Origin of the sequence: Alcaligenes sp. PF14, assembly GCF_037150615.1 — a bacterium.
In the GTDB taxonomy this organism is placed as follows: Bacteria; Pseudomonadota; Gammaproteobacteria; order Burkholderiales; family Burkholderiaceae_B; genus Alcaligenes; species Alcaligenes phenolicus.
This window is the reverse complement of record NZ_JBAGRS010000008.1, coordinates 170,901-225,465: the sequence shown is the minus strand read 5'-3', so window position 1 is coordinate 225,465 and position 54,565 is coordinate 170,901. Positions and strand designations below refer to the sequence as shown.

Here is a 54,565-nt window from a genome sequence, read left to right as displayed (position 1 = left end):
CAGCGGTGGTCATGAGTTGATCCTAGAAAAGAAAAACCCCGGTTGAGTAAATCAAGCGGGGTTATGGGGTGTTGCTGTAGTCGTGATGCTTCATAGGGGAGGCATCCTATGTTTTAGCTGCAGGGGTTCGGCTATGATCCTTGCGGATATAGAAACGGAGAGTTGCTTGGAGATCCTAGGTGATTGAAAAAAAATGTAGCTGCGAACGTCAAATGATCGCGGCCTTCACAGCGGGGGCGATTCTGGCCCTTATAGTTGGTTTTGTGTTGGGGTGGGTCTGGGATAAGCGGGTGGGAGCGCTTAGTAATGTAAGTATTATTAGCGTCCTGACGGCGGTCGGGACTTGTGGGGCTGCAGGGGGGGCTGTCTGGGTGGCTTATGCGGGTCAGAAGTGGCGTAGACAGGAAGAAGCTTTGCGAACGAAGCTATTTATTCAAACGGAGGTAGTGCAGAAGCTCCAGTCGATCCGTGATTTTTTCGAAGCACCTCCACTTTCGCGAGAGGATGGGTTTCTGGTATTGATGAATTTGGAGAGAGAGTTGGACTGGCTTCGTGGGCTAAACATCGTTCTGATATCGATCTTGAGTTTGGAATTGGCTCAGTCCATTTTGAGATTAAAGCAGCGAATCGAAGCCTTAGAAGACAATCTGAGAATATGGGACGGAGTGCTGGGCGACACTGCTCTATGGTTCTTGGCAAAGACTGAAGCGACAAAGTGTGTGGAAATCGCTGGTAAAGCGATGAATTGATTCGATGGGCAAAACCCCTAATCTCACTTTAGTTAATGCGTTCACCGCCTAGGACCTCAACCAGATCACTGATCATCTTGGCCAACTCGGAGGTCATCAAGGTCATGTCGGCATCAAAGATTTCGTCATCGTTGACGGCCGTCACGTCCTGCTTTTCAGTCAGGATTTCCAGCGGGGCCACCCGTTTGACGTCCAGTGCATCGGTGAGCACAAAGCTGATGCGATCCGCCCAGGTCATGGCCAAACGGGTGCATTGCTTGCCGGCTTCGACGTGCTTGCGCACTTCGTCAATGTCGGCGCTTTGCTTCACGTAGCGTACGGCAGCACCGCTATCGCCGGTAGAGCGTAGCTCGGTATCCTGGTCGACCGTGAAGTTGGCCGGGGCTTCATCATCAACCAGCCAGGAGGTCATGGCGGCACCGGGAGATTGCTCGGTGTACAGAGCCTGCACGGGGAAGGGGTCCACGCTCTTGGCGAATAGGCCTAGCACCTCATCGCTCTTAGCCACGACTGCGGCATCAATCACAAACCAATGGTTTCGTGTGTCGATCCAGACCATTGTGTCGCGCTGCACAACATGGGAGCGGGGCATCAAATCAATAATGATCTGCTCTTTGATTTCCTTCATCTGCTTGCGGCCTGGCTTGTAGCCTTGCTGCTCTTCGATTTCGCGGGCCTTCTCGCGGGCGGCTTGGTTGACTACTGCGCTGGGCAGCAGTTTCTTTTCAGCACGCATGCAGATCAGATACTGACCGTTCACCTCATGCACCAGCTCACCGCCTTCGCGTGGCGGCACCCAGCCCAGGCTGAGCGGTTCTTGGCTTCCGCATGGTGCGAATTGGTGCTTGGTCAGCAGGTCGGCCAGTTGTTGAGCGGACATGGCAAATGCCGTATCTAATCGATAGATACGCAGGTTTTTAAACCACATGGCTGTATTCCTTTGTTCATGCGCAAAAATCCCCATACTATGCGGAGTATGATGCGACTATTAATAGTGTGGCCCTCTGACCAGTTGGGACTGGGGCTATAAGCTGGGCGGGGTCTATGTCAGACAAGAGAATAAAAAATACACGCTTGAAAATCAGTGCGCTTTTGACTGCATCAGTTCTGATTTCAGTGGGCAGCGCACTTTGCCTGTCTCCGGAGATGTTTCAGAGGAGCGGGGCAATACTGACAATGGCGTCAGCGTGGTCATTCTTATGGGTTGAGCAGTTGAAGGGGATGACTGAATTAGGCGGAGCCTTTTCTGAGCCTGGGGAATTTATTGCGATTCGCGAGTTATGGCGCAAACAGGCTGTGGTGATGGCCTATTTTTTTGCGTCGCCTTAGGGGCCATAGGAACCATAATTTGGGGCTATGGTGATTTGATTGTGAGCTCGCTTTAGGGATGGGTTAAATCGCCTCCCCTCCACGGCCGCCCAGCATTTGCATTTGCTCGGCAATGATTTCCGTGGTGAAACGCTCCTGACCGTCTTGGCCTGTCCATTTACGGGTGCGCAGGTGCTGGCTTAGCGGATGTTGAGCCGGAAACCCTGCGTGAGCCTTGCTCCAGGCACATCCGCGCCGTCCTTAATGGCCTGAGCGATCAGCTTCTTGTCGGGTTGGGGCGCAGGCGGCACAGGGTCTGTCAGGTAGTCCGCCGGAAGTTGCCGCTCGTCAAAGATGTCCACGCCGGGCGGATTCTTGGCGACACTGATGCTGAACAGTGGGGCGTCGATTCGGTTGATGCCACTGGCCAGCATGTTGTCCAACACGTATTTGCGGAGTGCGTCAGCGCGGGCTTTGCGAGCCTTTTTCAGATCTTGTAGCCGACGAATCTCTGCGTCAATCGTGGGCAGGTCAGCCTCCATAACGCGGGCGACCATTTCGCAGCCTTGGGCTTTTTCGGCAATCTGCTCGGGCAGTCCGGTAGATTCGATGGTGTCGGCAATGGTCTCGGCGTCGAAGTCTCGCTCCGCAAGAAGCTGAGCCAGGGCGCGGTATTCAGAGGTCAGTGTGTAAAGTGCGGGTGTGCTCATGTTTACTCAGGCGGGCAAACCGCCTGCTCCACAGTTAGAAGTTTCCGAAGTCGCTGCCGAATGGGTCAGCGGGCTGACTGCCGTTCTGGGCGGGGGCCTGGTAGGCGTTGCTCGTCTGGCTGCTACGAGATTGTTGTGCAGGGGCTGGCTTGTCCTTGAGGCTGGAAATGATGCTGGCCAGCGCCTGGGGCTGAGTTTTATTGTCCAGAATTTCTTTAGCCATCAGTTCGGTGTTGGCCTGGAAGGGTGCGAAGATATTGAACTTGTAGCCCTCGTCACCGTTGTCCTTGAAATAGAACTCCTTCTGCAAAACGATACCCACCGGCTTATTGTGCAAGTCCGGGTATGCAATGGCTTCTTCTCGCGTGCCATCAGGTTTCGCCACGCCGCCTTTTTTCGGGTGTAATTCTTTAACGCCCATAACTGTCATTAGGGCATTGAGGATTTTGAAGCCATAGAGCGCTTCGCCTTGGCTGTTGAATGTCCACAGCGTCAGGTAGTTGGCCTGCCGGCCATCCTGAGCTTTGAAAGAGAACTCAATGCCTTCTGTTCCGCTGCGCGATGTCACCGCCTTGGCGACGATGAAGGCACCGATATACTTGCCAGTCTGGTCGATGTACGAGTTTTGATTTGCCTGTTGAGCGGCGGTTGTGTCCAGGGTGTAGCTACGCATTGCAATTCCTTTTAAGCGGGCTGCTCGGTGGGGGTGTAGTAGGAGTGGATAGCCTGATCGACGGCGGCCAGATCGTTGTCGATGGCCTCGAAGTCAAAGAGACCCATCGGGGTCTTGACGGTGTCACTGCCGTTATTGCGGGTCGAGAATAGGTACTGCCCATCTCGCACTAGGGTCCGTAGAACGATGGTCACCATGCCTTCCAGCGTGATTTTTTCGTCCAGCATCTTCCCGATTGTCTTGATCTTGGTGCGGCCCTGGTCCGTGGTTTCGACATGGCTTAGGATGTAGACACGGGTATCGTCGGGCAGGCTGGCGGCAGCATTTAAAATGTCCCAGGCGTTCTTGCCGATCTCGGTGAACTTGTCGAACCCGCGCTCACTGGTGCGCCGCATGAACTCGTTTGCCATCACATACTGAAAGTCATCGATCACAATTACCTTGCGGCGCGTGCCTTTGAGTAGATGGATGATTTCGGCGGGACTGTCCGTCTGGAAGATGTTGCCTCCCTTGTTAGCTTCTCGATCAAATCGCTGCCAATCGGTTGCGCGGAAGGGTAGAGGCTTCTTAACGGCCTGAATCAGCAGCGTTTCTGCTGGGTTCATATTGCGAAGGCTGGTTGTTTTGCCTGTCCCGGACTCGCCCAGGACCATGGTTACGGTGCTCATGATGTTCTCCGATTCGTGCAATTCGTGAAATTCAGTTCAGTCCAGCGGCTGCGCCCAGCTTGGCGAACAGGCCGATGAAGATAAAAACTACGAGGGCAGCACCGACCCAGGCCTTGACCGGGATCTTGCTGCTATTTGGTGCGTAGCATCCCTGGCCATCGAAAGGGTTACGGCGGCGAGTGCGGGGGAAGCCGGGGTTTTGGTCAGTCATCGCCATCCTCCGTATCCACGTCTCCGTCGTCCTGATCTTCACGCTGACAGTTTTTGCCACCGCAATTCGGGCATTCGGTATGCGTGAGATTTCCATAAGAACCCATCCAGCGGATTCCGTACTGGTTGCATTGCGAGCAAATCATGGTCATGTTGGCTCTCCCGATAGGGCGCTTATCGCAGCGTCAATCATTCCTTCCAGTTTCTGCCGGACGTCTGCCAGTGCATCGCTATAGCCGCTCTGGAATCCCTTGTTTTCGCCGTCGTGAAAGCCATCACCGTATGCTGTTGTTTTTGCATATGCGTATCCATGCCGGTAGGCCTGGAAAAGTTCGTTCACGCGCCCGTCTTGATAGATCACGCCCTTCGGCCAGAGCGATTTATCTTCTTTGTCGAACCGTTCTTTGTGGCTGCGCTCAAAAGCTGCCATCAGGTCGTAGTGCTCCTTGGTTATCAGCATGTTGGTTCTCCCGATAGGGCGGCGTCTGCATAATCCAGGATCTGCGAGACAGTCCTGGTCTCGGCGCCGATGGCGACTCGGTCGTCCTCGTCAGAGCAGTACGAGCTTTGACAAGCGGCCTGGAGTGCGCCTGCAGTCCAGCGCAGCGCCTCTCGCAGCCGCTCAATCTGAGCCGCCTTTGCGTTGCGCTCATTCAGGGTTTGGTTGGCCCGCTCATAAAACTGCCGCCGGGATAGCTCGTCGTTCATCGCCATTTCGTAGGGCATTTGAATGATGGCGTTCAGCATGATGTCGCTCATGGCTGTCTCCAGATACTGATCACTTCTGAAATTAGGTAAGCAAAGCCCATGCAGCCAAAAACGATGGCCAGCAATGTGACGATGCCAAGAATGAAAGCGGCGAGGTCTAGCACGACAACGCCTCCAGTTCCTGCTCGGTCATTGCGTCGTGACTGGCGTCTGCCCAACTTTGGATAAGTGCCAAAAGATGCGCGTTCAGGCCGTCTCGATATACGGGGTCGTGATTCAGGACGCTCTTAACAAAGGGCCCGATCGCATCAGACTTCTCATAAGCGATCATTTGGTCGTTCAGCACTTCCAGCAGATCAGCTCGTGATTTCAGGTTTGCTGGTGTGGGATGGCCCCACGACATCAGCACTGAATTGGTTTCGCCTTTGAGGCAGTCGCGGATTTGCTCCGCGATATAGGCGCGGCGGCGCTCCGCCAGTTCGTGCGCGTCTATCTCACGCATAGCAAAAGCGTTCATGTTTAGCTCCGGGGGGATTGCGCCGCATCCGGCGCCATTGAAAGAGGGGAGGGTTAGCCTGCGTCTGCCGCCTTCACTGCATCTGCGCAAATGCCGGTATTGGCGGGGTCCGGGGTTCTATGCCCTCTGATAGCAGCCCTTGATCGGATAAGGCACCGTTTTATCGGACTTCACACGTATGGAGGGGTTGGGGTTTGCTGCCGTCGCTAACACGGCTGCCAAGGGCTGCTATCGGAGGGTGCCCGTTTCGTGGGCCAAACGTCCTGCGTGTTCCGGTCGTTACTACCCGGCCTCCACGCTGAAACCTCGGCACTGCCAGCGGGATTGCTGGTTTTCGGCCTGCGCTCTCGGTTATGGGTTGATGGTGGCCTGCGCCGATCTCAGGCTCTGGCGGTAGGCTCTCCCCGCCCTGTGGCGGCCATTCACCATCATCAAGGCGGGCCGGGCTTGATACCGGCATGGGCAGTTCACCCTGAGTCTGCCTTGCACCTTTCAGCAGCGGGTCTGCCGTCCAGTGGTACTGCGTGTTCGTCCACGCCGCCGCCTTGATGATTCCCCTCATAAGAAGGGCTGCCTGGACCTCGCTACTGCTCATATGCGAGTCATGCAGGCGTTGATGGGGTTTTGTCATGCTTGCCCGGAAAGTCGCTGGGCCAGCGCATTGGTTTGTCCTGCTGTTCCATGTCTATCTCCTATTTATCCGTCAGTACCCTGAGTCAAGGCACTGGTGGATAAGGCCCTGTGTAGGGCCTGGTTCTGGGATTCCAACCAGCGTGACCGTTTCCGTTTTTGGCCGTCTACGCCTCACCCTCTTTCTCCGTAAACCGTGCTTTGACGGACTGGAGACGGCAGAGATACCGCGCAGAGCCACAACCATGCTTGTGGGTGCTATTGAGCCGGACGAACACCCTACATAGGCGGGGTGAGCAACATCGGCAAAATGAACCGGAAATTCAGGGGAGGGTGCAGCAGGTCCGCTATACTTCGAGGCTTAGGGACCGTGAATCCCTATAGATGCGGCCTCACAAGTTGCTGAAGGTGATCCGCTCTCTGTTGCATCGCTGCCGCCGAGCGTAATCGGGCGTCAATGCTTCAGAGGGTGGTGAGCCGGACATTGGAAAGCGAGGCTGACCAGTGTCGCGGGGAGCTATCCTAGGTTTGCGAACCGCTAGCGCCAGGCACGGCGCGATATAAATGCCAACCCTAACCAGTTGGCAGGCCTGCCAGCGATATCAGGGCTCATGCCATGATCAAGCTGACAATCAAACTGTCCTTAAGCTACAAGCAAGTCCGGTCCTTACTGTTCTTGCTCATGCTCTTGGGCAGTTAGCGGCACACCCAGCTCCGAAAGGGGCTGGGCCTAGACTCCGCCTTCAAGCGCGCATCTCTGCGCACCCTCTCCTGAATTCCCGTGTTGTTAAAGAGCCCTGCCGTAGCAGTCGCAGCCTTTGCTGCTGGCGCTCTATGGACCGTTACTTACCGTGGCTTTGCCTAAAGGTGTTCTGCGGTTTTGGTGAAGCGTTGGATGAATCTTAGCAAACTAAGATTTAAAGAGTCAACATAAATTTTAGTTAACTAAGATTTACTGCGCAAAAAAACCGCCCTAAGGCGGTATACAGACCCTACGCATGACTACGGCCTACTTCTCGCAAGGATAAGTTTCAGTCAGGCTGTTTAATACTAGATCATAGTGCGGGTTCGACCATTTTTCTGGGTTTCGTTCTAAGTAGTTTTTTAATACTCTTACCTTCTGTCCCGCTGATAGATTATCTGGCACACACAAAATGTCCATGAATATGGCGAACGAGGCTTTTTCAGGCTGTGATTTGGCCTGCGAAGAGGATATTGCGGCCAGCATCCCATAATACCTTGCTGTTCCTTCTGTGCCCGCATATAGGGATAGCAAAGAAGCCGCGCTCGTATAGTCGTTTAAATCTGTGGATGGCGGATTGCCAGCGGTGCGCTCGTAGGCGCTGACCATATCTAATATGATTTCCCCGTTGCTCTTTGGGATCTCCGCCTGGGCCACTCCAAACGATAAACATGATAGAAGCATCACCGCACATAATTTCTTTGTCATTTCTGTTCTGCTTGTTGTTAATCTTCAATGAACTGGCCGATGACAACGCCACATATTGTTGCATTGCCGTTGATCTCAATCAGTTTTGGTCCTGGCCAATCTGGATTTAAAGGTCGTAGGAACCGCTTTCCGCCTTCCACTACCAATTGCTTGAAGGTGGCTTCTGATTCGTCGTCAAGCTGAACAACGACGTTGCTCAGGTGGTCTGCACTTTTTTCCGGGTCTACATAGATAATCGCGCCATCCCTGTATTTCGGCTCCATGCTGATTCCCCGAACGCGGAGAGCAAAAGTGGATCGGCTGTGCGACCGAGGGCAGGTAAGCCAGTCATCCGCGTCGCCATCTTGGAAGCTGTTAACAGCTTCATTCCAGTGCCCGGCTTGAACCCAAGAAATCAATGGCACTCGCCCTCGCAAGTCAGGACCAGCAGAGATATTAACTGCCTCAGACTTACTGGCGCTGAGCGCCATAGGCCTGGACTCATCGAACAACCAATATGGGTCTACGTTCAATAAAGAGGCAACGCGTACACATGTATCAAGGTCCATTCCGTTAGAGCCATTAAACCAGTGGGTGGCAGCGGCAGAAGTTGCGCCGGCAGCTTTCCACAATTCGGTTTTCGTTAGGCGTGGTGCGCCAGCCTCAGTGCGTCGAGCCTGCTCTGTCTTAAATGCCAGTGTGATGCGTTCTTGGAAGTTCATTCTTAGTATGCTAAAGAAATTTTATCTTAGTTGGCTTGCGTTTTAATTCTTAGACAGCTAAGATTTATCCATGGAAACAAAAGAACTTATCTCTCGTCTGGGTGGCTCGTCCGAGGTAGCTCGCTTATGCGAGGTGACCGTGGGGGCTGTTTCTCAATGGAAAACCTCCGGAGCAGTGCCTAAAGCACGTCTCATGTACTTGAGAGCGGTTCGCCCCGAGGCGTTTAAAGAGCCTGCTCCGCCCGAGCTGGCTGAGAAGGAGGGGAATCATGCGTAACGCAGTCCATCCCCGCTTCTATCCGTTTATGTGCCGAGTCCTAACTAGCTTCCCCGCGTCTTTATCTGATTCGGAGTGGGTAGGTTTGTCGGGTGCTCAGGTTCTGACGGTCAGTCGAGGCATACGAAATTACCTGGCCGACCTAGCCACAAGGGTTGACCTGTCTGGAGGCGTCAATGCGTGAGATTCAAATCAATTGGCAGAGCGAAGCCTATCGATTGCCGTCTGAAGGCTGGCGATCAGCTTTTCAGCGGATGCAACAGGAATCGCAATCAGAAATTCATCTTCTTTTTGTTGGCTCAGTGCTGTCTCAGGCGACTTGGCCACTGACATTTGCAGCACAACTGAGCTGAGTTGATTGGCAGAGGCCACCCTGTGGCCCAAGTAATAAAGCAGGTCGTCCTTACCGACGGCAACCATTTCAGACATAGCAGATCCTTTTTCTTAAGAAGGCGAGATATGAAAAAAGTTACTTACACCATTACAGCTAAACGGATTTTTGTTCTGGCCAAATCGGAGAGCGATGAGAACTCAGCAGGCAGTAGCCATATCGCTGACTTCCCTGGTTTCGAGAATGCGCTGCAGGCTGGGAAAGCCCTGCAGCTTGCAACTCCTAACTCAGAACTCGTCTCGGACTTTGACGGCGGGCACCTGTTTACCAAAGAAGGCCGCGAATTCATCTTGGACGCGGCTATGAGTGCAGCCCGAGAGGCCGCATCTCACGGTTCACTTTCGCCCCAGTCGGCGGCAGTAGGCGTGGTCAACGCCGCATTCGATGCCGCAGGGGTTATTGCCCGACGTGTTTCTGCTTGAGTTCGTTATAGCGAATTGAGAATGAAACCGCCATCTCAGCCAGGCTGTGCGCCTGCTGTTCGTTGGTGTGTTGGTGATGAAGCAGATTCGGCTGGCGTTGCAGGATTGCAAGAAATTTCTCGATACCAGCCAAGAATTCTGACTCGTTGATTTTGTTGCTCATGGCAGTTCCTTTGTGAAGTTAATAGGTTGGGTTGGTCGCCCTTAAACCTTATAGCCGAACCTTGGGACTGCCGCCACAGATAGAAATACTCAGGAAAAAAATGAAACATCAGTGCAGGGCCTCAGATTCTTCGTGCATTGCGAATTGCCGGTTGTCCTGCTCATCACACAGACGCGCGAACAGTTGCATGACGGTTTGCTGCGTTGGTTCTTCAAAGGTACGCCGGGCGATATCTTCAGCCTGGGTCAAGATTTTCTCGGTTTCGGTCATCACAACTCCTTGTTCAGTTTCACCAGTTTGATCGAAGCCACTTTCAACAGCATTCAACTCTTTTTGCATAGGACTGACTCCCAATGAATGCCACCACAGCAGCACGGGTGGACAACCGCCCACAACGTCCGAGCATGGACCGCGCCTTCCGCCAGGCGCTTACTGATCCGCGTATCAAAGCGGCAGTTAAAGATCGTTTGGGCTGGGATGAAAGTCAGGTGAGCCGATTCTTGTCGGGCCAGATGGGTTTGACCATCGACAGAATGGATATAGCCATCGACGTCTTGGGAATGGTAATCACCACTCCCGCTTATATGGACTTCTTGGCTTTTGGTGCTCAGATCGGCGCTCACTGTGAGTGCGCCCGGCAAGGCTTGGGTGAGTGCGGGAGGTAGTCATGGATAAACAGGTTTTCCATCTTGTGAATCCGCTTGTGCGCCGTAACGCGGCCCGAGCGATTGCTGAGGCACCTGAAAACTACCGCGTAGAGATCCGTCCACGTACGCGGTCGCTGGATCAAAACGCAATGATGTGGTCGATCCTGGCCGATCTATCCAAACAGGTTGATTGGATGGTCAACGGCGTGGCCACCAAGCTAGAAGCCGAAGAATGGAAAGATGTCCTGTCTGCCAGCTTGAATCAAGAGACGCGCATGTCTCAGGGCATCCGTGGCGGGATTGTGATGCTGGGCCAGCGCACCAGCAGGATGACAGTGCGCCAGATGTCCGAGCTGATCGAGCTGGCCCTGTCGTTCGGTACTGAAAAGGGCGTTCGCTGGTCGCCTACGTCCTTGGGGAGTGGATCGTGAGAGCCTACAACAGCACCCTCAAGGCCTCGACAAAGCCCATGGTACGCAGAGCCTGGAAGAAGTCCGCACCCAAGAAACGAGTGTGGCACGACAAGTCTTATTTGGACCTATGCCGAGGCCAGCCTTGCTACCTGTTGGTGCCAGGCGTGTGCTGGGGCGCTGGCGGTATTGATTCAGTGGTGCCTTGCCACTCCAACCAGGCTAAGCACGGCAAGGGTATGGGAATCAAGGCAAACGACAAATTCACTGTGCCGGGCTGCATGGCCTGCCACCAATACATTGATCAATCTGGTGCACCCAAGGCAGAAAAGTTCGCTCTTTGGGATTCCGCCTATGCCCGCTGGGCATCTATTCGAGATGGAGAGACGGCATGAGCACGATCATCATGTCCGAGTGCTGGCCATTGCAGGGTATGACGCCTGCACAGAAGGCCGTGCTTATATCCCTGGCAGACAATGCGAACGACCAAGGTGTGTGCTGGCCCTCTGTTGAGAGCATTGCTGCCCGTACCTGCCTTTCTGAGCGCTCTGTCCAGAATGCAATTAAGTGGTTGATCGATGCGGGCGCATTGCAGGCCCAGCAACGTCAGGGCCGCTCAACTGTGTACACCGTTACCCCCGCAGCATTTGCACCCCCGCAGGAAATGCGGGGCGCAAATAAAGACGAAACCCCCGCAAATAACGACAGAACCCCCGCAGCATTTGCACCCACCCCCGCAGCAACTGCACCCAGAACCGTAAAGGAACCATCAAGGAACCGTAAGGAACCGCAAAAGAAGATAAGCGTGGAGGTGCCCAGTTGGCTGGATGCTGATGCGTGGTCGATGTGGGATGAGTTCCGAAAGCAGAAATCTGGCAAGGCCTGGACGGATGCTGCCAAACGCCTTTCTCTGCGAACACTGGAAAAGCTGTATGCCGATGGGCATGACCCCGCTGCCGCCGTTGAGCAGAGCATTGAACGGGGATGGACCGGCATTTTCCCTGTGAAGGACTCGGCACAGTCAGGGCAGGGCAGCAACGGCTTTGACCCGCTGGCCTACGTAAACCGAAACCGAAAACGCCCAGGAGACGACGATGTTATCGACGTGTGAAGCGCCAAACCAATGGCTGATGGCCCACGCCAAGCTGGAAGGTATCAGCCTGATGGATCACCTGTACAACCGCTTGAACGGCATTTACCCGAACAAGTTCCGCTCAAACTTCAAGGATATTCAGGCCATCCAAGACTGGAAAGATGCCTGGGCTGAAGCGTTTGACGAAGAGGGCATTGTTCCGCAGGACGTAGCCTTGGGCATCAAAAACTGCCGCCGCATGTTCGACTGGCCGCCAAGCCTGCCTGAGTTTTTGCGTGCATGCCGGCCGCATCTGGAGGCTGATGTGGCGTTCTTTGAGGCGGTGCGTGGCATGCAGGCCCGGGCAAAGGGAGAAGTAGGCACCTGGTCACACCCGGCGATCTTTCACGCTGCCATTGCCGTTGGGCAGTACGACATGATGAATCAGGCCTACCAGCAGCTGGAGAACCGCTGGAACAAAGCGCTGGCCAGCCAGCTTGCCTTGGGAGCTTGGGCTGACATTCCCGCCCCGACGCTGGCCTTGCCTTCGCCTGTGAACTCCAAAGAAGTGCGCGCAGAGGGACAGAAGAAAGTGCGGGAGCTGGCACATCAAGCATTCAGCCAGAAGGGCAAGGATCAGAAAGGCTGGGCTCGGAAGATTCTGGACAACCAGCAAGGCCGCTCCCTGGCTGTGCTGGCCATGGCCCGTGCTGCTTTGTCGGAGGCTGCATGAAGCGCAAGTATGGAAACCGTAAGACGGTAATCGACGGCATTCGGTTTTCCAGCAAGCTGGAAGCCGCCCGCTACCAACAACTGAGACTGCTGGAACGGGCAGGACAGATCACCGACCTGGAACTGCAGCCGCGTTTCGAGCTGATCCCTAAGCAGCGCCGTGACGATGGAAGGCCCGAAAGAGCGTGTGAGTACGTTGCGGACTTTCGCTATACGGACACTCGCACCGGCCAGACCGTAATCGAGGACGCCAAGGGCATGCGCACGCGGGACTACATCATGAAACGCAAACTCATGCTTCAGGTTCACGGGATAACAGTACGGGAGGTGTGATGAGGCCCTATGACGCTGACTCGATACTTTGGAACTGGGCTCGTTGGTGTGGTACCGGCCCGACCGTTGGCAACATGGCCCCACATTACGCAGATGACGATAACAACGAACGGGTAGACATACGCCAGGCCGAAGAGGTGGATAGGCTGCATAAGACCCTTCCGCACCCAGAGCAGATGATCGTCATTGCCGAGTACCCGCAACGTAACGGCAGGTTTGAAGGACTGACCGCTCAGCAGCGACGGGAAGCCGCCCAACGCTGGGTAAAGAGCGTCACTGGTGTGTGGGTCAGGGAAGTGGAGTACAGGCTGTACGTAGGCCTGTTCAAGGATTTGGTTTGGAGGGAGCTGGGATGAAGTACGCAAGCGAGATTATTGACCTGTTGGGAGCGCACCCTGGCCGAGAGTTCCGCATGGCCCAGATTGTGAGACACGTCACACGAGCACGAGAGCTGGCAGAGTCTGAGCGCCACGCTGTTCGCAAAGGGGTGGAGCGAGTACTGCGAAGTCTTTGTGAGTCAGGTCAGGTAGAGCAGAGCAAGGAAGGGGCGACGTCAGCCTATTACTCATGGTGTCGCAGTCTGCGACATGGAGTTAGTGCAAATTGCGACGTGAATTGCGACAATAGGTCAGCACAATTGCGCCCGTAGGATTTGAAACTGACCTGCCATCGAAAGATCGGCGGGTTTTTCTTTGGGCGCTCGTATCTAAAGTAGATCGGAGTAGATATGGCGGGTAGACCAAAAGGGCTGCCCAAAACCGGAGGACGGACTAAGGGCACGCCAAACCGAGCAACAGCGGATATCAAGGCATTGGCCCAGCTTTACGGCCCCGAGGCGATTGATACCCTGGCTGAGATTATGAAGAACGAAGAGCACCCACCAGCGGCACGAGTGGCAGCAGCTAAGGAGCTCATTGACCGAGGGTTTGGTAAAGCCACCCAGCCAATATCGGGCGACCCAGATATGCCGCCCATTGGCATCAGGCAAGTGGAATTGACAGATGAGCAGCTCGCAGCTATCGCCGCAGGAGGCCGCCGCTGAGCTGTTGCGACGCCGTAGGGGCCGAGAGGGCCTGATAGCGTTCACTGAGTACACCTTTCCTGGCTACCGTCCTGCGCCGCACCATCATCTGATTGCAGAGGCGCTTGAGCGGGTTGAGCGTGGCGAGTGCAAACGGTTGATGATCTGCATGCCGCCACGACACGGAAAATCAGAGCTGGCGTCTCGCCGGTTCCCGTCCTATTTCATTGGACGGAATCCCGCAAAGCAGATTATTGCCGCCAGCTACAACAGTGACCTGGCTGGCGACTTTGGTCGAGAGGTGCGGAATATCGTTGCTGAGCCTGAGTTCAATGCTTTGTTCCAGGTGCAATTGGCGTCTGACTCGAAAGCAGCAAATCGCTGGCACACAAGCGGCGGAGGTATGTATGTGGCTGCTGGTGTAGGCACGGCCATTACTGGGCGTGGCGCTCATATCTTGCTGATCGATGACCCTTTCAAAGACAGAGAAGAGGCGGATAGCGAGCGGCGCAGGCAGCGCGTGTGGGACTGGTACACCAGTACGGCGTATACCCGGCTCATGCCTGGCGGTGCCATTGTCCTGATTAACACTCGCTGGCATGAGGACGATCTGTCTGGCCGGTTGCTGGCTCAACAGGAGCACGGTGGTGATCAGTGGGAGGTGTTAAGCCTTCCTGCCATCGATGATCGCGGGCATGCACTATGGGAAGAGGACTACCCATTATCCCGTCTGCTGGAAATTAAAGCGGTTCTGCCTGAGCGTGATTGGAATGCCCTCTACCAGCAAAACCCAACTCCAGATGATGGGACGTACTTCCGGCGTGACTGGTTTAAGACTTGGGATCGGCTCCCAGCGGCCCTGAATCTGTACGGCACTAGCGACTATGCGGTAACAGCAGACGGTGGGGACTGGACAGTACACCGGGTCTGGGGCGTAGACGAACGGGGCGATATATACCGGGTAGCAGGGTGGAGAGGACAGACAGCCTCTGATGAGTGGATAGAGCGAAAGATTGATCTGATGCTCAAGTACCGTCCCCTGGCATGGTTTGGTGAAGCCGGTGTTATCCAGAAATCGATTGAGCCCATGCTAACCAGGCGGATGAGGGAGCGTAATTGCTACTCCCGACTGGAATGGCTGCCAAGTATTAGCGACAAGCCGACCAGGGCACGCGGCATTCAGGCCCGTTTATCTATGGGCGGGGTCTGGTTCGAGCCAAACGCAGAAATAGACGAATTCTTAAAGTTCCCCGGCGGCGCACACGATGACGAAGTGGACGTTGCGGGAATGATTGGGCGCGCCCTTGACGAGGCGCACCCGGCCGTAGTGCCAGTACACCGCTCCGGCTCCCGTAAGGATAGCTGGGACGATGCTTTTAACGACTCTGATAGCGACGAAGAATCATGGAAAGTGAAGTGATTGCCAACAACGAACACTCGCAGCTTGTGGCGTGGTTCGAAGAGGCTGAATCCGCCACTGATGCCGCGCGCCGCTTCTCGGAGCGCGATCGTGAGTATTACGACAATCAGCAGTGGACAAAGGCCGAGCTAGAGACATTGCGCAAGCGTGGCCAGCCTGCCCTGACGATCAACTACATCCAGCGCAAGGTGGATTTCTTGCGGGGCCTTGAGCGTCGCATGCGATCCGACCCGAAGGCGTTTCCGCGCACCCCACAAGAAGAGCAATTGGCTGACGCTGCTACGGATGCATTGCGCTTCGTCGCAGACCAAAACGACTTTGATGAAGTTCGTAGCCGGGTATACGAGAACCTGCTGATTGAGGGGTGCGGTGGCGCTGATGTTGTCGTTGTCGAGCGGCCAGACGGGCAGATTGATGTAGCAATCACCTATGTGCCATGGGATCGGATCATTTACGACCCCCATAGCCGTGAGCCAGACTTCTCTGATGCTCGCTATGTGGGCATCGTTATCTGGATGGACAGAAGCGAGGCGCTGGCAAGGTGGCCTGACGCACAAGACATTATTGAGGCAACTTTGCAGACCGCTTCAAGCTCTGACACTTATGATGACCGGCCCAAGAATGCGATGTGGTCAGACAATCGACGCACCCGCATCCGTGTGGTCCAGATGCAGTACGTGGACTCTGAGGGCGTCAACACAATCTGCACGTTTACACGTGGCGGCATGCTGGATGAGCCGCAGGAATCGCCTTATCTGGATGAGTATGGGATGCCTGCCAGGACGCTCATTCTGCGCAGTTCGTACATAGACCGGGAGAATAACCGCTACGGCCATGTGCGCAGCATGATCAGCATGCAGGACGAGATCAATAAGCGACGCAGCAAGGCGCTTCACCTTGTGTCTGTGCGTCAGACGTACGGCAATCGTCGTGCAATCGCTGATAAAGACCAGGCGCGCCGTGAGCTGGCCAAGCCGGACGGCCACATTGAAATCAATGAGGCTGCCGAGTTCGGTAAAGACTTTGGGATATTGCCTACTGGCGATATGGCCGCTGCGCAAATGCAACTCTTGCAGCATGTTACTGGAGAAATGCAGGCGGCAGGGCCAAACGCAGCAATGGCAGGCAAAGACCCTCGCCAACAGTCTGGCCGTGCCATCCAAGCCCAGCAACAGGGCGGCAGCATCGAAATGGAGCCATCCACCGATGACCTTCGGCAGTGGACGCGCTCAGTGTTTGAAGCTGTTTGGATGCGGGTTCGTCAGTTTTGGACTGAAGAGCGCTGGATTCGCGTCACCGATGACGAGCGAAACCTGAAATGGGTGGGGCTCAACAAGAAAGTAACCTTGGGCGATAAGTTGCAGGAAATGCCGCCAGAGCAGGCTCAACAACTGGCCGCTCAGATGGGCGTGCAGCCAGGCGATCCACGCTTACAGAAAGTTGTTGAAATCGATAACGAGATCAGCGGCCTTCATGTAGATATTGTCATTGAGGAAGGGCCAGACGTTGCCACGATTCAATCTGAGCAGTTCCAGGTGCTTGCTGATTTGGCCCAGTCCGGGCTGCCTATCCCGCCAGAGGTGATTATTCAGGCAAGTAGTCTGCGGAACAAAGATCAGCTGCTTGAGAAAATCGAGAAGGCTCAGCAGGCCCAGGCAGAAGCGGCGCAGCAACAAGCGCAGTTTGCTCAGGCAAAGGCAGAGGCAGATATTCGAAAAACGCAGGCTGATGCATCGAAGTCGGAGGCTGATGCGGCAAGAAGCGGAGCGGATGCCCAGCGGACAACCGTAGAAACACAACTGGCGGTAGCGCAGGTAGCGACACCGCAAAATATATTGATGGGGGTTTGATATGGCAGATGAATCTATTGCGCTGCCGTTCCCAGGCGGGCGGCTGAAGCTGGTTGATAACGGCGATGGCACCTATTCACTGGGTGTTGCGTCCTCCGGTGGTGGTGGAGGCGCTTCTGAGGTCACAGTCTCAAACTGGCCAGCCTCTCAGGCCGTAACAGGCCCTGTAACGAACGCACAGCTTACTGCCGTCACTGGAACTGCGGCTCAAACCGCGGTAACGACCGACCCGGCGGCAGCTGGGCAGACAGTGCTGTCAGTCTTGCGAGGGATTCTCGCAGAGATGAAGGCGCAGACTGTATTGCTGAACGACATCAAGGCCAATACTGCACCAACCCCATAAGAAGCCTGTTCGCACAAATCTTTAACGCCGCTATGCAGTTGATAGCGGTTTTTTTATGGTCGCCGCCGGGCCTTCTCGGGCGTGATTTGCCGCCGCCGGGCAGATATCGGGCGTTTGGAGAGCAATGTGAGCAACTTGGAAGATGTTTTAAGTGACAACGCCGATGACCTCTTGAATGAGCAAGCCGCTCAGACTGAGCAGGATCAACAGAATGTGCCTGCTACTGAGGGTGAGTCCCAAGAAGTCCAGTCGGAACAGTCAACGGGCGAGAAAGTGGCTGATGCGGAAGTTAAGCCGGATGAGCCGCAAAAAAAGGATGTGCCGCCGACATCTGAAACTGAACACCACGTTCCCCGCAAAGCTTTAGAGGATGAGCGCCGAAAGCGCCAGCAGTTGGAGCAGGAGTTGCTGCAGGCCCGTCAGGCTCGATCCGAACAAACACGCCAGCAACACGAGCAGCAAGAGCAATTGCCGCCCGAAGTCATCATGCAGCAGCAACTCTTTAATGAGCGGCTGAATATGTCGGAAATGGTTCTCCGGCAGCAGCATGATGACGTTGATGCCGTGATTGAACGGTTCCAGCAGGAAGTTCAGAAAAATCCAGCCTTGGGCATGCAGCTCCAGTCCCAAACCCACCCTTATCAGTGGGCTTATGACTATGCGAAACGCGCCATGGTGATGGATGAAATCGGGAGCGACCCAGAGGCCTATAAAACACGCCTTCGAGAGCAACTGATGGCAGAACTCCAACAGCAGCCGGCCGCAGATAGCGCCGCAACTCAGGCTGAAAAACCAAATATCCCGAAATCCCTGGCTAACGCCCGATCCTCCGCAGCGCGTTCAGCGCCAGCCTGGACAGGGCCTACGCCGCTTGACGACATTGTTAAATAATCAAGAGGTAAATCATGGCTGAAACAATCGCAACCCCAGGCTTAACGCCTCAACAGTGGGATGACAAGTTCTTCCGCGAATATGTGCGCTCCAACCGTTTCAAGCGGTACATGGGCACCAACGAAAACTCCATCATTCAACTCAAAGAAGACCTGACCCGCAAAAAGGGCGATAAGGTCACCTTCGCTAACGTCCGCAAGCTGCGCGGCCCAGGTGTAACTGGCCGCTCCATTCTGGAAGGCAATGAAGAAGAGCTGGATAGCCGCTCCATGGCAGTGCAGGTTGATACTGTGCGTAACGCTGTGGTGGTCACTGATCACGACGAGCAGCTTTCTGCAATTGGCCTGCGTGATGCAGGCCGCTCTGCTCTGAAAGACTGGGCGCTGGACAAGATGCGCAACGACATTATCGACGCCCTGCGATCGATCAATGGCGTGTCTTACGGCACCGCAACCGAGACGCAAAAAGACGCATGGCTGACGGACAACGCCGACCGCGTTCTGTTTGGCAATGCCCGCAGCAATAACGCCGCCAATGATCACTCTGCCGCCCTGGCATTGATCAGCAACACCACCGGCAAATTGACAGCCGCCACTGTGTCGCTGGCCAAGCGCATGGCTCAGACTGCTGATCCGGCTATTCGCCCGGTCCGCCTGAACGAAGATGAAGAGTGGTTTGTCATGTTCGCTCATCCACTGGCTTTCCGCGACCTGTCACAAGATCCTGTCATGCAGCAGGCAAACCGCGACGCCCGCCCACGCGCTGTGATGGATAACCCGATCTTCACCGGCGGCTCTTTGGTTTGGGACGGCGTAATCATCCGTGAAATCCCAGAAATCCCAAGCATTGCCGGTGTTGGTGATTCTGGCATCGACGTTGCCACGTCCTTCCTGTGTGGTGCGCAAGCGGTTGGCTTGGCCTGGGCTAGCCGCCTGAAGTCTACGACCAACGTGCGTGACTACGGCTTCCGTAAGGGTGTCGGCGTGCAAGAAATGCGCGGTATCGAGAAGTTGCTGTTTGGTAAAGGCAATGGCGATCTCGATGACCTGGTTCAGCACGGTGTGGTGACTGTTTACACGGCCGGGGTTGCCGACCTGTAAGCGGTTGGGGCGGCCTCTTTGGTCGCCCCTTTCTTGGAGTAGTCATGAAGATCACTTTCATAGGCGACCCGCGCTCACCGGAGGATCGCGACACCATTGAAATTTTTGGTTTGGTGTTGAAGCTTAATGAGCCTCAAGAGGCTTCTGCTGGCATCGCCAATCGATTGCGTGGGCATAGCCATTTCTCTGTAGAGGCTGAAAATGAAACTGGAAGACTTAGCGGTCAGGGTACTGGAGAAGCTGGGGATTCTGGCAGCGGGGGAAACGGCGGAAGCAGTGGACCTGAAGAAAGCCCAGGAAAAACTGGTGGCAGCACACGCCGCAGTCGTAGCTCGAAGCCTAAATCGGTGGACGACGCACAATCTGCCGGTTGAGGTCCATGAGCCCTATGTCTCGCTGGCCGCTGTGCTTGTGGCGCCTGATTACGGGCGTGCGCCGGGCGCTGATTGGTGGATGTGGGGCATGTCTGAGATTGCTACAGCGGCATCGACGCGTATATCTCAAGGGGCAGTCCCAGCGGAGTATTTCTGATGCAAATCGATATTGTCCTTGGCGATTTGGCGCGCCGTGATGCTCAAGTGGTCGCTGGTGACGACATTAAGGTTGGCCTTACCGCTTATTCCCCGACCTCACCAAACTCAATCCCGCTTGAGGGTGCGCTGAAGCTGATTCTATTCAAGGGTGCATACGATGCAGCCAGCATTGACGGCATTGGCGATCACCCAGCGATTTTTTCTATCCCGGGGTCAACGACGCAGAATAAAGCGGGGCGCTGGCATTGGCGGATAGAGCAAACGATAGGCACATCGAGGGCGACGCTGGTGATGGGCGTCCTTGTAATTGTGAGCCCAGGACATTGATATGGCAGCGCAGCGCATACGAATTCCTTTTGTCGGTCCAGCCTACGAAACCCGCAGCCCCAACCAGTCCGCCCAGCGACTGATTAATTGGTATGTGGAAGCAACTGAGCAGGGTGGCAAGACAGAATACACGCTGTATCCGACGCCCGGTCTGCGCCTTGGTGTGAAGATCGGCTCGGGCCCGATACGCGGTGCCGTTGAGGTTAACGGCGGCCATGTGTACGTTGTTTCTGGCTCTGAAGTGTTCCGGGTTTCTCCTGGCTTCACCACAGCAAAGGCTGGCAGCATCGGCACGAGTAGCGGCGTTGTCGGCATGGCCTACAACGGTGACCAAGTGCTCATTGTGGATGGCCAGCGCGGCTACATAGTTGATGTCGCCAAGAATGAGCTGAAACCCATCACGGATGTGGATTTCCCCAGCACCGTCACCTGGGCGCAGTATCTGGACCGGTACTTTGTGGTTGGTGGGGATGGCTCCGGGCGGTTCTATATCTCGGATATTGCTGATGGCAAGAGCTGGGTGGGTACAGAATACGCCAACGCAGAGGGCGACCCCGACCCGCTGATTGCTGGCATCGTGAATCACCGAGAGTTGATCTTGATGGGGACAAACTCCTTTGAGATCTGGGTGAACACAGGTAACACCACGTTCCCCATAGAGCGCACTGGTAACGCCTTTGGCGAGACTGGTTGCGCGGCTGTGGCGACGCTCTGCAAGATGAAAGGCGAACTGCTGTGGCTTGGCAAAGATCGATCTGGGGACGGCGTAGTGTGGCGCATGGATGGGTACAGCCCTGTCCGCGTCTCTACGCATGCTCTGGAATGGGAGATTCGCCAGTACAGCCGCATCGATGATGCTGTGGGCTATACCTACCAAATGGGTGGCAGCGCCTGGTATGTGCTGCACTTCCCATCTGCTGACCGCACCTGGGTCTACAACATCAACGGCAACTACTGGCATGAATGGCTGGCTTTCAATGAAGCCAGAGGCTCATTCCACCGGCACCGATCGAATGTTCATTTCATGCTTGGCCGTGATCATGTTGTTGGTGACTGGCAGACAGGTGATTTGTTCATTCTGGACCCGCACATCTACACAGATAACGGCCACACAATCCGGCGTGTTCGGTCAACCTATGCCGAGGATGCTGACCTGAAACGGGTTTTCTACTCGTCGCTGCAGATCGACCTGCAGGCGGGTGTCGGCCTTGTGGACGGCCAGGGCAGTGAGCCGCGCCTGATGCTTCGATGGTCGAACGATGGTGGGCATACATGGAGCAATACCCGCACCGCGACCATGGGCAAGCTTGGCCAGTACGGCGCTCGATGTATTTGGAACCGGTTAGGCAATGGCCGGGCAAGGGTGTGGGAAATTTCCGTAACTGACCCGGTGAATGCTGTTGTTTTGGGTGCGGTCCTATTAGGGGAGGCTGGTGAGTCATGACTTCGCCATTAGCACTATTCCCTCAGCGGATTGCCATCGGCAAGGTCAATGTTGGCGGGCGAGACACCCCAGTGCATATAAGCCCCGAGTTCTTTCGGGCGCTACAGGACGTACTGAGACGAGTTGGCGGACCATCTTCCGAGGTTCCTGATCTGAATCAAATCTTCTTGGATGCAACGATGGGGTCGGCGGTTGGCCAAGACGATATCGCCTCTGGCGCTCTGATGTTTGGGCAGTCTGTCAGCCAACCAGTTGCCATTAATGAGGCTGGTTCGGCGGCGGAGTCTGTTATGGGGCTTCCCATGGCAGACGGCCAGCAGATCGATAACCTCGTGGTGCCGCCAGCGCAGTGCCCTGATGTCGATCAGCCGCAAGTAATGGCCCAGCCCTTTGCAGATCAATCGGCGCTGCCGTTCCAGCCCATGTCGGTGGCGCCCAGCCCGATGCAGATACAGGCAGACCGGCGGTGTGCGATCCAAATCACTGGCGCCACGACCACGCTGACGCTTTCACGCGCCGGGGTAGACCTTGATGTAACCGGTGCGCCACTTATTGAATTGAACCTGGGCGATGCGCTGACCGTTGAGTACACGGCTGCGCCAGCCATCACACTGATTCCGAGGTAACTATGCAACGCTTGCCAAAACGCTTGGTCGAGGGCACGGCCTTGGCCGTAACGCCTACAGTACTGTATGAAACCCCAGGCGGTACCTACACAACCATCAGTGCCTTGACTGTGACCAACACCAGCGCGGCCGTGGCCACCGTTACGGTGTTTCTGGTGATTCAAGGCGCTGCACCAGGCGCTGGCAATGCGGTGCTTTGGAAGCGTGCGTTGGCTCCTGGTGAGTCCCGCGTGGTTGGTGAAGCTATCGGCCAGACACTGCACACGGGCGGCACCATCCAGGCCGAGGCCTCAGTGGCCGCATCCATCACTTTGGTGGCGTCTGGCTATGAAACCGTTGCTTGAGCGTACGTTTGACGTTGCAGCCGTTGCGCGAGTGATGAATGACCCAAGCGTGCGGCCGCACATTGGACCTGGTTCCGATGAAGTAGACCCGGCCCCGTTTTTGGCTGATCTACGAAACATTGCGTTGTTTGGTGAGCATGGCGGACACCTGTACACCTGGTACGCACCTGGAATCTATGAGGTTCATACGCAGTTCTTGCCTGCAGGGCGCAATAAGCACGCACTGGACGCCTCTCAGTTCTCAGTGTTCGAGATGTTCACAAAGACAGACTGCATGGAGATTGTGACGCGCATCCAGGCGGAGAACAAAGCAGCGATTCGTTTGGCGGAGGCCTGCGGATTCCAGTTCTTGTTTGAACAGGTTAATCGCCCCGGTTGGGGCCACATGAAGTACTACCGGCTCGATTACCACCGATGGGTGCAGACGTCGCCGATGCTGCCAGAGATCGGCCAGTGGTTCCACGAGCGATTGGAGCAACAGCGCGGCAGCCCACCAGGACACGAGGATGATCCGGCGCATGACCGATACGTGGGAGCGACCACAGCCATGATTCTTTGTGGAAATGTGGTCAAGGGCTTACACACGTACAACCGATGGGCCCAACTAGCTGGCTACTGTCAGCTGAAAGTGGTTTCAGAAGCCCCGCTGCAAATACATGTAGGGGACGGGCTGATTCAAATTGAAGATGGCACATTCTCCGTGCCACAAGGAGATTGACATGGCGGGCTCAGCAATTGGAGCGGTGGGCGGGATTATTGGCGGCATGATGGGAGCTGATGCGTCAAAAGATGCGGCTCGAACTCAGCAGCAGGCAGCCGACCGAGCGACCGAAGAGCAGCGTCGACAGTACGATCAGACCCGCGAGGACATGGCGCCATGGCGTAATACGGGTGGCGCGGCGCTTAATCAACTTGCCTATTTGATGGGTATAGGCGGGTTCGGCGGTGGCGCTGGTGGAGGTCAGTCCCAGAACTGGCTGACTGAGGCGCAAATCAGGGAGCAGCTTACCCCTCAGTTCACATCAAAAGGATCAGCGAATAGTCAGAGCAACGGCCTTGGCCTGATAGGTCTAGGTTCTAACAACCGCCCACAGTATGTCACTGTGTACGATGGGACTGGAAACGATCAAGACTCCGGACGACAGGTTCTTTTTAGTGGCGGTCAAACGGCTCCTCGAATCGATGAGGCTGGCCTGAATGCAGCAGTTCAGCAGCGCCTTCAAGAGCAGCAGGCTCAGCGACAGGCAGCAGAGGAAGCCGCCCGCAAGGCGGCGGAGTCTGATCCAGCGTTCGGCAGTTTGCTTCGCCGGTTCACGATGGATGATTACCTAGAGGACCCGGGCTATCAGTTCCGTCTGCAGCAGGGCGAACAGGCCATCAACCGCGCGGCATCTGCAGCAGGCCGGTACGACTCTGGCCGGGCGCTGAAAGACTTGGGTGAATTCAACTCCGGCATGGCGTCTCAAGAGTTCGGGAACGCATACAACCGCTGGAACAACGACCAGACCAACATTTTTAACCGACTGTCTGGTGTCGCAGGCACAGGGCAGCAGGCCACTAATCAGCTGGCTCATTACGGAGCCAATATGACCAACAACATTGCGGGGAACATAGTTGGTGCTGGCAATGCTGCGGCAGCAGGTCAAATGGGGGCCGCAAATGCATGGTCTGGGGCGCTTGGCAATACGACCAATGCGCTATCGCAGTATTTCAGCGGTAGAGGCCCTAACTTAGGCATCAGTGCGGGCAGTCAGTTCAATATGAACGGCTTGGCTAGCGGTGGCTTTAATCCTTCATTCTCTGCGAGACTGTAATGGCAACTATTGATTCGCGTATCCCTTTGGCATTTCAGTCGCCGCAAATTAACTCTCCTGCTCAGAACAAACTGGCAGCTTTGGCAGTGCAGGGGAAGGAAATGGAACTGCAGCATGCCCGGCGTGGTATGCAGCAAGAGAATGCACTGCTGGGGCTGATGCAGCGCCCCGACTTCTATAACGAGTCTGGCGGGATTAACCCGGCCATGATGCCAGAGATTGGTCGTGTTGCTCCAGGCCAGGCCCTGAATTACTCCAAAGCAATCCAAGGCCAGCAGAAAGCGCTATCTGACGCACAGATGGCCCAGCTCAACCAAGCCAAAACCCAGTTGGAGCTGGTTGGCCGTTTGGTGGGTGGCGTCACCGACGAGGCCAGTTTCCAAGCAGCACGCCAACAGGCGCAGGCTTATGGCATCCCGCTTGATGGCGTTCCTGCTCAGTACGATCCTAATTGGGTGCAGCAGACTCGTCAGCAGACGCTGACGGCCCAGCAGCAGATCGACAACTTCTATAAAGAGCAGGGGCTAAATCTGCAGCGAGAACGCTTGGAGCTTGACCGCACCGCACCGCGCGGCCAGGTGGTGGATACAGCGCAAGGCGTGATGATCGTTGACCCGCGTAGTGGCGCGTCTCGCCCTGCAGTTGGAGCGGATAACCAGCCAGTGTTGGGTGAGCGTGCCACCCAAGCCCAGAAGCAGCAGCGCGAGCGGCAAGTAGAAGCAATTGAGGCGCGCAAGTCTGTGGACAGTGCGATTGATAGCCTAGACCGATTGGCAGCCGAGGCGAAGGCCATCAAGGATGATGGTGCCTTGTGGCGTGTAACCGGAATGGTGGGTTCTTTACCCAACAGGCCGGGCAGTGAAGCGGCAGATGTGCAAGCAAAGCTCGAAACCCTACGGTCTCAAGTCGGCTTCTCTGTTCTACAAGCGATGCGAGACGCATCTAAAACAGGCGGCGCTTTGGGGGCGATTTCCGACCGAGAGAACAGCCTCTTGCAGAATAATCTTGCTGCATTGGACACGGCCCAGTCGAAAGAGGCATTCCAGCAAAGCCTGCAGCAGATCATTGATTACGCTAAAGGCGTAAAGGGAAGGATGAACTATGCCTACCAGCAGCAGTATGGCTCTGGCGGGCAAAGCCAGCAGGGCGGCGGCCCTCAGAGTGAGCAACAGCGTTCCATCACCCGCACCGGCCGGGATGCACAGGGACGGCGGGTAGCTCAGTACTCAGACGGCACTATCGACTATTTGGAGTAGGTTATGGCATGGGAACAGCTTGCACCGCAAGTGATTACGCGTTTGTCCCGAGACTTGCAACTGACGCCACAACAGGCTGCTGGGATTGTAGGGCAGCTCGGCCATGAGTCGGATGGCCTGCAGGCCATCAACGAATATCAACCAGCGGTGCCAGGAAGCCGCGGCGGGTTTGGTTGGGCGCAATGGACAGGGCCGCGCCGCAAGCAGTTTGAGGCGTTTGCCGCTGATCGACAGATGGACGTAACTGACCCAGAGGCAAATTACCAGTATCTGGTGCATGAACTGACGAACACCCCAGAGTCGCGGGTGGTTGACCGTTTGCGCGCCTCTCCAGACGCCCAGGCTGCAGGCCGTGTGTTTACTGATCAATTTCTACGCCCTGGCGTGCCAGCTTACGATAGCCGGGCGTCATGGACGGAGCGTGCTTTGAACGCAATTATTCCATCGGCCCAAGCAGGCACCCTGCCTGCGCCAGATGCAAGCTCAATCGTTTGGGATGATGCGCCACAAGGCGGCCAGATCGATGTCGGGTCCATTGCATGGGACGATGCCCAGCCAGCGACTGGTGAGCCCATGCGCATTGATATGGCTCATCAAGGCGGCGCTGAGCCTGGCGCTCAGGGTCAAGAGCAGGCTTGGCAGCAAGACAGCACTTTGGCAGCGCTGGGTGCAGGCATTGGCGCTGGCGTCGGACAAGTGGCCCTGGGTGCTCAGCGCTATCTAGGAAAAGGCTTGCAAGCAGTGGGCGCTGATTCAGCCGGTGATTGGCTGGTCCAAGACGCAGAGCAGGGCCGCGACCGACTGCGCCAGCAGCTCGCTCCATACAAACAAGAGAGCCCGATTGCTGTCGGTGGTGCGGAGTTGGCGGGCGAGATTGCCGCTACGTTGCCTGTTGGTGGGGTTTTGGCCAGAGCCGTGCGCGCTGTTGCCCCTGCGATAGGCAGTTTCGGTGGCACCGCCAACCGACTGGCTGAGTCCCTGTCAACCGCTGGGCTCAGAGTTGGCGCTACACCGCAGTCGGGCATGGCTGGAAATGCGCTTCTACGGATGGCTGGCGGCGGTGCTACAGGCGGAATCTCTGCTGGGCTGGTCAATCAAGATGATGCTGGCACCGGCGCTGCCGTGGGAGCGGCATTTCCTGTTGTTGGCCGGATGCTGGGCGCCGGCGCTCAGTCAGTAGGGAGGGCTTTGCGTGGTGGTGAAATTTCTGAGCCAGTTCGCGCCTTGGCAGCCCGTGCGGCAGATTTGGGTATTCAGATCCCGGCAGATCGCATTGCCAATAGCAGGCCGCTCAACGCCGTGGCCTCTGGCCTAAATTATGTCCCTCTCAGTGGTCGCTCCGCCGTTGAGGATCGGATGCAGGATCAGCTTAATCGAGCCGTCACTCGTACGTTTGGACAGGACTCCACCAATGTTACCCAGGCTCTTCGACAGGCCAGCGCTGATCTTGGCCAGAAATTCGAGGATGTACTGTCCTCAAATGGCGTGCGTTTAGATGACCAGTTCCTGAATGACCTCGTGGTTGCCTCTGAACGAGCAGCGAGAGAGCTTGGTGCTGAGCAGGCCGGAATTATCCAGCGGCAGATTGATGAGATCGTAAACAAGGGAGCGAGTGGCGTTATTGAGGGGAAAGCCGCGTACAACATCAAACGCACTTTGGACAGAATCGGTAAGCGCAGCACGCCGGAAGGCTCTTATGCTGACGATTTGAGACGCGATCTTATGAACGCGCTTAACCGATCTTTGGGGGAGGAGGCAGCGCAAGGCTTCGCTCAGACCCGACGCCAATACAGCAGTATGCTGTCATTGGAAAGGCTCGCGCAGAACGGCGCGGAGGGTGATATCTCTATTGCCCGACTGGCCAATATGCGTGACATCCGCAACCCGGAGTTGCAAGAGCTTGCTGATATTGCTGCGCAATTCCTGCGGCCACGCGAAAGTCAGCATAGTGCTGCACAACGCGCTTTCGCTGGGCTTACCGCAGGTGTTTTTGCAGGCCCTGCGGCTTTAAGTGGCGGCATGCTCGCTGGGAACGTAACAAATCGATTGTTGGATAGCCAGCTTGGCCGAAATGCAATTATGAGTCGGCCTGGACAAACAGCGATTGATTCATCGCTAAATCGGCTGCTGCCTTTAACGTATCGGGCCGCACCAGTTATCAGCGCCCAGTGAATCCTTTCCAAAAGCCAACAATGGCGATCACTACTAAAAGCGCTACGGCTTTCCATATCTTGTATTCGATGTAATCCATTCGTGACTCAATACGCCCTTTTTGGGCCCATGGGTTTAGAAAAATAAAGCCCCGTCAGACTGCAATCTGCGGGGCTTTTTCTTGTTCCACGCCGGTCGACCTGAATCAAGCATGCGTGAATTTTAACCCGGATTGCCCATAGAGCATATCCGATCGAACACAAACTGCCTCGCCATGTGCGGGGCATTTTTTTTGGATCAATGCCATGCCTGCATCCTACGTTAGCCCCAGATTTGTGGCGTTGGACGACAAGGGCACTCCCTTGGTTGGTGCTCGTCTTTATACGTTCGCGAATAAAAGTACCACCCCAAAAGCCACTTATCGTGATGCCACTGGCAGCGCGGCAAACACAAACCCGGTCATTCTTGACGCAAATGGCTCGGCGGTTCTTTATCTGACCGGAAACGAGCTATATACATTTGTCCTGAAAGATCAATTCGATGTCTTGCTTTGGACTCAAGATGACATCTTGGGTCAGCTTGATTTGAGCGACCTTGATGCCGCTGTTGATGAGGCAACCAGGAAATCGACTGAGGCCGCTCAAAGAGCCGCGTTAGAGGCTAATCGTGCGGAGGAAGCACGGGATGATGCAGTAGTAGCTGCAGAGACTGCCGTCAACGCAAACCGCACAATATTCCGTGCGACATTTGCTGAGTTGTTAGCAGCAATGCAAGGTCCACCCTCACAACAAAATGAAACGCCTGGACGGGTTACTAATGATCCAGATAGCGACCTGAACGGAGATTGGGTTTGGCGGAATGGGGGGCTAGTCAGATCTGCAATTCAGCCGGCCAACAGTGTCGATGTAAAGCACGTTAACGATAAGGCGGATTATGCAATTACACGCGCCTATGCCGCCCAATCTCGATGGGCATTGCCGAATGCAGACTACTACTTGACCCTACCCACTGAGATTGTTGCCGATCGGCAGGGGCGCATCATTCGTTCCAAGTACGCCAACGGCTCAAGCAACTCACTATACCCAGGGGAAGTGGGGCATACGCTCTACCCATTTTGCGCGTTCGGTGATGATTTCCACAGCTACAAGGTAGACGTGCGCGGCGCTATTGTCGCCCGACTCGACGGCTACAGCCGCTTCATTGCTTACCCTTACCGTTTTTTTGCAGATGACTTCGATGCTGTGACGGTTGATGTAGAGGGCGGCATTTTGCCGACCTCAGACGGTCCGACGCCGTCTGAGTGGGTCGGTGCTGGCCCTATGTATGTGCGACTGTCCGGGTCCGATCTTCGCTGCGTGTGGCAACACGGCGAGGACCAAATGCTACGGGTGCGTTACCTACCCAATGGGCACAACAGCCTTTTCAACTGGCGATCTACCGAGGTGGCGCCACTGGGTGATCCCGCAAATAGCGTTTGGCAGACTATCCACGCCGCTACGTCGGATTGCTGGCCGCCTTATGTCGTGCGAGCCCTGCAAAACGGGGATGGCTCGACATTTGCAATCTATACCGGGGGCAACCACGGCTCCAATGGTGACGCAAGCGGTCTGAAAACCGCTCGCATGACTTCAATTGCTTTTTGGGTGGATGGACGCAGGTTACTTCCTGGAGAGAAATTTGAGGGGTATGCAAATTGTGTTGATGTGCAGTGGATCAACGAGATCATGGCGTACAACACGATAACGTTGGGTCGATACGTGCTCGAGCAGAAAATCAGAGCGAGCTTTAAGCCCGGTGACGTATCGGGGTTTGTTTGCACAACCGCGTTGGAAGAGGTGCATGTCGAACGCGACAATGGCCCGCAGTTTTTTTGGTCGGGATACGACACCTATCACTTTTTGGATGGGGAGCAAGAGGCTCGGCTACCCATTCCTACCGACGGAAGCACGCTCACGTCTGGCGTGTTCAGCGCCTATCCCTCCTGGGCGACGGTGCTCGGTAGTGATCAGAATGGCTTCCACGGGGTTTGGATGGATAGAGGCTTCGAGGCGGGTGACGGCAGATTTATCCGAGGCATAGTGGGAGCTTTTCGCAAGGGCGACGGGGGAAAGTTCTACTCCTGCGTTGTGAGCGGATTATCCGCGAACGCAATATTTGGCCCGGGAGAATCATACGAATGGCACGGCGGGTACTTCTGGGCCCCCCCTGACGCGGTGGCTTTCGATGTGGATTGTGCGATTACGTTTCACCGTCGAGGCATACCTCAACTAGGGTTTTCTCAGTTGCAAGCGGGGGATGGGCGGCTGATGACCCCTCCCTGGGCGGTTGGCAAGGAGGTTCTTGGCGTGGGCGTTATTGGCATCAATGGTCTTCTGGTCACGTCGACCGGCTACTCAGCGACTTTCAGTGAAATTAAGGAGTAAATCATGCGTTATGTAGAATTTTTGGATATTTCGGTTTCTGGTGCTGGCGCACTCGGCACCATCAAATTCGACCCATTCTTGGCGGCTGCTGCATCGCTAAAAACAGCTAGTGGCCAACCCCTGATATCGCACTGGTTTGATCCTACCCCCGCACTCAGCGCGGTTATAGAAGGCCAATTCCGCCTGCGGGATGCTGCTCATGACGGTGTGTTAGTTCAAAGCGGAAATGCTGGCCGACCGGTGCATACGAACGCGCTGAACAGCCAGCCCACGTTCACTGTGGCTGATCCTGCATCGTTGCAGATACTTAGTTCCCCGGGCATCAACGCAAGCGCCTGGAGCTTGATTTCTGTCCAGAGAATGTCGTTGCCTGCCGCCAACACCCGGCAAGACATCTTCGGCATTGGGGCCGGCAGTCTTGGAGAAAACGTCGTGTTCGCGGGAATGTCAGCCGAAACCACTATCAATGGCACGCCGCGACTAATTTCCCGACAAGGCGGAGTCACGACACCGCGCATCTCTTTCGATTCTACTGTTCCCATCTTCGGGGCAACGGTCATCACCGGCGTGTGCTTTTCTGTCGAGTTAGGTATTTCCGCTTTCGTGAACAACTTTGCAAGCTATGCCCGCAACGAAAGCGACAAGCGCCAGCTTACCGCCACGACGTTTGCCCTGTGGGGCAACAGGAATGCACAGTCGCCCGCCCTTGGCGACTTTGGAATGTCATTCATTTTACGAGAAGACATCTCCAAGCCCGAATACAAAGGCGCTGCCGACATTCTCCTAGGCGGCCTAATGGCAAAGTACGGCATCGTCTAACGGCTACATCGGAGGCCGCTATGCCCCAAAGGATCAGAAAAATGGATCAAACAACGGAAGTCTCCTGGCCGCTGGCGAAAGTGCTGTCAGTCTGGGCAGCATTTGGCATTACGACCTGGCAGGAGGCTGCTGCGTTTGCCGCCTTTATTTACTCGCTCTGCCTAATTGCTGAGTGGCTTTATAAGCGAGTCTGGCTCAATGTGTTCAAGCGGGGTAAAGAATGAGCCACGCACGTAAAGCAATTGCCACCCTGGCCGTCAGTCTGGCTGGGGTGGCAACATGGATAGCTAGCGAAGGCAGCAGCCCAGTCGCTCCAGGGCCCGACGGAACCGTGCTGCTTGCCCCGCACATCCCAACCAAAGGAGACGTGCCAACGATTGGGCACGGCAGCACGCGCTACGAGGATGGCACAAAGGTCAAGCTGACGGATGCACCAATCACCCGCGAGCGTGCTGCTCAGCTTGCCCGCAACCTGATGAGCGAAGATGAGGCGCGTTTCCGTGCAAGCCTTCCTGGCGTAAAGCTGCATCAAGAAGAGTACGACCTGTACATCGACTTCGTGGGGCAGTACGGGATAGGCCGCTGGCGGTCGTCATCGATGCGCCGCCATCTGCTGGCAGGCAATTACACGGCGGCGTGCAAGGCGCTGCTTTTATATAAGTACTCGTCCGGCTATGACTGCTCGACCCCTGGCAACAAAATCTGCTATGGCGTCTGGGATCGTCAGCTAAAGCGTTACAACGCATGCATGGCGGCCCAATGAAAACCAGCCATGCCATTCTTATAGGCGCTGGGGCTGTCGTCTTTGCTGCTGTGGGTATTCACCTGTACGGCAAGGCGGAGTTTCGCGCTGGTTATGAGGGTGCCCAGAAGGACGCACAGGCACAGGTACAGCGCATCGAACAAGGAATGCAACATGAGAAAGAACAGGCTGATGCTCGGTTTCGTGGTGCCGTGCTGGCCCGTGAGTCGGCTGAGCGTGATCTGGCTGCTGCTCGTAGCAGTCTTGACGGGCTGCTCCGCGCCCATGGCCGTGATACCGCGAATCCCGCCACCAGCCCCCGAGCTGATGGAGCCGACCCCGACTGGATCGGAGGTTTTGCAGCGTGCTACGCACAATATGGGGAACTGGCATCAGATGCTGCTGTCTGGGCAGACCGAGTAAATGGGCTTCAGGACTGGGCTAAGATGGTTCTGAATGCCAATCGAAGATAAATTCCAGGCACAAAAAAGCCCGCTCTATGGCGGGCCTCTTTTCATCTGCGGGAGTTTTGTGGGAAACGAACAGTTGCCAGTAAGCGCTTATGAGCACTTAGCCTCATTTAAATATTCAATGATTTGTTTATAATCAATGACTTGGTGATAGTTTGCTTGCATGGGGTGCAAGGGGTCGAAGGTTCAAATCCTTCCGTTCCGACCAAATTTAAAAAGGCCTACAGCATTTTTGCTGTAGGCCTTTTTTATTGCTGTAGTGGTTTTATGGGATGTGCCCGCCAATGGCGGGTAGAGCAGGATCAGGCTTTCAAAGGAATAACGCTCCAGGAGGCGTATTCTCCAAAATTCGCCCGGCAATGCGGGCAGGTTTCGCTGAGCAAAGGGATTATTTGGTCGCAATTTGGACATGTGCCTTTCGGACCGAGGTCAGCAAGTCGCTTGTTTTCCCGACGCGCTTGTTCTGCTTCCAGAGCCGGGTCTGGCCAATTTGGCGAAGAGAGCAGTCTTGCCTTGAAGGTTTCTGCTTCTGCGTCGGAAATTGTGCCGCTGATCAGTTGATCCTCGATCACTCTTGCTCTTTCATGGCGCCATTGGGTGTTCAGAAAGCGCAGGCGGACAAAGATACCGCCCAGAAATATGCGTAGCGCTGCGGGTTCCATCAGGCTGTAGTGCAGATGGAGTTCACCAAAATTCGTGGTCAAAACAATAAATGTTTGTGTCGTTTTCTTGCTGGTTAAGGCATTCAAGACACCTGCTATTGCCATCCCGGTCAGTGCCCCATCGACATCGAATCCACCTCCAATAAAACCTCCGCCGCTTACGACTGTGCCGGGACCATTGACAGAGAGATCGGCAACTTCGATTAGAGAGAAGGGGATGGTTCTGGTAGCCGAGTTGCAGCTTACCGTGTCACCTTCAAAAACGAGATTGACACTATCGCCGGGTAGAAACGGAAATCCGGGAGCGCCCAGGACGGTGCATTCATGAAGAATGATGGGGGAGTTTTGAGCTTGATTGGTCATCTGCCTACGGCCGCTTATCTATTTGGAGTGACTGTTTTAAAACTGGAACTTTTGGGGAGCACCGGATTCGCTTATTTCCATTTCGATGCAGCTCTCTAAAATGGAATAACTGCCGCCGGTCGTGCGTGCCACGCGGTCGCAATAAGTGCTTGTCTTGCTAGGGACAGACTCCCAAATTCTTTTCAAGTTGTTGTAGGCAGTCTGCTCCATTTTGATGCATTCGTTTGTGATCATTGCCGAACCTCCTGAGACAGCGGAGACGCTTTCACAGTAGGAGTTTGGGTCGTATCGGGGTAGCTCAGCAGCATACGCGGCTGATGACATACAAAAAGCAGTGGCTCCGATCAAGGCTGTTCTCATCTTCATAATCTCTCCAATGATGATTTGCTTGTAAAGGTCAGGAGCCAGGTGGCTCCTGGCTTCTTTAATGGTGTCTGTGCTGCAGGAAGTTTTCCAGGGTGTACCTTGTGCAAGGATTGAGGCCAACCCTGTCAGACAGATGATTTGGAGGCTGTGTGCCTGTGTTTGGCCTACCTGGATTCTTCCGCCAGAAGTGTTTTGAAATCCGCGTGGGTAACCAGTGCGCGGATCGCATCCTGAATGGCACCCAAGCCTGCCTGTGCCGTTTGATTGCATGCCGTTTCACCATAAAAACTGGAGGTGTATTTATGGGTGTTGTTGACGGCAATTGACTTTCCATTTGAAGAGCTAAGTTCCATACCCACTGTCCATGTTCCGCCCATGGAGTCAAAATCCAGGGTAGTCAGCCTGCCTGTAAGTTCAAGGGTGGATTCTTTTTCATAAATATTTGCGATGATCAATTCGCTAATTAGCGCTTTGCGAACATAGTCGGCATAGCTTTCTCCATCAGGTGTTTTGATGGGCCCGACTGCACGACACATGATTTCCCCAGGCTGACTGTCTTTATTTGTGGGACTGTCGTTACGGAAGTCCCCAACACTGGCCTTTACATCGCCAACAGCCCGTAGAGCGACTACTGTATCGGTAGAGATGCTGTATCGTGGAACAGCATAAGTAGAACAACCAACCAATACGGTCGAAAGAGCTAAAACTGCGATTGTTTTCATAACGCTATCTCACCTTCCTCTATCAAACTAAAATTTTGTTACTTGATTTCTAAAAAATAAGGAGCCGAATTGCTCCTTTTCTTCTTTTGCTTAATTTTTCTTGTGTAAAGTCCTCAAAGCTTGAACTGCGTTCGTCGTCATTGCTTGTTCGTTCGATTTATATTCTCAAGATTGATAGGGGCATGAGATTTCAGGATGTTTTTCTTGATTTTTTCCGCAGTAAATCGTTGCGCCTTATGAATTTCTTGATGTTGTTTCATAGAGCAATTTGTTGTTCCCTTAATCAATAGCCTGTCGATCATAGCTATTTTCTTCTTGAATGGCGATGGAGTTATTCTTGTTGATTTGATGAGTATTGGTGAAAGGGATTGCTCGCTTGTCTCAAGAGTGGGGAAAGTCCAAGTTGTTGCGGTGCGTCTAGCTATTTAAAAAGCCCGCATTGCGGGCTTTTTATTTGATCAGGTTCTGACTAGCTTTATTACCACCCCCAGCAAGTCCCCGCCGCAGGCTTGCCGCAATTGCGGTAGTTCACTGCAAACCACAGCTTTCCTGCACCCCGTGGGCTACCGTCAGATTTGACGTCGTTGCGTGGCAGTTCTTCCAAGGTGTCGCGCGCTGTTTTAGTGTCGGAGTCACTGGCAGCGTCCGGTTCCAGGACGATACGGCCTAAAGCTGCTGCATCACGGTCTTCAAAGACCAGATCCGTGTCTTTCAGAGCCGTCATTTTCAAGGCTGCATCGCGCACGGCAGCCGCGTAGCTGTCGTTTGAACCACCGGGTTTCAAGGTCTTGTTCAAGGTGCTCAACGCCAGAATCTGGGTCGGTGTGGCGGGTGGGGCCATCTGGTATTCGTCCAGCTTGGGCAGTTGGCCCTCGGAAGCTTGGCGGCGCAGCCAGTCGCCCCACAGAAACTCTGCGTATTCAGGCAGCTTGCCGTTTTTATAGGCAAGGTCGCGGGTGAAATACACCAGGGAGCGATAGCGATCTTCCTGCATGCCACCGGCTTCTTTTTCGTTTGCCAGCCCAACGCGGGTGGGCAGTTGCTCGACAGTAATAGCCTGGTTTTCACCATCACGCAGCCAGACCAGTTTCTCTTTGCTCATGCGCTCCCAGAAGGCGGACGCTTCGCGGATGTCGCTGTAGTTGGCGCTGACTTTTACCCAGACGGGCAGTTTGGGGCCGCCGTCCGGGATTTCGCGCAGGGATGAGAAGGTGTGGTGGCCATCGGTCAGATAAAGATTGCCGTCCCAGCCTACGACCACGGTTTTCAGGTTTTCTGTTTGCGAGCCCAGAGGGTCTTTGCACAGATACGTGGTGGGCTGGTCCAGGCGGGCAGCTTGAGCCTCAGCGATGGTCAGAAATTTTTGAGCACGTTCGGTTCCGCCCATATCCTCGCAGTAGTCGTCAAACTTCTTGCCGATGGTGCGATTCAGGTAGTCCAGTTGCTGTTTGGGGTCCTTAGCCCAAGTGGGCCGATCCAGATCGCCTTGCCAGCGTCCCAGCTTGTAGTAAACCTGATCGTAGCCAATGGCCGCTTGGGTGGGATGCAGTTCTTCGATGCGGACCTTGATGACATCGCCTGCCTTGCTGTCCAGATAGGCGGTGTTGCGAGGTGGTTCCGGTTCTTCAGTGACCGGTGGCGTGACGACGGGGGCTTCGGGGGAGTGGCTGCCGCCTGTGCTGGAGCCGCTGTCGCAGGCTGCCAAGGCCAAGGGCAACAGGGCGATACCCAGGGCACGCAGAAGCTGTTGTCGGGCGGGGACAAGAGAGTGCAAAGAAGCGAGGTTCATGGTCCGTTGGGGATTTTGTTGGAAGATCCTAGATCATGAGGGATGGGTATTGCCGGAACATTGCATTCAGAAACATTCATCGCTTGTGCGGGATAGCTGCCCGCTTGTCACGGCCGGGGCGAAATTGTGACCAGCTTGCTCAGTCCTCTCCCATGCGGACTGAATCCCGTAAACTGTCCACGCTTGAATTAAATCGCTAAATCACTTCCTGGCTGTGGGAGCTGGTTTTAAAAGGTCATTAATGTCGCTCTACAAAAAAGCCTGGCTGTTCACCTTGTTCAATATCTTGCTCCTGGTCGCCTTGTATTTTGGGCTGCCTGTGTTCGACCGTGTGTTGGGGACCTTCGGGTTTTTAGTCTTTGGCTTTTATATTCTGGGCCAGGGCTTGGTAGCCATGACCGTTTTTACTTGCCCAAAGTGCGGTTTGTCGCCGTTCATGGGTAGCCAGAGCTTGTTCACCAGTTATTCGCCCTTTCCGCGCAAGAAGTGTGGACAGTGCGGGCATGACCACACTCAGACTGAGTAGGGCAAGTTGCGATCCGGCGGCCCGGCGGCCCGGCCCGGTGCACTGATTCCTTGTTGACTCAGTCCTTGCGCAGCGGGTTCTCCTTCCTGGATTAGTCGGGTTGATGGTTGTGATCCACCACCATATTGTCTCCAAAGGTGGAGAATTTGGCGGTGACCTCGGCGGGCAGTTTGGCTTCAGCCTCGCTGGAGTTCTTGACCAGGCGTTCTGCTGCTTCAGTGCTCATGCCTGCCATGGTTAGAGTCTCGACATCGTTCAAGCCATCGCCACCACACATATGAACATTCCATTCCCCATGACGACTCTTTAATAGCGCACGACCACCACGTGTCAGTTGCGTCCAACCCGCCAGGGCGTAGTCACCCTCGATTACGATAGGCTCCACCACAAGAGGGGCTTCGGGGCTGTCCCAAATCGCCTTCATGGCTTGGGAGATGCGATCGGCCTCTGATGGTGCAGCGTGAGCCATGCCCGTGAACATAGCGAACAAGATGAATAAAGCCATGGCGAAGAAAAGCCCATGGAGTGCCACTTTGAAGGTCTGGCGATGTTGTGAACCGGTTTTCATAAAAACTCCTTGTTTCTCAAGCTAATAAAAGACAGGGTGGGGCTGTCGCCCCGAGCAGAGTGCTTAGCTGACTTGTGGGCAGCCAAGAGGCAGTGATCCGGCATATAAAGCGCGATAGCCGCGATTTGACGGGCATGACGAACCTCTTAACAAGATGAAAAAAAGCGGGATCAATACTGGATCTGCACACCAGCAAAGACCGATCTCCCTGTGCCCGGCTCGAACAAGGGCGAGAAGGCTGTGGCATAGTCGGTAATGCTGGCGCTGGCGATGTATCGACGATCTGTCAGATTGCGGCCATCTATATAGAAGGAGTAGGGGCCGCGTTCCCATCCGGCTCGCAAGCCAAGCAAGGCATAGGAGCTGGTCTTGGTGGTATTGGCGTTGTCGACGTAATAGGCCTGGGGCACCCATTCCACATTGGGGCCAATGTGAAAGCCCGACGGGTGTTTGTAGATAATCTCTGCCCGAAGATAGTGCTTGGGTACGCCGGGCATTTGATTGTTGTTCCAGTCCCGATCATTGTCGAATTTGAAGTTGCTGTAGGTGTAGGCGCCTTTAATGTCCAGGCTGTCACTTTGCAGACCTTGCACCAACAAGCCACGAGCGGCCGGCCACTGCACACCCAGTTCTATGCCTTGATGGGTGGTGCGATCTGCGTTGACGGTTTTGTCGCAAATGTTCCAGGGCGCGCTGATGCATTGCAGCTCGTTTTTGACGCGGGCATGGTACAGGGAGACGTCCCAGGCCACGTTTCCGTTTTCCCCCCGGGTGCCTATTTCGAAGGTGGTGGCACGTTGAGCTTGCAGACGATCCAGATCATTGCGGGTCGAGAACGTCATATCGTCAAAAGTTGGCGGCTCGGCGCTGCGGGAAATATTTCCGTAGATTTGCCACTGCGAACCTGCATCCCATAACAGGCCTAATTTGGGATTGAAGAGGTTGTAGCTTTTGTCCCCGGACCGGGTGGCGGGCAGGCCGCCGTTATACAGATCCTGACGCTTGCGTTGGGCGTGCATGTATTGCAGGCCGGTAATCAGAGATAAGTCCGAACCAAGACTCCAGGCGTTCTCGGCATAGGCGCTCAGATTGCTGGCCCTGTCTTTGCTGGCAGACAGTTTCTCCTGCCGTTTGCCTCCTGCGTTTACAGAGTTTTGAGCATCAATCTTGCCTGCCGACCAAGTCAAGCCTAGCGTGAAGAGGTTGTCTCTGCCTGCCAGCGGGCTGGTGTTGATCAGCCTGCCGTAAGCGCCGTAGCTGTTTGTGTCCCTATCAATAAATTGATAAATGGGGTGCCGTAGCGAGCTTTGCTCGAACCAGCCACCCAGTTCATATTGGGTCTCTCCCATGAGCAGCACTGTGCGGTTGGCAATGCGGCCTCCGTCCAGGTTGAGCTGCCAATCGTGCTCTTTATTTGCTTTGGCAGCTTGCCGTGGATTATTCAGAGCCTGATCGCGGCTGACCGAGCCGGGAATATCCTGATGAATTTGATAGCCGCTCAGGTAAAAACGGGTTTCTGCCCGGTCTGAAAGCTGCCAAGCCAGGTTTGCGCTGGCCCGCGAGGAATGGCCAGCACTTTGTTCCCTATACCCATCCTGGGTTTGCCAGGAGCCGGAAATCACGCCATCCAGTTTCTCGCCCGCAAAACCGCTGCCAAGTTGCACGCGCCGCCAGCCAAAGCTACCGGTATCCAGACGCCCTTGAAAGGCGTCGGCATCATGGCCGGTGGGGGTGACGAAGTTGATAGCCCCACCTAAAGTAGCGGCTCCGTACTGCAAGGCATTGGCGCCTTTATAGACCTCGGTATAGCGGTAGGCTGTAGGGTCGATGCGATGAAAATTGCTGCTGCCGTCCGGGTCATTTAATGGAATGCCATCCTGATACAAGCTGATGCCGCGCAGATGGTAATACCGCGACAGGCCCGAGCCACGTATGGACAGACGTGCATCATCTCCCCATTTGGGCTGTGCAAACACCCCCGGTGTGTAGTCCAGGATGTCTTTGATGGAGGCGGCTTTGGTATCACGCCAGGCGCTCTCGGACACCAAAGCCACGCCGCCCGCGGTTTGTTCAATGGTTTTTTGAGCGCTTTGCAGGTCTGGAACGGTCAGACTTTTACCACGCTCTGGAGTGACGATGACGGGAGCCAGTGTTGGCGTCTGTGCATGAGCAAGGCTGGTCCAGGAGCTGGAAAACAGCAAGGTCAGAGCCAGGACGCTGCTTCGTGTGCGTGGTGATGTTTGTGCCGAGTGACGAGAGGGTGAAAAAGGGGCGGTCTGCACGGCGCATGCCTGTGCAGAAACACAAAAAATGGACATAAAAAAACCTTGAATGACTACGCTGAAAAGCGACTGCACATACGGCAGTCGACGACGAGAGATCAAGCAAGGTTGACAGGGGGAGCGCGTGACCCTAGCGGTGGCCCCAAGGCAGGCAGGGGCGGCAAGCTCTGATTACGGTGTACTAGCAACAAAGGCTGATGAAGCGCTGGGATATCCAGGCTTGCCATATCAGCGCTGGGCAGGGCTACTTGGGACAGGACCAATGCGTAAGGGCACTTCTGCATATCCGCGTGTTCATTGGATTGCGGCGGATCGGCCTGTCCTGTCAGGCTCATCCAGATCGTGCTGGGTGTTCCTCCTGGGGCACAAAGCGTGACGGAAAAGAAGCCATTCTGTTCACCCAAGCTACCGGGCATGTAGCCTGCCGGGACCAGCGAACGGCTCAGAAATGACAGGATCGCCAGGCAAAAAAGAACTTGCCAGGCTATGCCATCTTTAACGAGAGAGCAGTGCCGTTGGACAGACATGGCGCGATTGTATTACAACTGCTTCTCAATTAGCTTTGATTTATCTGATGCCCGGACTCCGTTATTAGTGATGGATCACGATTTTTCCAAAGCGATCGCGCTGTTGCAGATAGCGGTAGGCTTCATGAGCGTTTTTGAAATCGAAGACCCGGTCGATCACCGGATGGATCCGGTGCTGGCTAATGACTCGATTCATGGCTTCCAGATCACTGCGACTACCTACACCAATGGCTTTGTAGTTGGCCTGACTAAAGACCAGATCCATGACATCCAGCGATTGCACGGATTTTCCCAAGGAGCCGATCAAGGACACTTGCCCACCTACAGCAATCGCTTTGATGGATTGCGCAATTGTCACCGGACCACCGACATCGACAATACGATTTGCGCCTTCGCCATGTGTGTAGTCTCGTACAAACTCGGACCATTCTGGCGTGTCTTTGTAGTTGAAAACCTGGTCAGCCCCTAACTGCAGCAGCTTGTCGAACTTATTGTCTGAAGAAGTGCTGGAGATGACGCAGGCTCCCATTGCCCTGGCCAATTGAATGGCAAAAATGGACACGCCACCTGCTCCTTGTGTCAGCACTGTATCGCCTGCATTAATACCGGCCAGTGCGGACCAGGCCGTCAAGGCTGCGCAAGGCAGGGTTGCTGCCTCTTCAAAACTCAGATGGGAGGGCATAGGCGACAAGGCCTCTGCCGACACGACTTTGTATTGAGTCAGCCAGCCGTCATGCTCAACACCATATTGTTCCCGGCCTGCGTAGGCTGGGCCACCGAACCAGTTCGGGAAAAAGCTGTTGATGACACGGTCGCCCAACTTGAAGCGCTGCACGCCGGGGCCAAGGGCATCAATGATTCCTGCTGCATCTGACAGTGGTACAGCCCCTGGCGTAGTGGGATAGCGCAATGTATCTTTCATGACCAACAGGTCTCTGAAGTTCAAGGACGAGGCCATGACTTGAACCCGCACTTGTCCGGGGCTGGGTTCGGGAAGCGGTTCCTGACCTCGTGTCAGGTAGTCCAAACTGCCATATTGTGTAAAACGGTAGGTGTCCATGCATGCTCCTGTTGATACTTGCATAGAGCATGCTAGGCCTGAGACTTCAGACGATCTATAGTTAAAAATCCGATTTTCCTGTCTTATCGTCTGATAGTCATGAACCCCTTTGATGAAATTCTGGATGGCATACGTTTGCAGCATGCTTTGTATGCGTGCTTCCAACTGCGTGCGCCTTGGGGCGTCAGCTTTGACACCGGCGAGTATGCGCGGCTGTTGATTGTCAGCAAAGGAGCTTGTTATTTGAAGGGAGAGCAGCGGGCCGATCCCGTGCTGCTGGAAGCGGACACCTGCATGCTTGTTCAACCAGGGGTGCAATTCTCGCTGTGTTACGGCAAGGAAAATCCGCTGGTTTCCTGTGAGACTTTGGCTCGGTATGCGCATGCTGAGCCTATCATCCATGGGGGCGATGGAGCTTTGACTGAAGTCGTGACGGCCCGCTTTGCTTTCAACAAGTTGGCTGCCGAACCCCTGTTCAGTGCGCTTGGCCCCTTGGTACACACTCGCTTGAGGGCGGAAGATGCTGTCGCCATAAAAAGCATCCTGCATGTGCTGCAAACCGAAGCGCAAAGCCGGGATTACGGAACTCAGCTGATTAACGCCCGCCTGGTTGATGTGATGTTCATTCAGGTGCTGCGGGCTTTATCGCACTGTGCCACCTTGGGGGCAGGGCTGTTGGCGGGTATTCGAGACCCCCGAATGGCCCCGGTCTTGCAAGCTGTGCATCAGCAGATTGCGCATCCGTGGTCGGTGGAGGAAATGGGCGCACTGATCGGGCTGTCCCGGTCCACCTTTTCTGCTTTGTTCAAGGCGGCTGTCGGGCAAGCTCCCTTGGCGTATCTGACGGCTTGGCGTATCTATAAAGCCAAGCTTTTGTTGGCAGCCGGTTCGCAGACGATAGGGCAAATTGCCGCGCAGGTGGGGTATGACAATGAGTCCAGCCTGAGCCGTGCTTTTAGCCGTTTGGAAGGAGTCTCGCCCGGTGTGTGGCGGCAGAGGCAAAGAGCCGGAGTTTGATGTCCGGCCCTACGTCAGAAGATTGAACAGGCGCAGCCTTGCCTGAGAGCCTGTTCTGTCAGTTTCCGCTTACAGGCTGCGCCCCTTATCCAGATAGGTTTGAAACTCCGCCTCCGGCACCATGCTACCGCCCGTTCCCCAAACCAGGTGGGTAGCGTTCTCCAGCTGAACATGCATAAAACCCATACGCTGCAGATATTCAGGCGAGTTCAATACCCGCGCCATGCCGGGCACGCCAGCCAGGGCGGAGGGTTCCAGTTTGACCTTGTCCTGCTCATAGGCAATGACCATCAAACGGTATAACTCTTCGTCCGTGACGGTGTAATAGCCGTCGATCAGACGCTGCATGGCTTTGCCCACGAAGCCCGAAGTGTCCGCCTAGTAAAAACCCTCTTGGATGTTTTTCTTGGAAAGACCTACTATTAGCCCTCAATTATCGGATATGAGAATTTTATGGTGTACGACTACGTAATTGTTGGAGCCGGGATGGCAGGCGTGTCTTTGGCCTACCGTTTGCCCGAAAGTGCCCAAGTGCTGGTTCTGGAAAGAGAGTCCCATGCTGCGTATCACTCCACGGGACGCTCGGCCGCGATGTTTGTTGAAACCTACGGTACGGAAACGATTCGTGCCTTGACTGTTGCGGGCAATGATTTTTTCAGCCATCCACCCGCGGGCTTTAGCGATCAGCCAATTTTGCTGCCGCGCGGTGTGCTGTATGTGGGGACCGCCGATCAGCAGGATTTGCTGGACAGCCAGTATCAGGATTGGCATGAACAAGGTCTGGATGTTAGCCGCTTGAGTGCCGAAGAAGCCTTGGCCATGGTGCCCTGTCTGGACCCTGCGCAATTGGCCGGTGCCTTGTATGACGGTCAGGGTCAGGACATGGATGTACATGCCTTGCACCAAGGGTTTCTGAAAGGTGCACAAGCTAAGGGTGTGAAACTGCGTCTGGATACGGAAGTGGTGTCGGCCAAGTGGGATGGCGAATGTTGGGAAGTTCAGCTCAACGCCGAGCCTGCAAGTTTGCGCACTCGTGTGCTGGTCAATGCGGCGGGGGCCTGGGCTGATACCTTGGCAGAACGCTGTGGCGTGCAGGCCTTGGGCATTCAACCCAAACGTCGTTCCGCTTTCCTGTTTTCGCCGCCCGAAGGTGTGGATCATCGTGACTGGCCCGCCGTCATTGATATTGGCGAAGAGTTTTACTTCAAGCCCGATGCTGGCATGTTGCTGGGTTCGCCTGCCAATGCCGACGACGTGGATGCCCATGATGTCGTGGCTGAAGAGCTGGATGTGGCCACCGGTATTTACCGTATTGAAGAGCGCACTCAGCTCCGTATCCGTCGTCCCAGCCACACTTGGGCGGGGCTGCGCAGTTTTGCTCCTGATGGCGAGCTGGTGATTGGTCAGGATGCACACTGCCCCGGCTTTTTCTGGCTGGCCGGTCAAGGTGGCTATGGGATTCAGACCGCCGCAGGCGCGTCCTTGCTGGCGGCCAGTTTGTTGCAAAAGCAGGATCTGCCCGATTCTTTGAAGGCCCTGAATATTGATCCGGCTGTGGTATCACCCGCTCGTTTCAGAACATAAAAACAGCAGCACTTTGATCTCCCGGAGGAGAAAGCATGTCGAATATAAGAAATATCCTGGGCATTGCGATGGCCTTTGTCGGTGTGGTGGTGGGGGCCGGCTTTGCATCAGGACAAGAGATATTGCAGTTTTTCAGCAGCTTTGGGTATTGGGGGCTGCTGGGAGGGGTGGTCAGTGGTCTGTGCTTCACGATACTGGGCATGGCGGTGGGGGAGCTTAGCCAGGTTTCGGTATCGCATTCCTTCAAAGAGGGCTTGTATCTGATTTGTGGGCCGCGTCTGGGTGTGGTGGTCGACATCATGATTACCTTCTTCATGTATGCGATTGCCGTGGTGATGTTTGCTGGTGGCGGCTCGCTGATGGAGCAGCAATGGGGCGTGCCGGCGCAATACGGCAGTATCGCCGTCATGCTGATTACCGTGCTGATTGTGTTCTTGCGCGTGGATCGGGTGATGGCCTTTATTGGCAGCATCACGCCCATCCTGGTTCTGATGATGATTTTCCTGTGTATTTACAGCTGGAATACGCGGGATTTGCCATTGGAAGAACTGGATGTGATTGCGCAGACTAAACCACAAGGTGCGGGGCATTGGCTGGTCGGCTCTTTACTGTACGTGTCCTACAACATGGTGGTGGGGGCGCCGTTCCTGATGATTGCCGGTGCGCAAGCGACTTCTCGGCGCAATGCCTTGCTCGGTGGACTGGTAGGTGGCTTGTTGCTGGGCTTTTTGATTGTGCTGATCAGCGCCGGTGTGTTTGGCCGTATCGATACGATTGGCTCGGCGGCCTTGCCCATGCTGATGCTGGCTACTGAACAGTCCAAACTGCTGGGAACCATTATGTCCGTGGTGATTTTCGCCATGATTCTGACAACCTCGGTGGGTGTGCTGTATTCCTTCTCGGCCCGGATTTTTACGCCCAATACCCGTAAATTCAATATCGGTACGGCTATCGCCGGGGTGCTGGGACTGGTGGGCGCCAAGATTGGTTTCATCAATCTGGTGGGCACGGTATACCCGTTTTTCGGCTACCTGGGCTTTGTTTTGATGGCCTGGATTCTGATTGCCTGGTTCCGTTTGCGCCGCTTACAATCCAGGAATGCTACGTAATGAACTGCTCAGCAAGGAACAGGTAGGAACCCGCCTGCGCCAAGCCCGACATAATCAAAAACAGACACTCAAGCAGTTGTCTGAAAAAACCGGCTTGGCGCTGTCCACTATTTCCAAAGCAGAATTGGGGCAGGTCACTTTAAGCTATGAAAAGTTTGTGGTCCTGGCCCGTGCCCTGAATATTGAAGTCGGTTCTTTGTTTGCCGTTCCCGATCAGGAAACTGCGCAGCCATTGCCCACCACCGAAGTGGGCATTTCCAGCCATAAATCTACGGCCACCCCTGGCTATGCCACCCGCAACTATGAATACGGCCTGTTGTTTGGCGAGCTCAGCGGCAAGCACATGAATCCGATTCTGGCCGTGATTGATTCACGCGATGCCAGCGAGTTTGACGACTATATCCGTCACGCTGGGCAGGAGTTTGTGATTGTGCTGTCCGGCTCTATTGCCATTCAGTTTGAAACTGGCGAAACCCTGTTTCTGGAAGTCCACGAGTCAGCGTATTTTGACAGCGGTATCGGACATATCTATTTATCCACCAGCGAAGACGACGCCAAGGTTGTGGCTGTCTGTACCAGCGGATTGCCGCCGGGGATTGTTTAAGGTTCGTCGCTTGGTTTGCGCTTGTCCGTTACATCATCAAAAATCGTTGGCAGGATGGTGTTTTGCGTAACCGATGTGGGTGGCGTGCCGTTGGTTTTCAAGGGAGCCACACAACGCGCGGTGGCGTGCTGGAAATACACCGTGCCTACTGGGCGGCCTTTCAGACGAGCCAGTTCGGGCTTGGCGTCAATAGCCGCTTCCGACAAGGGAAAGACAATGCCGCGTGTGGGGATGGTGTGGCGTGAGCTGGCTCCCTCATTGCTGCCACCTTTGAAAATCCGTACGTGGGCTGGATCACGGGTCGGGTCTGAGATCACCCATTCATGCAGGCCATTGGCCATATCCTGAATGCCCAGCGGATTGGGTGGGAAGGCGCCCGTCTTGTTTTTGTCTGCTTCATTGCCTTGCTCAGGCACGTTGCGGCCTGCCTGCCACTGGCCGTTGTCGGTTGCCCAGGGAAAGGGCTGGCCACGGCTGCGGGCCGCGTATTCCCATTCAGCCTCTGTAGGCAGGCGCATGTCCAGGCCGGTGTTTTTTCCTAACCAGGCGCAAAAGGCTTCCGCTTCGTCGTAGGGCATATTGGCGACTTGTTCGCCATCGCCTTTTACCGGCTGCCAGCGCGCAGGGCGCTTGGTTTGCTTCAAGAAGCGATCGTACAAGGCGTTATTTGCCTCTTTTTTCATGATGGAAAAGGCGTTGACCTCTACCGGGTAGGGCTCCAGAGCCCCCTGATCCGGCTGCGCCACCCATTGCACGGACAACTCACCGTCGGAGTTACGCATGGGAACCTGAAAATTGCCGGCCATAAAAGAGCCACCTTCTACCTGGATCAGTTCAGGACCGGGTTCGGGGCGCGTGGGTAGTGATCTCAGCACCAGCAGGAGCAGGACGCTGGCAACGATGAGGGTGGCGCTGATCCGAAAGGGGGTATGACGCAATCTTGTTTCCTTGCTCTCACCGCATGTGAGCTGAGAGCTTTGTCGATTAATTTCGCTTATATGGCCCCGTATTATTCCATGCCTGTTTATAAGACGGGTCTGTCTGAGCGCAGAGTTTAATGATTTATTGGTATGGAGGGGGCGTCTATTATGTTTATTCAGCGTTTTTAGACGGTTTTTCAGGGACAACCGTCAAAGGAATGCGGATAGCCTGGCCTTCCTGGATCATAAAGTGCCAGCGAGTGGCATCAAACAAGGCTGGGCTGATCTCAAAGACTGCGACATCCGAAACGCTCACCAAGGGGTTGATTTTGTCAGGGCCAACCGTGTCCAGATCATGAGCGTAGCGATAGTCCTGTGTCGCTCGCTGATTGGGCGCTACTTTCTGGCCTGAAGGGTCAACCAGAAACAGGCGTGGCCGATGGATCTGCGGGCTCAGTGGGCGTGGGCTGGTGTTGGTGTAGCGGTAGTGCAAGACGATAAACAGATTGTCCTGACGCGCCGGAGTCGCCAGTTCCCCGGAGTCCAGCTGAGTCTGACGCTGCCATTCATCCAGGTAAGTATGCAGGCGCACACCCTGATAGTCGGGCGTGAACAAGGTCGTCCCGTAGTTCAGAACGGGGGCCGCAGGCGGGATAGGCGCAATGCCGGGAAGGGAGCCTGGCTGCTTTTGTGTAGATAGAACCCGATCGTTTTGACTGTAGGCAGTGGCAGAACACAAGGCTAAAGCGGCGCACAGCCAAAAACGGGGCAGGGTGACAGTCATGGATGTGAACAGGGCCACTTCAAGAGGTGTAGGCAGGGGAATGGGGGCCTTAATCGCAGGCAAAAAAATAAACGGCTCATGAGCCGTTTTTCTTAACTACTTTTTTTAGATCGTCCAGCTCTTTGCGCAGGGCGACAACTTCGTCACTGAGCAAACCAATAACGGCCATTTGACTTTGATACATTTCGACCAGCGGGTGGTAGCTAATCCCACGGCTGGTCAGTTCCCGGCAAAGCGCGCTAAGCCCGGTGCCAGCGCGCTTGGTTAAAGTAGCCATCTTCCTGTGATCCATAAGCCTGCATCCTGATCAGTAGTTGTTCGATGTTTACATCCATTAACCATACCAAAATTCGGTGACAATAGTCGTTTTTCTTAAAACTTCTTGTATATCTGTGGTTTAGCGACAGGTCTAGCCCACTTGGAAGTTGCCTTCCGGGTAGCGAATACGGCTGCGTTTGCGTGTGGCCAGCGAGTAAATCAAGGTTAGAGGCCCGAGTCGGCCTGCAAACATCAGCACCATGATCAGGATCTGGCTAGGCGTGGACAGCTTGTGGGTAATGCCGTGACTCATGCCGGTGGTACTCAAGGCCGACGCGGCTTCAAACAGCAGGCTGGTAATGGGCATGTCCTCAAACAAGGTCAGCAGCAAGACGCTGATGAAGTACAGTGCGCCGGTAATCAGGAAAAGGGCCAGGGCTTTCTGTACGGTTTCTGGAGCCACGCTGCGTTCCATCAAGACCACTTCTTCGCGTTGACGGATGTAGGAGCGTACCGCCGCCAGCAAGACAATCAAGGTGCCGATTTTGATACCGCTGGCCGTACTGAGCGAGCCGCCACCAATCAGCATCAGCACAATCAGGGTCAACTGAGTGCTGTCGCGCAGGCTGGCAATGTCCATGGTGGTAAAACCCGCGGTACGGGTGGCCGCATTCTGCATCCAGGCGGCCAGCGCCTGATCGCCCAGGCCCAGCATGCCCAACGTATTTGGATTCGTGAATTCCAGCGCCCAGAGACTGAAAAAACCAATCAGGTTCAGGATGAGTGTTCCGATCAGGATCAGCTTTGTGTACGGCAAAAGTGTTTGCCAGCGTTTTTTCTGGCCTACGTCGGCCAGTACGGTAAAGCCAATCCCGCCCAAAATAATCAGGCCGGATAAAGTCATGACTGACACGAAATCCCCGGAAATGGGGATCAAGGAGTCATGAAATAGCGAGAAGCCCGCATTATTGAAAGCCGTGACCGCATGGAACAAGGCGCGATAAAGGGCTGTGGTCCACGGTAAATCAATGGTCCATCGCAGAAACAGAATGGCGGCGGCGATCAGCTCAATCAGGGCAGCAATCTTGAACACTTGAAAGGCTGTACTGCGGATGCGGGACACGCTGGTTTGATTAAAAGCCTCCAGTGCCAGTGCCTGCTGGCTGACACTGATGCGTTTGTGCATGGTGATGGCCGCAATCACGGCAAAGGTCACAAAGCCCATACCGCCAATTTGCACGAGCAGCGCCAGCACAATTTGCCCAAAGTGCGTCAAGTCTGTTGCCGGATCAATGACCGCCAGGCCCGTGACAGTGACGGCCGAGGTAGCCATGAACAGCGCCTGAAAAATCCCCAGCCGGGGCGTAGCTGCTTGTGGCAGGCTCAGCAAAATCGCGCCCAGAATAATCAGGGCCATAAAACCCAGCGCCAGCACCAGTGGCGGGCTGGCGCTCAGGGTGCGGGTATGAGGATTGACCTCAAGACGGCGAGTCAGACTATTAGGCAGCCAATTGCGCATACATCAGACCAATTTGGGGGCGGCGGTACGAAGTGCTTGCAGTTGTCCAAGCAGGATCAGCAGATCCTTGGCATGCAGGGCAAAATCAGCATCGGGCTGGATGGTGGTTTGGCCACGACGTTTGACCAGCAGGACCTGCACGTCGGCCATTTGCTCGCGCAATATGTCCTTGATGGTCTGGCCGTTCATATTGTCGCTGGCGGTGACTTCCACAACATAATCGCCGTTACCCAGGGAAATGTAATCGTTGACCATGGGGTAGCTGAGCATTTGGGCGACTCGTATGCCCATTTCTTCTTCGGGGTGAATAATCCGGTTCACACCAATCTTGGCCAGAATCAAATGCTGGGTATGGGAAATGGCTTTGGCCCAGATTGTCGGGACACCAAAACTTTTCAGGTGAACCACGCAAACGAGGCAGGATTCAATATCAGCTCCAATCGCAACCAGAACTACGTCATAATTGTCCAGCCCCAGCTCTTCCAGAGCCTGGCGGTCAGTGACATCGGCAATGACGGCACGGTTTAATTGGTCCGCATATTTGTTGACCAGTTTCGGATTGGTATCCACTCCCAGTACGGAGTGGCCCATTTTCATGAGTTCCAGGGCGCAGGCCGAACCGAAGCGGCCTAATCCTATGACGGCGAACTGTGCCATAGCTTATTTGATCCGTTTGATGCTTGAAACAATTTCAAGCCAAATTAAGCGTTGATGGTATAAAGACATATCTGGTAAAAACCCTTATCGGGTATTCCCTTGGGCGCGTGTCGTTCAAGCCCTGGCGGAAACATCAATAGTGGACAGTGTAAAACAATGGTTAGTTTGTTTGATCCAATCAAACTGGGTGATATTGAACTCATGAACCGCATCATCATGGCGCCCATGACACGCGCACGCGCCTCGGAGGGCCGTATGCCCAATGATTTGATGCGTATGTACTATTGCCAGCGGGCCAGCGCGGGGCTGATTGTAGCCGAAGCCACTTCGGTATCGCCGCAAGGTGTGGGCTATGCCCACACGCCGGGCATCTGGAGTAGTGCACAGGTAGATGCGTGGCGCACGATTACCGAAGCCGTCCATGCCAAGGGTGGCCGTATTGTCTTGCAATTGTGGCATGTGGGGCGTGTGTCTGATCCGGAATTTCTGAATGGCCAAATGCCGGTTGCGCCCAGCGCAATTGCCTGTGAGGGCATGGTCAGTCATTTAAGCCCGGAACGTCCTTTTGTGGTGCCGCGTGCCCTGCGCAGTGAAGAAATTGCCGATATTGTGGACGACTTTGCCGTTGCCGCTCAAAACGCGCTGAGCGCCGGCTTTGATGGGGTGGAGATACACGGTGCCAATGGCTACCTGATCGACCAGTTCCTGCATGATGGCTCTAATACCCGCACGGATGCTTACGGTGGCTCGATTGAAAACCGGGCTCGTTTCCTGTTGGAGATTGTGGACGCCTGTGTCGCCATTTGGGGCGCTGGCCGAGTCGGTGTGCATTTGTCCCCCCGTGGTGGCTTGCATGGCATGAAGGATTCCGATCCGGCCCGTTTGTTCTCTTACGTGGCTTGCGAACTGGATCGCCGTGATATTGCCTTTTTGTTCCTGCGCGAAAGCCCGGCTTCGGACAGCTTGTTGCCCATGATCAAATGCCAGTTTGGTGGCGCGATTATCGCTAACGAACATTTCGATTTGCCGACAGCACAGACCACTTTATCCAAAGGCATGGCAGACGCCGTGTCGTTCGGTAAGGCTTTTTTGTCCAATCCGGACTTGCCCTTGCGTTTGCAGTTGCGTGCGCCCTTGAATGGCTGGGATCGGGATTCGTTTTACACCCAGGGGCCTAAAGGCTATACGGATTATCCATTTTTGAAATCCAACCCGGAATGGGATCAGCCTGTGGGTGAGGATTTGCAGGCGCATTAAGCTTGCCTGTGATTAAGTAGGTGGAAATAAAAAAGCCCGTTTGATACGGGCTTTTTTAATGGGCTTTATTGTAGATCGGTAGCAGTTTGGGGCAGCGTGCCACTTTCCAAGGTGTATTGCACCTGGTGTTCAGCTACCGCGCACCACTCGAAAAGTGGCTGCCGCTTTAACCAGCAAGCGTTCCTTCTCGTCATACCCGCCACCTTCGCAGTAAGCGGTATCGCCTTCCAGATACAGGCATTGGGCCTTGAACCAGACATCGCCACGAGCAGGCAGTAGAAACTGCGAGTTCATGTCTATGGTGGCCATCCCTGAGCCAGGACGTTGTGCCCGTGCGGCGGCGCTAAGGGTGAAATCCAGAATCGCCATCAAGGTGCCCCCGTGCACATCGGCACGGGAGTTGGCATTACAGGCTTGCCAGGGCAGAAAAGTAATCACTTCCTGCTCGGTGCTGCTCACGGTTTGCAGGCCCAGGTGCTGCATCAGGGGGATATGTGTGCCGAAAAAGTCCTGTTTGGGCTGCGCCAGTTCGGCCTGCAAATGCTTCATGGGTTCAGCTTTTGCTTCACTTGAGCGGAAACCTGGGACATATCGGCACGGCCAGCCAGTTTGGCTTTCACCAGACCCATGACCTTGCCCATCAATGCGGGGCCTTGAGCGCCGTCAGCCTGAGCCTGGGTAATCGCATCGGCAATGGTCGCATCAATTTCGGCGCTATCGGCTTGCTGTGGCAGGTATTCCTGCAGAATCAGCAATTCGGATTTTTCTTTCTCGGCGCTTTCGGTACGGCCAGCAGATTCAAAAGCCTGGATGGATTCGCGGCGTTGCTTGACTTGTTTTTCAATGATGCTGCTTACTTCAGCATCGCCCAGCTCGGTACGTTCGTCCACTTCGCGTTGTTTGATCGCGGCTTGCAGAAAACGCAAGGTCTCCAGGCGTCCGCTATCGCGAGCGCGCATCGCCGTTTTGATATCTTCAGCTAAACGGGTTTTGAGTGTTTGACTCATGGTGGTTCCTGGTTGAACGGGCAAAGCCCTAGTTTAACGCAGGGCGGGGGTAGGGAAAAATCCGATTATTGAAAATCCCGGCTGCGTGCGACCAGATCACCAATCAGGTGATTCATGGATACCAGACGGCGGGCAATTAAATGGCAAACGCTTCCATCCCGTTGCCAGACACCATAGACACCCAGCAGGCGAGATTGAAGCAAGGCCTGAGATTGCGCCTGCGCCAACTCTTCACGCACGATGACATTGACACTGCCGGTTTCATCTTCCAGCGTTACAAATACGGTGCCTTTGGCGGTGCCGGGGCGTTGGCGGGTGGTCACCAGCCCGCAGGCTCGTGCCAGCCGCCTATCCGGGCAAGCTTGGTTGAGTTGTTCTGCGGTGGAGAATCGCAAGGGGGACAACTGTGTGCGTAGCAAGGACAGGGGGTGACGATTCAGGCTCAAGCCCACGGCCTGATAATCACTTAACACTTCCAGCCCCACACTGGCTCGTGGCAAATTCGGGGTGTGCTCCGGCGTTTCAGCATGACTAAGCAATCCTGCCTGACTGGGGCGTCGGGCGTCCCAAACACTGTGGCGGCGTTGGCTATAAGCACTGCGTAAAGCATGGGCCTGGGCCAGCGCTTGCTGATCGTGGGCTGACAGAGCCAGCTCCTGGCGCAAGCAGGCCAGATTCAGCGTACGTTCCGGGTGGCTTTGCCGGTAACTTACGATGGCTTGTGCGCCTTGTTCGCTCAAGCCTTTGACCATGTGCAGGCCCAGACGTACCTGAGGCGGGCCGCCAAGCTCGGAACACACGTGGCTGTCATACAGGCTGTATTGCACATCAACAGGCAAGACCTGAACGCCGTGACGGCGTGCATCCTGGACCAATTGGCTGGGGCCGTAAAAACCCATGGGTTGAGAGTTCAGCAAGGCCGCCAGAAAGTGCTCCGGGTAACGTGCTTTCAGATAGGCGCTGAACCAGGCCAGTTTGGCGAAGCTGGCCGAGTGACTTTCCGGAAAACCGTATTCCCCAAAACCGCTGATCTGATCGAACAGGCGCTTGGCAAATTCTGGAGAATATTTTTTGGCAGCCATACCATCCAGCAACTCCTGTTCAAAAGAGCCCAAACCACCACGACGACGCCAGGCCGCCATGGCCCGCCGCAAGGCGTCCGCTTTGTCAGCCGAGAAACCCGCCGCCTCCATGGCCAGTTCCATGGCCTGCTCCTGAAAAATAGGCACGCCCAGGGTGCGTTCCAGCACATGGCGGATTTCGGGAGCGGGGTAGTCGACTTTGCTGTGGTCGCGACGGCGTTCCAGATAAGGATGCACCATGCCCCCTTGAATGGGGCCGGGGCGCACAATGGCCACTTGCACCACCAAGTCGTAAAAGCATTGGGGACGCAGGCGCGGCAACATGCTCATCTGGGCGCGGGACTCGATCTGGAACACGCCTATGGTGTCAGCGCGCCGTATCATCCGAAAGGTTTTGGCGCTTTGCAAAGGGATGTCCTGCAAGCGGAATGGTTTGCCTTTTTGCTGGCTGATACTGTCCAGGCAGCGACGCAAGGCGCTCAACATACCTAAGGCCAGAATATCGACTTTCAGCAAACCCAGCACATCCAGATCATCCTTGTCCCATTGCACAACGCTGCGCCCTGGCATGGCGGCGTTCTGAATCGGCACCAGCCTGTGCAAGGGTGTTTGTGAAATTACAAAACCGCCAGGGTGCTGGGACAGGTGACGTGGAAAGCCCATCAACTGGCGGGTCAAGGACAACCATTGATGCGCTTGCTCTGGCGGGCATTCGGGAAAGCGTGCCAGGACTTCATCCTGAATGTGGCTGTCTTTAAGCCAGGCACGGTCGCATTGAATCAAGGCCTCGATCAAGGCGGAAGGAATGCTTAGCGCCTTGCCGGTGTCCCGCAAGGCGCTGCGGCGTCTATAGGTGGTGATCACCGCAGTTAATGCTGCTCGTTGCCGGCCATATTTGCGGTAAATGTATTGAATAACCTCTTCGCGACGCTGGTGCTCGAAGTCCACATCAATATCGGGCGGTTCAGCCCGTGCGCGGCTGATGAAGCGCGCAAACAAGGTATGGCTGCTGGCAGGATCAACTTCAGTAATGCCCAGGCAGTAGCACACGGCCGAGTTGGCGGCAGAGCCTCGGCCCTGGCACAAAATCCCCTGACTGCGCGCGTAACTGACGATGTCATGCAAAGTCAGAAAGTAGGACTCGTATTGAAGGTCTGCAATCAGGCTGAGTTCCTCTTCCAGGCGCGTGCGCAAGCTGTCGCTAATCCCTTTGGGGTAGCGCTTTTGCGCGCCACGCTCGGTTTCCTGTCGCAGATACTCAATGCCACTGAGACCGGGCGGGACAATCTCGACCGGGTACTCGTACTTGATTTCACTTAAACAAAACTGGCATAGCTCCTGGATGTGATCGGTGGTCTCACGCAGTTCGGCCGGGTAAAGATTGGCCAGTTGGAAACGACTGCGTAAGTGATGTTCTGCATTGCTGGCCAGGGACCAGCCGCATTCTTGCACAGGTGTTTTCAGGCGTATGGCTGCCAAAGTATCGTGCAAAGGCTGGCGAGAGCGCACGTGCATATGGACGCCGCCTAACGCGGCACAGCGTAATCCACATGCCTG

65 protein-coding genes and 1 pseudogene (2 of these 66 only partly in view) are annotated in these 54,565 nt (G+C 55.1%); 34 read left to right on the top strand and 32 right to left on the bottom strand.

What is annotated here, in order from left to right:
- On the bottom strand, positions 1-13 hold the start of the coding sequence (locus tag WFM49_RS17370) for a hypothetical protein (protein ID WP_336974589.1). It extends 203 nt beyond the left edge of the window; only the first 13 of its 216 coding nucleotides appear in the window; the start codon lies at positions 11-13; its stop codon lies beyond the left edge, outside the window.
- A gap of 166 nt (positions 14-179) precedes the next feature.
- Between WFM49_RS17370 and WFM49_RS17365 the strand changes: the two genes are divergently transcribed.
- Positions 180-749 (top strand): hypothetical protein, encoded by a 570-nt coding sequence (locus WFM49_RS17365; protein ID WP_336974586.1) that lies wholly within the window; start codon positions 180-182, stop codon positions 747-749.
- Positions 750-777: 28 nt separating this feature from the next.
- On the opposite strand, the gene WFM49_RS17360 is transcribed toward WFM49_RS17365, so the two are convergent.
- From WFM49_RS17360 to WFM49_RS17310, 11 genes and pseudogenes are all read right to left on the bottom strand, one after another.
- Complete coding sequence (locus WFM49_RS17360; RefSeq protein ID WP_336974583.1) at positions 778-1,677, bottom strand: recombination-associated protein RdgC; 900 nt, start codon at positions 1,675-1,677, stop codon at positions 778-780.
- 476 nt (positions 1,678-2,153) lie between these two features.
- A pseudogene (locus WFM49_RS17355) lies at positions 2,154-2,249 on the bottom strand (single-stranded DNA-binding protein); the annotation flags it as partial.
- 8 nt (positions 2,250-2,257) lie between these two features.
- Positions 2,258-2,767 carry a siphovirus Gp157 family protein gene (locus tag WFM49_RS17350; RefSeq protein WP_336974580.1) on the bottom strand — a complete coding sequence of 170 codons (510 nt, stop codon included), beginning with the start codon at positions 2,765-2,767 and terminating at the stop codon, positions 2,258-2,260.
- 34 nt (positions 2,768-2,801) lie between these two features.
- Positions 2,802-3,440 (bottom strand): hypothetical protein, encoded by a 639-nt coding sequence (locus tag WFM49_RS17345; RefSeq protein ID WP_336974578.1) that lies wholly within the window; start codon positions 3,438-3,440, stop codon positions 2,802-2,804.
- An 11-nt stretch (positions 3,441-3,451) separates the two neighbouring features.
- Positions 3,452-4,108 carry an AAA family ATPase gene (locus WFM49_RS17340; RefSeq protein ID WP_336974575.1) on the bottom strand — a complete coding sequence of 219 codons (657 nt, stop codon included), beginning with the start codon at positions 4,106-4,108 and terminating at the stop codon, positions 3,452-3,454.
- 31 nt (positions 4,109-4,139) lie between these two features.
- Positions 4,140-4,319, bottom strand: coding sequence for a hypothetical protein (locus WFM49_RS17335; protein ID WP_336974572.1), 180 nt, complete (start codon positions 4,317-4,319; stop codon positions 4,140-4,142).
- Positions 4,320-4,466: 147 nt separating this feature from the next.
- On the bottom strand, positions 4,467-4,778 hold the full coding sequence (locus tag WFM49_RS17330; RefSeq protein WP_336974571.1) for a hypothetical protein: 312 nt from the start codon (positions 4,776-4,778) through the stop codon (positions 4,467-4,469).
- A complete protein-coding gene (locus WFM49_RS17325; RefSeq protein ID WP_336974569.1) occupies positions 4,772-5,077 on the bottom strand; it encodes a hypothetical protein in 306 nt (101 codons plus the stop codon). Before WFM49_RS17325 ends, WFM49_RS17330 begins: the two co-directional genes overlap by 7 nt.
- A 106-nt stretch (positions 5,078-5,183) precedes the next feature.
- Complete coding sequence (locus WFM49_RS17320) at positions 5,184-5,543, bottom strand: hypothetical protein (RefSeq protein WP_336974566.1); 360 nt, start codon at positions 5,541-5,543, stop codon at positions 5,184-5,186.
- A gap of 1,639 nt (positions 5,544-7,182) precedes the next feature.
- The gene (locus WFM49_RS17315; RefSeq protein WP_336974564.1) at positions 7,183-7,623 is read right to left on the bottom strand and encodes a Rap1a/Tai family immunity protein; all 441 of its coding nucleotides are present in this window, start codon (positions 7,621-7,623) and stop codon (positions 7,183-7,185) included.
- A 17-nt stretch (positions 7,624-7,640) separates the two neighbouring features.
- Complete coding sequence (locus WFM49_RS17310; RefSeq protein WP_336974562.1) at positions 7,641-8,324, bottom strand: LexA family protein; 684 nt, start codon at positions 8,322-8,324, stop codon at positions 7,641-7,643.
- 70 nt (positions 8,325-8,394) lie between these two features.
- On the opposite strand from WFM49_RS17310, the gene WFM49_RS17305 reads away from it, so the two are divergent.
- A complete protein-coding gene (locus WFM49_RS17305; RefSeq protein ID WP_336974560.1) occupies positions 8,395-8,601 on the top strand; it encodes a Cro/CI family transcriptional regulator in 207 nt (68 codons plus the stop codon).
- A 192-nt stretch (positions 8,602-8,793) separates the two neighbouring features.
- On the opposite strand, the gene WFM49_RS17300 is transcribed toward WFM49_RS17305, so the two are convergent.
- Complete coding sequence (locus tag WFM49_RS17300) at positions 8,794-9,030, bottom strand: hypothetical protein (RefSeq protein WP_336974557.1); 237 nt, start codon at positions 9,028-9,030, stop codon at positions 8,794-8,796.
- A 30-nt stretch (positions 9,031-9,060) separates the two neighbouring features.
- Between WFM49_RS17300 and WFM49_RS17295 the strand changes: the two genes are divergently transcribed.
- Positions 9,061-9,414 (top strand): hypothetical protein, encoded by a 354-nt coding sequence (locus WFM49_RS17295; RefSeq protein ID WP_336974554.1) that lies wholly within the window; start codon positions 9,061-9,063, stop codon positions 9,412-9,414.
- On the opposite strand, the gene WFM49_RS17290 is transcribed toward WFM49_RS17295, so the two are convergent.
- Positions 9,389-9,577, bottom strand: coding sequence for a hypothetical protein (locus WFM49_RS17290; protein WP_336974551.1), 189 nt, complete (start codon positions 9,575-9,577; stop codon positions 9,389-9,391). The genes WFM49_RS17295 and WFM49_RS17290 overlap by 26 nt on opposite strands.
- 108 nt (positions 9,578-9,685) lie before the next feature.
- Entirely contained in the window at positions 9,686-9,916 is a 231-nt protein-coding gene (locus WFM49_RS17285) for a hypothetical protein (RefSeq protein ID WP_336974548.1), read from the bottom strand.
- A gap of 14 nt (positions 9,917-9,930) precedes the next feature.
- On the opposite strand from WFM49_RS17285, the gene WFM49_RS17280 reads away from it, so the two are divergent.
- The 25 genes from WFM49_RS17280 (at position 9,931) to WFM49_RS17160 (ending at position 32,348) form a co-directional block, all read left to right on the top strand.
- Entirely contained in the window at positions 9,931-10,242 is a 312-nt protein-coding gene (locus WFM49_RS17280; RefSeq protein ID WP_063693671.1) for a hypothetical protein, read from the top strand.
- 2 nt (positions 10,243-10,244) lie between these two features.
- On the top strand, positions 10,245-10,655 hold the full coding sequence (locus tag WFM49_RS17275; RefSeq protein ID WP_336974544.1) for a recombination protein NinB: 411 nt from the start codon (positions 10,245-10,247) through the stop codon (positions 10,653-10,655).
- Positions 10,656-11,025: 370 nt separating this feature from the next.
- Complete coding sequence (locus WFM49_RS17270; protein ID WP_336974542.1) at positions 11,026-11,745, top strand: helix-turn-helix domain-containing protein; 720 nt, start codon at positions 11,026-11,028, stop codon at positions 11,743-11,745.
- A complete protein-coding gene (locus WFM49_RS17265) occupies positions 11,729-12,439 on the top strand; it encodes a replication protein P (RefSeq protein WP_336974538.1) in 711 nt (236 codons plus the stop codon). Before WFM49_RS17270 ends, WFM49_RS17265 begins: the two co-directional genes overlap by 17 nt.
- Positions 12,436-12,771: a DUF1064 domain-containing protein gene (locus WFM49_RS17260; protein ID WP_336974536.1), complete on the top strand. Its 336-nt coding sequence runs from the start codon at positions 12,436-12,438 to the stop codon at positions 12,769-12,771. Before WFM49_RS17265 ends, WFM49_RS17260 begins: the two co-directional genes overlap by 4 nt.
- Before the next feature lie 74 nt (positions 12,772-12,845).
- Positions 12,846-13,127, top strand: a complete 282-nt coding sequence (locus WFM49_RS17255; protein WP_336974534.1) for a hypothetical protein — start codon at positions 12,846-12,848, stop codon at positions 13,125-13,127.
- Between the two features lie 645 nt (positions 13,128-13,772).
- The gene (locus tag WFM49_RS17250; protein ID WP_336974531.1) at positions 13,773-15,212 is read left to right on the top strand and encodes a terminase large subunit domain-containing protein; all 1,440 of its coding nucleotides are present in this window, start codon (positions 13,773-13,775) and stop codon (positions 15,210-15,212) included.
- On the top strand, positions 15,197-17,062 hold the full coding sequence (locus WFM49_RS17245; RefSeq protein WP_336974529.1) for a portal protein: 1,866 nt from the start codon (positions 15,197-15,199) through the stop codon (positions 17,060-17,062). Before WFM49_RS17250 ends, WFM49_RS17245 begins: the two co-directional genes overlap by 16 nt.
- A 1-nt stretch (position 17,063) precedes the next feature.
- Entirely contained in the window at positions 17,064-17,405 is a 342-nt protein-coding gene (locus tag WFM49_RS17240) for a hypothetical protein (protein WP_336974527.1), read from the top strand.
- A gap of 126 nt (positions 17,406-17,531) precedes the next feature.
- Positions 17,532-18,296: a hypothetical protein gene (locus WFM49_RS17235; RefSeq protein ID WP_336974525.1), complete on the top strand. Its 765-nt coding sequence runs from the start codon at positions 17,532-17,534 to the stop codon at positions 18,294-18,296.
- A 14-nt stretch (positions 18,297-18,310) separates the two neighbouring features.
- Positions 18,311-19,396 carry a phage capsid family protein gene (locus tag WFM49_RS17230; RefSeq protein ID WP_336974523.1) on the top strand — a complete coding sequence of 362 codons (1,086 nt, stop codon included), beginning with the start codon at positions 18,311-18,313 and terminating at the stop codon, positions 19,394-19,396.
- 44 nt (positions 19,397-19,440) lie between these two features.
- Entirely contained in the window at positions 19,441-19,770 is a 330-nt protein-coding gene (locus tag WFM49_RS17225) for a hypothetical protein (protein ID WP_336974521.1), read from the top strand.
- Positions 19,771-19,926: 156 nt separating this feature from the next.
- A complete protein-coding gene (locus WFM49_RS17220) occupies positions 19,927-20,256 on the top strand; it encodes a hypothetical protein (protein WP_336974519.1) in 330 nt (109 codons plus the stop codon).
- 1 nt (position 20,257) lies between these two features.
- On the top strand, positions 20,258-21,700 hold the full coding sequence (locus tag WFM49_RS17215; RefSeq protein WP_336974516.1) for a packaged DNA stabilization protein: 1,443 nt from the start codon (positions 20,258-20,260) through the stop codon (positions 21,698-21,700).
- The gene (locus WFM49_RS17210) at positions 21,697-22,326 is read left to right on the top strand and encodes a hypothetical protein (protein WP_336974514.1); all 630 of its coding nucleotides are present in this window, start codon (positions 21,697-21,699) and stop codon (positions 22,324-22,326) included. Before WFM49_RS17215 ends, WFM49_RS17210 begins: the two co-directional genes overlap by 4 nt.
- Before the next feature lie 2 nt (positions 22,327-22,328).
- Positions 22,329-22,670 (top strand): hypothetical protein, encoded by a 342-nt coding sequence (locus WFM49_RS17205; RefSeq protein ID WP_336974511.1) that lies wholly within the window; start codon positions 22,329-22,331, stop codon positions 22,668-22,670.
- Positions 22,654-23,388 (top strand): GNAT family protein, encoded by a 735-nt coding sequence (locus WFM49_RS17200; RefSeq protein WP_336974509.1) that lies wholly within the window; start codon positions 22,654-22,656, stop codon positions 23,386-23,388. Before WFM49_RS17205 ends, WFM49_RS17200 begins: the two co-directional genes overlap by 17 nt.
- Before the next feature lies 1 nt (position 23,389).
- Positions 23,390-24,484, top strand: a complete 1,095-nt coding sequence (locus WFM49_RS17195) for a hypothetical protein (RefSeq protein WP_336974506.1) — start codon at positions 23,390-23,392, stop codon at positions 24,482-24,484.
- A gap of 101 nt (positions 24,485-24,585) precedes the next feature.
- On the top strand, positions 24,586-25,740 hold the full coding sequence (locus WFM49_RS17190) for a hypothetical protein (protein WP_336974504.1): 1,155 nt from the start codon (positions 24,586-24,588) through the stop codon (positions 25,738-25,740).
- 3 nt (positions 25,741-25,743) lie between these two features.
- Positions 25,744-27,912 carry a phage tail tip lysozyme gene (locus WFM49_RS17185; protein ID WP_336974502.1) on the top strand — a complete coding sequence of 723 codons (2,169 nt, stop codon included), beginning with the start codon at positions 25,744-25,746 and terminating at the stop codon, positions 27,910-27,912.
- A gap of 284 nt (positions 27,913-28,196) precedes the next feature.
- Positions 28,197-30,314, top strand: a complete 2,118-nt coding sequence (locus WFM49_RS17180; protein ID WP_336974499.1) for a hypothetical protein — start codon at positions 28,197-28,199, stop codon at positions 30,312-30,314.
- Between the two features lie 3 nt (positions 30,315-30,317).
- Complete coding sequence (locus tag WFM49_RS17175; RefSeq protein WP_336974496.1) at positions 30,318-31,133, top strand: hypothetical protein; 816 nt, start codon at positions 30,318-30,320, stop codon at positions 31,131-31,133.
- 41 nt (positions 31,134-31,174) lie between these two features.
- Positions 31,175-31,357 carry a hypothetical protein gene (locus tag WFM49_RS17170; RefSeq protein ID WP_336974495.1) on the top strand — a complete coding sequence of 61 codons (183 nt, stop codon included), beginning with the start codon at positions 31,175-31,177 and terminating at the stop codon, positions 31,355-31,357.
- Positions 31,354-31,896 carry a glycoside hydrolase family protein gene (locus WFM49_RS17165; protein WP_336974493.1) on the top strand — a complete coding sequence of 181 codons (543 nt, stop codon included), beginning with the start codon at positions 31,354-31,356 and terminating at the stop codon, positions 31,894-31,896. Before WFM49_RS17170 ends, WFM49_RS17165 begins: the two co-directional genes overlap by 4 nt.
- Positions 31,893-32,348, top strand: a complete 456-nt coding sequence (locus WFM49_RS17160) for a hypothetical protein (protein WP_336974490.1) — start codon at positions 31,893-31,895, stop codon at positions 32,346-32,348. Before WFM49_RS17165 ends, WFM49_RS17160 begins: the two co-directional genes overlap by 4 nt.
- A 299-nt stretch (positions 32,349-32,647) precedes the next feature.
- Here the strand turns inward: WFM49_RS17160 and WFM49_RS17155 are convergent, their stop codons facing one another.
- The 4 genes from WFM49_RS17155 to WFM49_RS17140 all read right to left on the bottom strand — a co-directional run bounded on the left by WFM49_RS17155 (position 32,648) and on the right by WFM49_RS17140 (position 36,247).
- Positions 32,648-33,370 (bottom strand): zinc ribbon domain-containing protein, encoded by a 723-nt coding sequence (locus tag WFM49_RS17155; protein WP_009454248.1) that lies wholly within the window; start codon positions 33,368-33,370, stop codon positions 32,648-32,650.
- Between the two features lie 36 nt (positions 33,371-33,406).
- Positions 33,407-33,604, bottom strand: coding sequence for a hypothetical protein (locus WFM49_RS17150; RefSeq protein WP_009454246.1), 198 nt, complete (start codon positions 33,602-33,604; stop codon positions 33,407-33,409).
- A gap of 296 nt (positions 33,605-33,900) precedes the next feature.
- Positions 33,901-34,458, bottom strand: a complete 558-nt coding sequence (locus WFM49_RS17145) for a hypothetical protein (protein WP_336974488.1) — start codon at positions 34,456-34,458, stop codon at positions 33,901-33,903.
- Positions 34,459-34,936: 478 nt separating this feature from the next.
- A complete protein-coding gene (locus WFM49_RS17140; protein WP_336974486.1) occupies positions 34,937-36,247 on the bottom strand; it encodes a ParB/Srx family N-terminal domain-containing protein in 1,311 nt (436 codons plus the stop codon).
- A gap of 241 nt (positions 36,248-36,488) precedes the next feature.
- Between WFM49_RS17140 and WFM49_RS17135 the strand changes: the two genes are divergently transcribed.
- A complete protein-coding gene (locus tag WFM49_RS17135; protein ID WP_009454242.1) occupies positions 36,489-36,773 on the top strand; it encodes a hypothetical protein in 285 nt (94 codons plus the stop codon).
- A 91-nt stretch (positions 36,774-36,864) separates the two neighbouring features.
- On the opposite strand, the gene WFM49_RS17130 is transcribed toward WFM49_RS17135, so the two are convergent.
- The 4 genes from WFM49_RS17130 to WFM49_RS17115 all read right to left on the bottom strand — a co-directional run bounded on the left by WFM49_RS17130 (position 36,865) and on the right by WFM49_RS17115 (position 41,210).
- On the bottom strand, positions 36,865-37,341 hold the full coding sequence (locus WFM49_RS17130; protein WP_336974484.1) for a copper uptake system-associated protein: 477 nt from the start codon (positions 37,339-37,341) through the stop codon (positions 36,865-36,867).
- 170 nt (positions 37,342-37,511) lie between these two features.
- Positions 37,512-39,623 (bottom strand): TonB-dependent receptor family protein, encoded by a 2,112-nt coding sequence (locus WFM49_RS17125; RefSeq protein ID WP_336974482.1) that lies wholly within the window; start codon positions 39,621-39,623, stop codon positions 37,512-37,514.
- A gap of 98 nt (positions 39,624-39,721) precedes the next feature.
- A complete protein-coding gene (locus WFM49_RS17120; RefSeq protein WP_128831578.1) occupies positions 39,722-40,150 on the bottom strand; it encodes a DUF2946 family protein in 429 nt (142 codons plus the stop codon).
- 64 nt (positions 40,151-40,214) lie between these two features.
- On the bottom strand, positions 40,215-41,210 hold the full coding sequence (locus tag WFM49_RS17115) for a zinc-dependent alcohol dehydrogenase family protein (RefSeq protein ID WP_336974480.1): 996 nt from the start codon (positions 41,208-41,210) through the stop codon (positions 40,215-40,217).
- 99 nt (positions 41,211-41,309) lie between these two features.
- On the opposite strand from WFM49_RS17115, the gene WFM49_RS17110 reads away from it, so the two are divergent.
- Positions 41,310-42,227 (top strand): AraC family transcriptional regulator, encoded by a 918-nt coding sequence (locus tag WFM49_RS17110; protein WP_336974478.1) that lies wholly within the window; start codon positions 41,310-41,312, stop codon positions 42,225-42,227.
- Positions 42,228-42,296: 69 nt separating this feature from the next.
- Here the strand turns inward: WFM49_RS17110 and WFM49_RS17105 are convergent, their stop codons facing one another.
- Positions 42,297-42,575 carry a D-serine dehydratase gene (locus WFM49_RS17105; RefSeq protein ID WP_336974477.1) on the bottom strand — a complete coding sequence of 93 codons (279 nt, stop codon included), beginning with the start codon at positions 42,573-42,575 and terminating at the stop codon, positions 42,297-42,299.
- A 105-nt stretch (positions 42,576-42,680) separates the two neighbouring features.
- On the opposite strand from WFM49_RS17105, the gene WFM49_RS17100 reads away from it, so the two are divergent.
- From WFM49_RS17100 to WFM49_RS17090, 3 genes are read left to right on the top strand one after another with little or no spacing between them, the layout of a single operon-like run.
- Entirely contained in the window at positions 42,681-43,811 is a 1,131-nt protein-coding gene (locus tag WFM49_RS17100; protein ID WP_009454225.1) for an NAD(P)/FAD-dependent oxidoreductase, read from the top strand.
- A gap of 35 nt (positions 43,812-43,846) precedes the next feature.
- Positions 43,847-44,920 carry a YkvI family membrane protein gene (locus WFM49_RS17095; protein WP_009454223.1) on the top strand — a complete coding sequence of 358 codons (1,074 nt, stop codon included), beginning with the start codon at positions 43,847-43,849 and terminating at the stop codon, positions 44,918-44,920.
- Complete coding sequence (locus WFM49_RS17090; protein WP_009454221.1) at positions 44,910-45,524, top strand: helix-turn-helix domain-containing protein; 615 nt, start codon at positions 44,910-44,912, stop codon at positions 45,522-45,524. Before WFM49_RS17095 ends, WFM49_RS17090 begins: the two co-directional genes overlap by 11 nt.
- Here the strand turns inward: WFM49_RS17090 and WFM49_RS17085 are convergent.
- From WFM49_RS17085 to WFM49_RS17065, 5 genes are all read right to left on the bottom strand, one after another.
- Positions 45,521-46,462: a formylglycine-generating enzyme family protein gene (locus WFM49_RS17085; protein ID WP_009454219.1), complete on the bottom strand. Its 942-nt coding sequence runs from the start codon at positions 46,460-46,462 to the stop codon at positions 45,521-45,523. The two genes, WFM49_RS17090 and WFM49_RS17085, sit on opposite strands and share 4 nt — an antisense overlap.
- Positions 46,463-46,616: 154 nt before the next feature.
- Complete coding sequence (locus WFM49_RS17080) at positions 46,617-47,291, bottom strand: hypothetical protein (RefSeq protein ID WP_009454217.1); 675 nt, start codon at positions 47,289-47,291, stop codon at positions 46,617-46,619.
- Between the two features lie 13 nt (positions 47,292-47,304).
- Positions 47,305-47,505 carry a hypothetical protein gene (locus WFM49_RS17075; protein WP_223254031.1) on the bottom strand — a complete coding sequence of 67 codons (201 nt, stop codon included), beginning with the start codon at positions 47,503-47,505 and terminating at the stop codon, positions 47,305-47,307.
- A 132-nt stretch (positions 47,506-47,637) separates the two neighbouring features.
- Positions 47,638-49,005 (bottom strand): TrkH family potassium uptake protein, encoded by a 1,368-nt coding sequence (locus tag WFM49_RS17070; RefSeq protein WP_009454213.1) that lies wholly within the window; start codon positions 49,003-49,005, stop codon positions 47,638-47,640.
- Between the two features lie 3 nt (positions 49,006-49,008).
- On the bottom strand, positions 49,009-49,662 hold the full coding sequence (locus tag WFM49_RS17065; RefSeq protein WP_009454211.1) for a potassium channel family protein: 654 nt from the start codon (positions 49,660-49,662) through the stop codon (positions 49,009-49,011).
- A 156-nt stretch (positions 49,663-49,818) separates the two neighbouring features.
- Here WFM49_RS17065 and WFM49_RS17060 point away from each other — a divergent pair, with 156 nt between their 5' ends.
- A complete protein-coding gene (locus WFM49_RS17060; RefSeq protein WP_009454209.1) occupies positions 49,819-50,919 on the top strand; it encodes an alkene reductase in 1,101 nt (366 codons plus the stop codon).
- Between the two features lie 129 nt (positions 50,920-51,048).
- Here the strand turns inward: WFM49_RS17060 and WFM49_RS17055 are convergent, their stop codons facing one another.
- The 3 genes from WFM49_RS17055 to WFM49_RS17045 form a co-directional block, all read right to left on the bottom strand.
- The gene (locus WFM49_RS17055; protein ID WP_009454207.1) at positions 51,049-51,468 is read right to left on the bottom strand and encodes a PaaI family thioesterase; all 420 of its coding nucleotides are present in this window, start codon (positions 51,466-51,468) and stop codon (positions 51,049-51,051) included.
- Positions 51,465-51,926, bottom strand: coding sequence for a GatB/YqeY domain-containing protein (locus WFM49_RS17050; protein WP_009454206.1), 462 nt, complete (start codon positions 51,924-51,926; stop codon positions 51,465-51,467). Before WFM49_RS17050 ends, WFM49_RS17055 begins: the two co-directional genes overlap by 4 nt.
- Before the next feature lie 65 nt (positions 51,927-51,991).
- Positions 51,992-54,565, bottom strand: partial view of an error-prone DNA polymerase gene (locus WFM49_RS17045; protein WP_336974473.1) — the 3' portion only. Its footprint extends 624 nt past the window's final position; the window shows 2,574 of its 3,198 coding nt (coding positions 625-3,198); its start codon lies off the right edge, out of view — the gene reads right to left on this strand; it ends in the stop codon at positions 51,992-51,994.

Bases quoted from the DNA above. Each gene is read 5' to 3' on its own strand.
- WFM49_RS17360 (WP_336974583.1), bottom strand. From the start codon at position 1,677: ATGTGGTTTAAAAACCTGCGTATCTATCGATTAGATACGGCATTTGCC.
- WFM49_RS17350 (WP_336974580.1), bottom strand. From the start codon at position 2,767: ATGAGCACACCCGCACTTTACACACTGACCTCTGAATACCGCGCCCTG.
- WFM49_RS17345 (WP_336974578.1), bottom strand. From the start codon at position 3,440: ATGCGTAGCTACACCCTGGACACAACCGCCGCTCAACAGGCAAATCAA.
- WFM49_RS17340 (WP_336974575.1), bottom strand. From the start codon at position 4,108: ATGAGCACCGTAACCATGGTCCTGGGCGAGTCCGGGACAGGCAAAACA.
- WFM49_RS17335 (WP_336974572.1), bottom strand. From the start codon at position 4,319: ATGACTGACCAAAACCCCGGCTTCCCCCGCACTCGCCGCCGTAACCCT.
- WFM49_RS17330 (WP_336974571.1), bottom strand. From the start codon at position 4,778: ATGCTGATAACCAAGGAGCACTACGACCTGATGGCAGCTTTTGAGCGC.
- WFM49_RS17325 (WP_336974569.1), bottom strand. From the start codon at position 5,077: ATGAGCGACATCATGCTGAACGCCATCATTCAAATGCCCTACGAAATG.
- WFM49_RS17320 (WP_336974566.1), bottom strand. From the start codon at position 5,543: ATGAACGCTTTTGCTATGCGTGAGATAGACGCGCACGAACTGGCGGAG.
- WFM49_RS17315 (WP_336974564.1), bottom strand. From the start codon at position 7,623: ATGACAAAGAAATTATGTGCGGTGATGCTTCTATCATGTTTATCGTTT.
- WFM49_RS17310 (WP_336974562.1), bottom strand. From the start codon at position 8,324: ATGAACTTCCAAGAACGCATCACACTGGCATTTAAGACAGAGCAGGCT.
- WFM49_RS17305 (WP_336974560.1), top strand. From the start codon at position 8,395: ATGGAAACAAAAGAACTTATCTCTCGTCTGGGTGGCTCGTCCGAGGTA.
- WFM49_RS17300 (WP_336974557.1), bottom strand. From the start codon at position 9,030: ATGTCTGAAATGGTTGCCGTCGGTAAGGACGACCTGCTTTATTACTTG.
- WFM49_RS17295 (WP_336974554.1), top strand. From the start codon at position 9,061: ATGAAAAAAGTTACTTACACCATTACAGCTAAACGGATTTTTGTTCTG.
- WFM49_RS17290 (WP_336974551.1), bottom strand. From the start codon at position 9,577: ATGAGCAACAAAATCAACGAGTCAGAATTCTTGGCTGGTATCGAGAAA.
- WFM49_RS17285 (WP_336974548.1), bottom strand. From the start codon at position 9,916: ATGCAAAAAGAGTTGAATGCTGTTGAAAGTGGCTTCGATCAAACTGGT.
- WFM49_RS17280 (WP_063693671.1), top strand. From the start codon at position 9,931: ATGAATGCCACCACAGCAGCACGGGTGGACAACCGCCCACAACGTCCG.
- WFM49_RS17275 (WP_336974544.1), top strand. From the start codon at position 10,245: ATGGATAAACAGGTTTTCCATCTTGTGAATCCGCTTGTGCGCCGTAAC.
- WFM49_RS17270 (WP_336974542.1), top strand. From the start codon at position 11,026: ATGAGCACGATCATCATGTCCGAGTGCTGGCCATTGCAGGGTATGACG.
- WFM49_RS17265 (WP_336974538.1), top strand. From the start codon at position 11,729: ATGTTATCGACGTGTGAAGCGCCAAACCAATGGCTGATGGCCCACGCC.
- WFM49_RS17260 (WP_336974536.1), top strand. From the start codon at position 12,436: ATGAAGCGCAAGTATGGAAACCGTAAGACGGTAATCGACGGCATTCGG.
- WFM49_RS17255 (WP_336974534.1), top strand. From the start codon at position 12,846: ATGGCCCCACATTACGCAGATGACGATAACAACGAACGGGTAGACATA.
- WFM49_RS17250 (WP_336974531.1), top strand. From the start codon at position 13,773: ATGAGCAGCTCGCAGCTATCGCCGCAGGAGGCCGCCGCTGAGCTGTTG.
- WFM49_RS17245 (WP_336974529.1), top strand. From the start codon at position 15,197: ATGGAAAGTGAAGTGATTGCCAACAACGAACACTCGCAGCTTGTGGCG.
- WFM49_RS17240 (WP_336974527.1), top strand. From the start codon at position 17,064: ATGGCAGATGAATCTATTGCGCTGCCGTTCCCAGGCGGGCGGCTGAAG.
- WFM49_RS17230 (WP_336974523.1), top strand. From the start codon at position 18,311: ATGGCTGAAACAATCGCAACCCCAGGCTTAACGCCTCAACAGTGGGAT.
- WFM49_RS17225 (WP_336974521.1), top strand. From the start codon at position 19,441: ATGAAGATCACTTTCATAGGCGACCCGCGCTCACCGGAGGATCGCGAC.
- WFM49_RS17220 (WP_336974519.1), top strand. From the start codon at position 19,927: ATGCAAATCGATATTGTCCTTGGCGATTTGGCGCGCCGTGATGCTCAA.
- WFM49_RS17215 (WP_336974516.1), top strand. From the start codon at position 20,258: ATGGCAGCGCAGCGCATACGAATTCCTTTTGTCGGTCCAGCCTACGAA.
- WFM49_RS17210 (WP_336974514.1), top strand. From the start codon at position 21,697: ATGACTTCGCCATTAGCACTATTCCCTCAGCGGATTGCCATCGGCAAG.
- WFM49_RS17205 (WP_336974511.1), top strand. From the start codon at position 22,329: ATGCAACGCTTGCCAAAACGCTTGGTCGAGGGCACGGCCTTGGCCGTA.
- WFM49_RS17200 (WP_336974509.1), top strand. From the start codon at position 22,654: ATGAAACCGTTGCTTGAGCGTACGTTTGACGTTGCAGCCGTTGCGCGA.
- WFM49_RS17195 (WP_336974506.1), top strand. From the start codon at position 23,390: ATGGCGGGCTCAGCAATTGGAGCGGTGGGCGGGATTATTGGCGGCATG.
- WFM49_RS17190 (WP_336974504.1), top strand. From the start codon at position 24,586: ATGGAACTGCAGCATGCCCGGCGTGGTATGCAGCAAGAGAATGCACTG.
- WFM49_RS17185 (WP_336974502.1), top strand. From the start codon at position 25,744: ATGGCATGGGAACAGCTTGCACCGCAAGTGATTACGCGTTTGTCCCGA.
- WFM49_RS17180 (WP_336974499.1), top strand. From the start codon at position 28,197: ATGCCTGCATCCTACGTTAGCCCCAGATTTGTGGCGTTGGACGACAAG.
- WFM49_RS17175 (WP_336974496.1), top strand. From the start codon at position 30,318: ATGCGTTATGTAGAATTTTTGGATATTTCGGTTTCTGGTGCTGGCGCA.
- WFM49_RS17170 (WP_336974495.1), top strand. From the start codon at position 31,175: ATGGATCAAACAACGGAAGTCTCCTGGCCGCTGGCGAAAGTGCTGTCA.
- WFM49_RS17165 (WP_336974493.1), top strand. From the start codon at position 31,354: ATGAGCCACGCACGTAAAGCAATTGCCACCCTGGCCGTCAGTCTGGCT.
- WFM49_RS17160 (WP_336974490.1), top strand. From the start codon at position 31,893: ATGAAAACCAGCCATGCCATTCTTATAGGCGCTGGGGCTGTCGTCTTT.
- WFM49_RS17155 (WP_009454248.1), bottom strand. From the start codon at position 33,370: ATGACCAATCAAGCTCAAAACTCCCCCATCATTCTTCATGAATGCACC.
- WFM49_RS17150 (WP_009454246.1), bottom strand. From the start codon at position 33,604: ATGATCACAAACGAATGCATCAAAATGGAGCAGACTGCCTACAACAAC.
- WFM49_RS17145 (WP_336974488.1), bottom strand. From the start codon at position 34,458: ATGAAAACAATCGCAGTTTTAGCTCTTTCGACCGTATTGGTTGGTTGT.
- WFM49_RS17140 (WP_336974486.1), bottom strand. From the start codon at position 36,247: ATGAACCTCGCTTCTTTGCACTCTCTTGTCCCCGCCCGACAACAGCTT.
- WFM49_RS17135 (WP_009454242.1), top strand. From the start codon at position 36,489: ATGTCGCTCTACAAAAAAGCCTGGCTGTTCACCTTGTTCAATATCTTG.
- WFM49_RS17130 (WP_336974484.1), bottom strand. From the start codon at position 37,341: ATGAAAACCGGTTCACAACATCGCCAGACCTTCAAAGTGGCACTCCAT.
- WFM49_RS17120 (WP_128831578.1), bottom strand. From the start codon at position 40,150: ATGTCTGTCCAACGGCACTGCTCTCTCGTTAAAGATGGCATAGCCTGG.
- WFM49_RS17115 (WP_336974480.1), bottom strand. From the start codon at position 41,210: ATGGACACCTACCGTTTTACACAATATGGCAGTTTGGACTACCTGACA.
- WFM49_RS17110 (WP_336974478.1), top strand. From the start codon at position 41,310: ATGAACCCCTTTGATGAAATTCTGGATGGCATACGTTTGCAGCATGCT.
- WFM49_RS17105 (WP_336974477.1), bottom strand. From the start codon at position 42,575: ATGCAGCGTCTGATCGACGGCTATTACACCGTCACGGACGAAGAGTTA.
- WFM49_RS17100 (WP_009454225.1), top strand. From the start codon at position 42,681: ATGGTGTACGACTACGTAATTGTTGGAGCCGGGATGGCAGGCGTGTCT.
- WFM49_RS17095 (WP_009454223.1), top strand. From the start codon at position 43,847: ATGTCGAATATAAGAAATATCCTGGGCATTGCGATGGCCTTTGTCGGT.
- WFM49_RS17090 (WP_009454221.1), top strand. From the start codon at position 44,910: ATGCTACGTAATGAACTGCTCAGCAAGGAACAGGTAGGAACCCGCCTG.
- WFM49_RS17075 (WP_223254031.1), bottom strand. From the start codon at position 47,505: ATGGCTACTTTAACCAAGCGCGCTGGCACCGGGCTTAGCGCGCTTTGC.
- WFM49_RS17070 (WP_009454213.1), bottom strand. From the start codon at position 49,005: ATGCGCAATTGGCTGCCTAATAGTCTGACTCGCCGTCTTGAGGTCAAT.
- WFM49_RS17065 (WP_009454211.1), bottom strand. From the start codon at position 49,662: ATGGCACAGTTCGCCGTCATAGGATTAGGCCGCTTCGGTTCGGCCTGC.
- WFM49_RS17060 (WP_009454209.1), top strand. From the start codon at position 49,819: ATGGTTAGTTTGTTTGATCCAATCAAACTGGGTGATATTGAACTCATG.
- WFM49_RS17055 (WP_009454207.1), bottom strand. From the start codon at position 51,468: ATGAAGCATTTGCAGGCCGAACTGGCGCAGCCCAAACAGGACTTTTTC.
- WFM49_RS17050 (WP_009454206.1), bottom strand. From the start codon at position 51,926: ATGAGTCAAACACTCAAAACCCGTTTAGCTGAAGATATCAAAACGGCG.